49 protein-coding genes and 1 other RNA gene (1 of these 50 running past the window's edge) are annotated in these 57,671 nt (G+C 57.8%); 33 read left to right on the top strand and 17 right to left on the bottom strand.

What is annotated here, in order from left to right; translation table 11 throughout:
• The 4 genes from acnA to AD944_RS12450 all read left to right on the top strand — a co-directional run.
• Positions 1-2,118, top strand: the 3' portion of a protein-coding gene (gene acnA / locus AD944_RS12470) for an aconitate hydratase AcnA (RefSeq protein WP_045542607.1). It extends 576 nt beyond the left edge of the window; only the last 2,118 of its 2,694 coding nucleotides appear in the window; its start codon lies beyond the left edge, outside the window; its stop codon occupies positions 2,116-2,118.
• Between the two features lie 100 nt (positions 2,119-2,218).
• A complete protein-coding gene (locus AD944_RS12465) occupies positions 2,219-2,947 on the top strand; it encodes an amino acid ABC transporter ATP-binding protein (RefSeq protein ID WP_269320086.1) in 729 nt (242 codons plus the stop codon).
• Between the two features lie 35 nt (positions 2,948-2,982).
• The gene (locus AD944_RS12460; RefSeq protein ID WP_045542628.1) at positions 2,983-4,500 is read left to right on the top strand and encodes an ABC transporter substrate-binding protein/permease; all 1,518 of its coding nucleotides are present in this window, start codon (positions 2,983-2,985) and stop codon (positions 4,498-4,500) included.
• A gap of 462 nt (positions 4,501-4,962) precedes the next feature.
• On the top strand, positions 4,963-5,868 hold the full coding sequence (locus tag AD944_RS12450; protein ID WP_045542610.1) for a LysR family transcriptional regulator: 906 nt from the start codon (positions 4,963-4,965) through the stop codon (positions 5,866-5,868).
• 509 nt (positions 5,869-6,377) lie between these two features.
• On the opposite strand, the gene AD944_RS12445 is transcribed toward AD944_RS12450, so the two are convergent.
• The 3 genes from AD944_RS12445 to AD944_RS12435 form a co-directional block, all read right to left on the bottom strand.
• Complete coding sequence (locus AD944_RS12445) at positions 6,378-7,334, bottom strand: hypothetical protein (RefSeq protein ID WP_035380155.1); 957 nt, start codon at positions 7,332-7,334, stop codon at positions 6,378-6,380.
• 72 nt (positions 7,335-7,406) lie between these two features.
• Positions 7,407-8,690, bottom strand: coding sequence for an AAA family ATPase (locus AD944_RS12440; protein ID WP_045542611.1), 1,284 nt, complete (start codon positions 8,688-8,690; stop codon positions 7,407-7,409).
• Positions 8,687-9,283 (bottom strand): hypothetical protein, encoded by a 597-nt coding sequence (locus AD944_RS12435; RefSeq protein WP_052427192.1) that lies wholly within the window; start codon positions 9,281-9,283, stop codon positions 8,687-8,689. The genes AD944_RS12440 and AD944_RS12435 overlap by 4 nt, the downstream gene beginning before the upstream one ends.
• Before the next feature lie 226 nt (positions 9,284-9,509).
• On the opposite strand from AD944_RS12435, the gene rimP reads away from it, so the two are divergent.
• The 5 genes from rimP to rbfA are packed head-to-tail and all read left to right on the top strand — an operon-like array spanning position 9,510 to position 15,505.
• Positions 9,510-10,097 (top strand): ribosome maturation factor RimP, encoded by a 588-nt coding sequence (gene rimP / locus AD944_RS12430; protein ID WP_006558900.1) that lies wholly within the window; start codon positions 9,510-9,512, stop codon positions 10,095-10,097.
• Positions 10,098-10,127: 30 nt separating this feature from the next.
• Positions 10,128-11,654: a transcription termination factor NusA gene (nusA, locus tag AD944_RS12425; protein ID WP_035380151.1), complete on the top strand. Its 1,527-nt coding sequence runs from the start codon at positions 10,128-10,130 to the stop codon at positions 11,652-11,654.
• A 34-nt stretch (positions 11,655-11,688) separates the two neighbouring features.
• Entirely contained in the window at positions 11,689-12,345 is a 657-nt protein-coding gene (locus AD944_RS12420; protein ID WP_006558902.1) for an RNA-binding protein, read from the top strand.
• On the top strand, positions 12,342-15,026 hold the full coding sequence (gene infB / locus AD944_RS12415; RefSeq protein WP_045542612.1) for a translation initiation factor IF-2: 2,685 nt from the start codon (positions 12,342-12,344) through the stop codon (positions 15,024-15,026). The genes AD944_RS12420 and infB overlap by 4 nt, the downstream gene beginning before the upstream one ends.
• A complete protein-coding gene (gene rbfA, locus AD944_RS12410; protein WP_035380149.1) occupies positions 15,023-15,505 on the top strand; it encodes a 30S ribosome-binding factor RbfA in 483 nt (160 codons plus the stop codon). The genes infB and rbfA overlap by 4 nt, the downstream gene beginning before the upstream one ends.
• 24 nt (positions 15,506-15,529) lie before the next feature.
• On the opposite strand, the gene AD944_RS12405 is transcribed toward rbfA, so the two are convergent.
• Positions 15,530-15,982: an Lrp/AsnC family transcriptional regulator gene (locus tag AD944_RS12405; protein WP_006558905.1), complete on the bottom strand. Its 453-nt coding sequence runs from the start codon at positions 15,980-15,982 to the stop codon at positions 15,530-15,532.
• A gap of 138 nt (positions 15,983-16,120) precedes the next feature.
• Here AD944_RS12405 and alr point away from each other — a divergent pair, with 138 nt between their 5' ends.
• From alr to AD944_RS12390, 3 genes are all read left to right on the top strand, one after another.
• Positions 16,121-17,254 carry an alanine racemase gene (gene alr, locus AD944_RS12400; protein ID WP_045542613.1) on the top strand — a complete coding sequence of 378 codons (1,134 nt, stop codon included), beginning with the start codon at positions 16,121-16,123 and terminating at the stop codon, positions 17,252-17,254.
• A 41-nt stretch (positions 17,255-17,295) separates the two neighbouring features.
• A complete protein-coding gene (locus AD944_RS12395; RefSeq protein WP_006558907.1) occupies positions 17,296-18,552 on the top strand; it encodes a D-amino acid dehydrogenase in 1,257 nt (418 codons plus the stop codon).
• A gap of 113 nt (positions 18,553-18,665) precedes the next feature.
• A complete protein-coding gene (locus AD944_RS12390) occupies positions 18,666-20,366 on the top strand; it encodes a glucoamylase family protein (protein ID WP_236709235.1) in 1,701 nt (566 codons plus the stop codon).
• A gap of 135 nt (positions 20,367-20,501) precedes the next feature.
• Here AD944_RS12390 and AD944_RS12385 read toward each other — a convergent pair whose 3' ends face one another.
• From AD944_RS12385 to AD944_RS12365, 5 genes are all read right to left on the bottom strand, one after another.
• Positions 20,502-20,894, bottom strand: coding sequence for a VOC family protein (locus AD944_RS12385; RefSeq protein ID WP_045542614.1), 393 nt, complete (start codon positions 20,892-20,894; stop codon positions 20,502-20,504).
• Between the two features lie 58 nt (positions 20,895-20,952).
• Positions 20,953-22,611 carry a fumarate hydratase gene (locus AD944_RS12380; protein WP_045542631.1) on the bottom strand — a complete coding sequence of 553 codons (1,659 nt, stop codon included), beginning with the start codon at positions 22,609-22,611 and terminating at the stop codon, positions 20,953-20,955.
• Between the two features lie 43 nt (positions 22,612-22,654).
• Complete coding sequence (locus AD944_RS12375; protein ID WP_035380140.1) at positions 22,655-23,206, bottom strand: SspB family protein; 552 nt, start codon at positions 23,204-23,206, stop codon at positions 22,655-22,657.
• A 185-nt stretch (positions 23,207-23,391) separates the two neighbouring features.
• Positions 23,392-23,725, bottom strand: a transfer-messenger RNA (tmRNA) gene (gene ssrA, locus AD944_RS12370).
• 106 nt (positions 23,726-23,831) lie between these two features.
• Positions 23,832-24,536, bottom strand: a complete 705-nt coding sequence (locus tag AD944_RS12365; protein ID WP_201785453.1) for an HPP family protein — start codon at positions 24,534-24,536, stop codon at positions 23,832-23,834.
• Between the two features lie 265 nt (positions 24,537-24,801).
• Here AD944_RS12365 and thyX point away from each other — a divergent pair, with 265 nt between their 5' ends.
• The 3 genes from thyX to AD944_RS12350 all read left to right on the top strand — a co-directional run bounded on the left by thyX (position 24,802) and on the right by AD944_RS12350 (position 26,466).
• On the top strand, positions 24,802-25,710 hold the full coding sequence (gene thyX, locus AD944_RS12360; RefSeq protein WP_006558914.1) for an FAD-dependent thymidylate synthase: 909 nt from the start codon (positions 24,802-24,804) through the stop codon (positions 25,708-25,710).
• A gap of 5 nt (positions 25,711-25,715) precedes the next feature.
• Positions 25,716-26,015 (top strand): hypothetical protein, encoded by a 300-nt coding sequence (locus AD944_RS12355; RefSeq protein ID WP_045542615.1) that lies wholly within the window; start codon positions 25,716-25,718, stop codon positions 26,013-26,015.
• Between the two features lie 127 nt (positions 26,016-26,142).
• Positions 26,143-26,466, top strand: coding sequence for a hypothetical protein (locus tag AD944_RS12350; protein ID WP_145912846.1), 324 nt, complete (start codon positions 26,143-26,145; stop codon positions 26,464-26,466).
• A gap of 83 nt (positions 26,467-26,549) precedes the next feature.
• Here the strand turns inward: AD944_RS12350 and AD944_RS12345 are convergent, their stop codons facing one another.
• From AD944_RS12345 to AD944_RS12335, 3 genes are read right to left on the bottom strand one after another with little or no spacing between them, the layout of a single operon-like run.
• On the bottom strand, positions 26,550-27,221 hold the full coding sequence (locus AD944_RS12345; protein ID WP_045542616.1) for a methionine ABC transporter permease: 672 nt from the start codon (positions 27,219-27,221) through the stop codon (positions 26,550-26,552).
• On the bottom strand, positions 27,202-28,191 hold the full coding sequence (locus AD944_RS12340) for a methionine ABC transporter ATP-binding protein (protein WP_045542617.1): 990 nt from the start codon (positions 28,189-28,191) through the stop codon (positions 27,202-27,204). Before AD944_RS12340 ends, AD944_RS12345 begins: the two co-directional genes overlap by 20 nt.
• A complete protein-coding gene (locus AD944_RS12335; RefSeq protein ID WP_006560177.1) occupies positions 28,188-29,000 on the bottom strand; it encodes a MetQ/NlpA family ABC transporter substrate-binding protein in 813 nt (270 codons plus the stop codon). The genes AD944_RS12340 and AD944_RS12335 overlap by 4 nt, the downstream gene beginning before the upstream one ends.
• A 292-nt stretch (positions 29,001-29,292) precedes the next feature.
• Here AD944_RS12335 and AD944_RS12330 point away from each other — a divergent pair, with 292 nt between their 5' ends.
• The gene (locus tag AD944_RS12330) at positions 29,293-29,568 is read left to right on the top strand and encodes a hypothetical protein (protein ID WP_045542618.1); all 276 of its coding nucleotides are present in this window, start codon (positions 29,293-29,295) and stop codon (positions 29,566-29,568) included.
• 300 nt (positions 29,569-29,868) lie between these two features.
• Here the strand turns inward: AD944_RS12330 and AD944_RS12325 are convergent, their stop codons facing one another.
• Positions 29,869-31,002, bottom strand: coding sequence for an Mrp/NBP35 family ATP-binding protein (locus AD944_RS12325; protein WP_045542619.1), 1,134 nt, complete (start codon positions 31,000-31,002; stop codon positions 29,869-29,871).
• A 162-nt stretch (positions 31,003-31,164) separates the two neighbouring features.
• Here AD944_RS12325 and AD944_RS12320 point away from each other — a divergent pair, with 162 nt between their 5' ends.
• The 8 genes from AD944_RS12320 to AD944_RS12285 all read left to right on the top strand — a co-directional run bounded on the left by AD944_RS12320 (position 31,165) and on the right by AD944_RS12285 (position 40,673).
• The gene (locus AD944_RS12320) at positions 31,165-32,376 is read left to right on the top strand and encodes an OpgC family protein (RefSeq protein ID WP_081939048.1); all 1,212 of its coding nucleotides are present in this window, start codon (positions 31,165-31,167) and stop codon (positions 32,374-32,376) included.
• Positions 32,377-32,529: 153 nt separating this feature from the next.
• On the top strand, positions 32,530-33,396 hold the full coding sequence (locus AD944_RS12315; RefSeq protein WP_082741250.1) for an SGNH/GDSL hydrolase family protein: 867 nt from the start codon (positions 32,530-32,532) through the stop codon (positions 33,394-33,396).
• A gap of 387 nt (positions 33,397-33,783) precedes the next feature.
• Complete coding sequence (locus AD944_RS12310) at positions 33,784-35,361, top strand: DegQ family serine endoprotease (protein ID WP_045542620.1); 1,578 nt, start codon at positions 33,784-33,786, stop codon at positions 35,359-35,361.
• Positions 35,362-35,386: 25 nt separating this feature from the next.
• On the top strand, positions 35,387-36,412 hold the full coding sequence (locus AD944_RS12305) for an FUSC family protein (protein ID WP_045542621.1): 1,026 nt from the start codon (positions 35,387-35,389) through the stop codon (positions 36,410-36,412).
• Between the two features lie 127 nt (positions 36,413-36,539).
• Complete coding sequence (locus AD944_RS12300; protein WP_082741251.1) at positions 36,540-37,529, top strand: quinone oxidoreductase family protein; 990 nt, start codon at positions 36,540-36,542, stop codon at positions 37,527-37,529.
• Positions 37,530-38,049: 520 nt separating this feature from the next.
• On the top strand, positions 38,050-39,297 hold the full coding sequence (locus tag AD944_RS12295) for an autotransporter strand-loop-strand O-heptosyltransferase (RefSeq protein WP_145912849.1): 1,248 nt from the start codon (positions 38,050-38,052) through the stop codon (positions 39,295-39,297).
• 250 nt (positions 39,298-39,547) lie between these two features.
• Positions 39,548-40,270, top strand: a complete 723-nt coding sequence (locus tag AD944_RS12290; protein ID WP_045542622.1) for a hypothetical protein — start codon at positions 39,548-39,550, stop codon at positions 40,268-40,270.
• Between the two features lie 157 nt (positions 40,271-40,427).
• Positions 40,428-40,673: a hypothetical protein gene (locus AD944_RS12285; RefSeq protein ID WP_006559571.1), complete on the top strand. Its 246-nt coding sequence runs from the start codon at positions 40,428-40,430 to the stop codon at positions 40,671-40,673.
• A gap of 330 nt (positions 40,674-41,003) precedes the next feature.
• On the opposite strand, the gene ilvD is transcribed toward AD944_RS12285, so the two are convergent.
• Positions 41,004-42,872 (bottom strand): dihydroxy-acid dehydratase, encoded by a 1,869-nt coding sequence (ilvD, locus tag AD944_RS12280; RefSeq protein WP_045542623.1) that lies wholly within the window; start codon positions 42,870-42,872, stop codon positions 41,004-41,006.
• 284 nt (positions 42,873-43,156) lie between these two features.
• On the opposite strand from ilvD, the gene pstC reads away from it, so the two are divergent.
• The 6 genes from pstC (at position 43,157) to AD944_RS12250 (ending at position 51,149) form a co-directional block, all read left to right on the top strand.
• Positions 43,157-44,146 carry a phosphate ABC transporter permease subunit PstC gene (pstC, locus tag AD944_RS12275; RefSeq protein ID WP_035380113.1) on the top strand — a complete coding sequence of 330 codons (990 nt, stop codon included), beginning with the start codon at positions 43,157-43,159 and terminating at the stop codon, positions 44,144-44,146.
• A complete protein-coding gene (gene pstA, locus AD944_RS12270) occupies positions 44,143-45,021 on the top strand; it encodes a phosphate ABC transporter permease PstA (protein ID WP_045542624.1) in 879 nt (292 codons plus the stop codon). The genes pstC and pstA overlap by 4 nt, the downstream gene beginning before the upstream one ends.
• A gap of 23 nt (positions 45,022-45,044) precedes the next feature.
• The gene (gene pstB / locus AD944_RS12265; RefSeq protein WP_373317175.1) at positions 45,045-45,848 is read left to right on the top strand and encodes a phosphate ABC transporter ATP-binding protein PstB; all 804 of its coding nucleotides are present in this window, start codon (positions 45,045-45,047) and stop codon (positions 45,846-45,848) included.
• 17 nt (positions 45,849-45,865) lie between these two features.
• The gene (gene phoU, locus AD944_RS12260; RefSeq protein WP_035380108.1) at positions 45,866-46,570 is read left to right on the top strand and encodes a phosphate signaling complex protein PhoU; all 705 of its coding nucleotides are present in this window, start codon (positions 45,866-45,868) and stop codon (positions 46,568-46,570) included.
• A 46-nt stretch (positions 46,571-46,616) separates the two neighbouring features.
• Positions 46,617-47,567 (top strand): aspartyl protease family protein, encoded by a 951-nt coding sequence (locus AD944_RS12255; RefSeq protein WP_052427194.1) that lies wholly within the window; start codon positions 46,617-46,619, stop codon positions 47,565-47,567.
• 495 nt (positions 47,568-48,062) lie between these two features.
• Complete coding sequence (locus tag AD944_RS12250; RefSeq protein WP_082741252.1) at positions 48,063-51,149, top strand: Hint domain-containing protein; 3,087 nt, start codon at positions 48,063-48,065, stop codon at positions 51,147-51,149.
• A 527-nt stretch (positions 51,150-51,676) separates the two neighbouring features.
• On the opposite strand, the gene AD944_RS12245 is transcribed toward AD944_RS12250, so the two are convergent.
• Positions 51,677-52,519, bottom strand: a complete 843-nt coding sequence (locus AD944_RS12245) for an SDR family oxidoreductase (protein WP_045542642.1) — start codon at positions 52,517-52,519, stop codon at positions 51,677-51,679.
• A 135-nt stretch (positions 52,520-52,654) separates the two neighbouring features.
• On the bottom strand, positions 52,655-54,004 hold the full coding sequence (locus tag AD944_RS12240; RefSeq protein ID WP_045542638.1) for a hypothetical protein: 1,350 nt from the start codon (positions 54,002-54,004) through the stop codon (positions 52,655-52,657).
• A 219-nt stretch (positions 54,005-54,223) separates the two neighbouring features.
• On the opposite strand from AD944_RS12240, the gene rplM reads away from it, so the two are divergent.
• Both rplM and rpsI read left to right on the top strand, forming a co-directional pair.
• Positions 54,224-54,700 (top strand): 50S ribosomal protein L13, encoded by a 477-nt coding sequence (gene rplM, locus AD944_RS12235; RefSeq protein WP_006560057.1) that lies wholly within the window; start codon positions 54,224-54,226, stop codon positions 54,698-54,700.
• A 5-nt stretch (positions 54,701-54,705) separates the two neighbouring features.
• Positions 54,706-55,191, top strand: coding sequence for a 30S ribosomal protein S9 (gene rpsI, locus AD944_RS12230; protein ID WP_006560058.1), 486 nt, complete (start codon positions 54,706-54,708; stop codon positions 55,189-55,191).
• A 331-nt stretch (positions 55,192-55,522) separates the two neighbouring features.
• Here rpsI and AD944_RS12225 read toward each other — a convergent pair whose 3' ends face one another.
• Positions 55,523-56,020 carry an AAA family ATPase gene (locus AD944_RS12225; protein ID WP_045542639.1) on the bottom strand — a complete coding sequence of 166 codons (498 nt, stop codon included), beginning with the start codon at positions 56,018-56,020 and terminating at the stop codon, positions 55,523-55,525.
• A gap of 101 nt (positions 56,021-56,121) precedes the next feature.
• Between AD944_RS12225 and AD944_RS12220 the strand changes: the two genes are divergently transcribed.
• A complete protein-coding gene (locus AD944_RS12220; protein ID WP_045542640.1) occupies positions 56,122-57,402 on the top strand; it encodes an SGNH/GDSL hydrolase family protein in 1,281 nt (426 codons plus the stop codon).
• The last annotated feature ends 269 nt before the right edge of the window (positions 57,403-57,671 follow it).

Below are 57,671 nucleotides of genomic sequence, written 5' to 3'. Positions count from 1 at the left end.
GTTGCCTGGACAGCCAACGTGGGTGGCAAGGATTACGTCTACCCCGATTCGCTTTACGGCACAGACAGCCACACCACCATGATCAACGGTCTGGGCGTTCTGGGCTGGGGTGTTGGCGGGATTGAGGCTGAAGCCGCAATGCTGGGCCAGCCCATTGCCATGCTGATCCCTGATGTGATCGGTTTTAAACTGACTGGCAAACTGCCTGAAGGCGCCACGGCGACCGATCTGGTGCTGACCGTGACCCAGATGCTCCGTAAAAAGGGCGTTGTGGGTAAGTTTGTTGAATTCTTTGGTCCTGCTCTTGATCACCTGCCGGTGGCTGACCGCGCAACCATTGCCAACATGGCTCCGGAATATGGCGCAACCTGCGGCTTCTTCCCGGTTGATGCCCTGACGCTGGACTTCCTGCGTGAAACCGGCCGTGATGAACACCGCATCAAGCTGACCGAAGAATATCTGCGGGCGCAGGAAATGTTCCGCACCGCTGAAACCCCGGAACCTGTGTTTACGGATGTTCTGGAACTGGATCTGAGCACGGTTGTGCCGTCAATCTCCGGTCCGAAGCGCCCGCAGGACCGCGTTGTTCTGACGGAAGCCAAGACCGCGTTTGAAAAAGAACTGACCTCTTCCCTTGGCGTTCCCGCGAACGATGCCAACAAGAGGGTTCCGGTTGCTGGCACCAACTATGAAATCGGTCAGGGCGATATTGTGATCGCCGCCATTACCTCCTGCACCAACACCTCCAACCCGGCGGTGCTGATTGCGGCTGGTCTGGTGGCCCGCAAGGCGCGTGCTCTGGGCCTGAAACCCAAACCCTGGGTCAAGACCTCACTGGCTCCCGGCTCTCAGGTCGTGACCGATTATCTGGACCGTTCCAAGCTGTCTGAAGATCTGGATGCACTGGGCTTCAACACGGTCGGGTATGGCTGCACAACCTGTATCGGTAACTCCGGTCCGCTGCCGCCGCACATTGTGGATGCCATTGAAAACAACAACTTGGTTGCTGTTTCCGTGCTGTCCGGCAACCGTAACTTTGAAGGCCGTATCTCTCCGAACGTGCGGGCAAACTATCTTGCCAGCCCGCCGCTGGTGGTTGCCTACTCCATTCTGGGCACCATGCGGAAGGATATCACGACCGAACCTCTGGGCACCTCCAAGGATGGCAAGCCGGTCTATCTGAAAGATGTCTGGCCTTCCAACAAGGAAATTGCTGACCTGATCGGTTCTTCCATCAACCGTGAAGAGTTCATCAAGCGCTACAAGCATGTGTCTAAGGGCACGAAGGAATGGCAGGACCTGAAGGTTGCCACCGGGTCTGAAACCTACGCGTGGGATGCAAAATCCACCTATGTTCAGGATCCGCCGTACTTCAAGGACATCACACCGGAACCCAAGCCGCGTGGTGGCATTGAAAACGCCCGTATTCTGGCCCTGCTGGGTGACAACATCACGACTGACCACATCTCACCTGCCGGTGCGATCAAGAAGGACTCCCCTGCCGGGCGTTATCTGATCGAGCATGGTGTGGAACCACGTGACTTCAACTCCTACGGCTCTCGCCGCGGGAATGACCGTGTGATGGTGCGTGGCACCTTTGCCAACATCCGCATCAAGAATGAGATGCTGCCGGGCACGGAAGGGGGGCTTTCCAAGCACTATCCTGATGGCAAGGAAGGCTTCATTTACGATGTCGCCATGGAATACAAGAAGGAAGGCGTTCCGCTTGTGGTCTTTGGTGGCAAGGAATACGGCATGGGGTCCTCCCGTGACTGGGCTGCCAAAGGCACCCTGCTGCTGGGGATCAAGGCAGTCATTGCTGAAAGCTTTGAACGTATTCACCGTTCCAACCTTGTGGGCATGGGCGTTCTGCCGCTGCTGTTCAAGGAAGGCACAACCCGCAAGACCCTGAACCTGAAGGGTGATGAAACCATCACCATCACGGGGCTGGAAAAAATCACGCCGCGCATGGATGTGACCATGACCATTACGCGTGCTGATGGTTCCAAGCAGGATGTTCCGCTTCTTTGCCGTGTCGATACACTGGACGAAGTTGAGTATTACCGGCATGGTGGCATCCTTCAGTATGTGTTGCGTGGGATGACCAAAGCTGCCTGATAACCGTTTTGTTCCTAGCGGACACGACATTGCCGACCCGGATTACACCGGGTCGGCTTTTTGCGTTGAAGAAGACCCCATCGTTCTAAGTGCGCTGAATGTGCACAAAAGCTTTGGAGAAGGGGCAATTCTGAGCGGTGTCTCCCTTGAAGTGCGCAAGGGGGAGTTGATCTCAGTGATCGGCCCATCCGGCTGCGGGAAATCAACATTCCTGCGGTGTCTGAATTTTCTGGAAATACCGGATAGCGGGACCGTAACCGCCATGGGCGTTACGATAGAACGCCAAGGTGGCCCCTGGCGGCGTGCTGACGAGCATATGGCCCATAAGCTGCGCACCCATGTGGGCATGGTGTTTCAGAGCTTTAATCTTTTCCCGCACCTTACGGTTTTGGATAACGTTCTGCTGGCCCCGCGCGTGGTGAAGGGCGAAGGCGGCGTGGAAGAACGGGATGAGGCCATGGCCCTGCTGGAAAAGGTGGGGCTGGGCAAGGTGGCGCAGCGTTATCCTCTTTCTCTCTCCGGCGGGCAGCAGCAGCGCGCGGCCATTGCCCGCGCCTTGGCCATGCGGCCGGAGATCATGCTGTATGATGAACCCACATCCGCACTGGACCCGCTGGTGGCGGAGGAAGTGCTGGGCGTGATGCGCACGCTGGACAATGAGGGCATGACCCAGATTGTGGTCACGCATGACATGCGTTTTGCCCAGGTGGCGTCTGATATCATTGTTTACATGGATGGTGGACACATTATAGAGGCCGGACCACCGGAAACCCTGTGCGTGAATCCTGTGGATGAGCGCACCCGACGTTTTTTAAGGACAGTTTTGTGAAGCACGGCCTGCGGCATTTTCTGTCACGGTTTGTCATGGTTCGGTCTGGGCTTCTTGCAGTGTTGGCGTTGGTAGCGGCTTTTGGTCTGTCCGCGCCAAAGGCGGGGTTTGCGGCCGAACCTTTGCGGTGGGCGGCTGATGCCTCGGCAGATGTGCCCTACACTTTTCATGACCTGAAAGATCAGTCACGCCTTACGGGGTATGAATATGAACTGATGCAGGAACTGGGCCGCCATATGGGCCGGGATCTGGCGTTCGTTCAGAATGACTGGGATGGCCTGATTCCCGGCCTGCAACGCGGCCTGTACGCCATGGTGATCTGCGGGATCGAGATCACACCGGAGCATGCCGAAGGCATAGATTTCAGCACCCCCTATTACGTGACATCCGAGCGGATTGTGGTGCGCAGGAATGGCCCGCAATTCTCCCGGCTGGAGGATCTGGATGGGCACGTGGTGGGTACCATCAAGGCCACGCAGGCAGAGCGGATTCTGGCCGGGCATCCCAAAGTGCATGTGCGCACCTATGATGAAGAAACCAATGTGTTCATGGATCTTGTGAATGGCCGCACAGAGGCCATCCTGATTGATGGCCCCATTGCCCAGTATTACGGCGCAACCAATCCCGCCTTGCAGATAACGGGCGAACCCATTGGGCGCGTGGCTTACGGCATTGCTTTTGCCAAAGGCCAGAACGCGGCGCTGCGGGAACAGGTCAACACGGCTCTGGCCGCCATGCTCAAGGATGGCAGCCTGCACACCATTCTGGCACGCTGGAATTTGTGGACGCCTGAAATGGCGCAGTTCGCGCAGGATTTTTCCACACCTGATATCGCCCCTACCGAGTGGCAGTCCTATGTTGCGGCGCAACAGGGCGGCGCTGGCTGGACGGAACGGTTGCGGCGTTACGTCGGGTTTCTGCCTTTGCTGGCCAAAGGGGCTGTTCTTACCCTTGCCGTTTCCTTGTGTGCCATGGTGTTGGCGGTGGCTCTTGGGTTGTCACTGGCTCTGCTGCGTTTGTATGGCGCACCGTGGATGGCGTCTCTCGCCGGGCTGTATGTGGAAATAGTCCGTGGCACGCCACTGCTGATCCAGATTTTGTTCATTTTCTATGGCCTGCCGCAGTTTGGTATCAATCTTGGCCCGTTTCTGGCCGGGGTGATGGGGCTGGGGCTTAACTACGCAGCCTATGAGGCCGAGAACTATCGTGCGGGCCTGCAATCCGTGGCTCGTGGCCAGATGGAAGCCGCGCTGGCCCTGAACATGACGCATATTCAGGCGTTGCGGTTTGTGGTTGTGCCTCAGGCGTTCCGGCTGGTGATGCCTGTCATGACCAATGATTTCATTTCTCTGCTGAAAGACTCATCGCTGGTCAGCGTGATTACGCTCACAGAACTCACCCAGACCTATATTCGCCTGTCTTCCACCTATTTTGACTATTTTGGCACGGGTTTGATGGTGGGGGGTGCCTATCTGCTGCTGGGGCTGCCGTTTGTGCGTTTGGCCCGGATGGCGGAAAAGAAACTGGCGCAGCCTCACACACGCCACCGCTAAGGCTACCGCCAAGAAGGTGTGAAAGATCAGCGCGTGAGGCTGGCAAGGCAGTTGTGAGATTGAACAGCAGGGCTTTCAGCTACCAAGACCAAGACCAAGACCAAGACCAAGACCAAGGGCACGGTGCTGGGGCCTGCGGGCGGCAAAAAACGGTGCATGTTGCTGTCAAAAATCCCGCCCGCCCGGCCTACCAGACTTGGCAACGGCCCTCTTGTGGGGCTGGAAGCAGCAAGGCGTTGGCACATCAAATGCGCCTGAGGCATGGCGGAAGAGTGCTCCCGTCAATTGTGTATAAAATAAGTATGAGTCAGATATAAATACGATAGTCGTATGATTACAGCTATACTCTAGCCGGGTCTGACGGTGGTCTGTGCGGTGCGGTGCCCGGAACCGTACCAAGCGGTCTGCTGAAAAGGCAGGGCAGGGCGTTTCAGCGTCTCAGCACATGTGTTCCGGAACCTGATGGACCTTCTTTCTGCTCTTCACAGCTTTGTCCGCGTGGCGGCCACAGGCTCTTTTTCGGCTGTCTCGCGTGAGACAGGTGTCAGTCAGCCCACTATTTCACGGCATATCGCCTTGCTGGAAGCGCATTACGGCACCACGCTGTTTGCCCGCACCACGCGCAGCCTGATGATGACAGAAGACGGCCGCAGCCTTCTGCCCCATGCCTATGAAGTTCTGGAAATTCTGGAAACGGCTGAAACCGTTCTGGGGCGACGGCGTGCATCTGTCTCCGGTTTGGTGCGGTTGGGGGTGACCACGGCGTTTGGCCTCTATCTGACCAGACGACTGGGGGAGTTGCTGGAGCGTCATCCTGATCTTTCAGTCGAGATCGTGATGCGCGACTCGTTTGGAGATCTGGTGGAAGAAGGGCTGGATCTGGCCGTGCGCGTAGGGGAAATTGCCGAAGGCTCCCTGATTGCCCGCAAGCTGGGCGTGGTGCGCAAATGGCTGGTTGTTTCTCCGGACTGCCTGAAACGGTGCGGCACCCCAGAACATCCGCGTGACCTGCCAGAATATCCTGCCATTGTTTACAACTATGGCGGTGGCCGGAATGACTGGCATTTTTATCGGGAAGAAGAAGAAAGCGTTATCGCGCCCTCAACGGTGTTCCGGGCCAACAGTAGTGAGGCCGTTTTCTATGCTGTTTCCGCCAGCATCGGCATTGGCCTGCTGCCAGAGTTCCTGGTGCGGGAAGCCGTAGAAGAGGGTAAGTTGGTACGCCTGTTTGCAGATTGGAACATTCCCTCTCTGCCGTTCTACGCAGTGCATACAGGTCCGCGCACCCTGCCACTGCGGACGCGTACGGTGCTTGATTTCCTGATTGAGGTTTCCTCCGATGTCTTGAGGGAAACGCCTAAATCCTGAAGAGAGAGTGCTTGAAAAATCTGGTGGGGTAATTTGCCGCACCTTTTGTTGGTGCCGAAAAGCGTGGGTTTTTGTCCCACGTTCTTTCATCACTGGGGCGTCTTGTTTGTAGGCTTCAGACTCCAGCTTTCCTGCGTCACTAATTCCTCACGGCCTAGATTTTCAGACTCTTCAAGCCGCGTCTCGGTCTCACAAAATCCTCGCCAGCTTTTTGGCGCGCGAGCGTGAAGGTAGCAAAAGCGTCTTCTGACTGTCTGCTTGTGCAAGAGTGGGGCATTTTGCGCCCAACGACAGTGAGTGCGTTTTTGGTGCGGGGGTGTCGGAGGGGCGGGAGATGATCCCTCCCGTTGCGGAATTTCTTCCGTGACGCAGAGGAGAGCAGACGCTAGGAGGCTGCCCCCAACATCACGCGCTTCTCTTCTTCATGACCGAGGCTTTGATTTCGCGGGGAGAAACGTTCTTCCCGGCAACCTGCACCTGCATCAGGTCACACGGTAAGAACGCAGGTCTTAACCGTGGAAACCGGGGTCCGTGGCTGCGGCAGCGGGGAGTGGGCCGCCTTCCAGGGTGCTGTTGTACCCTTTGCGCAGGTAAGGCAGCCAGTTTTTCAGCCACGTATCGCTTCGTTTCACAAAATCCGCCACCATGGGGGAATTGTTCATGCCCGCGCGGGACCAGTCTTCCGGAGCACCCGGCACGGCACGTTGCCCTGCTTCCGCCGGGCTGAGCAGCGTGTGGATGGTCGCAAAATCGACTCCGGTGCCAGACTTGCTTTTCTCAATATGGGTCCATCCCGCATCCACCAGAATGGGGGGAAGGTCAAAGCCCATCATGCCAAGCCGCTGCAATGCGGGCGGAATGAACAGCGGGCTGCTCAGCAGGCCCTGCAAGGCCTGATTGGAAGTGAGGAACAGGTTGTTCACCACCCGTATGGGGGAGGTCAGCCAGCATTCCGTGTGGGTGCCATCTTGCGGCAGGTCCCCAACTGTAAAGTTGAAGCCGCTATGGCACATATCCTGCAACATCTGGGTGTCAGAAGAGGGGAGGGATTGTGTGGTGGCCTGCGCGATGATGAAGCCCGTGACCACACCGCGTTCTGACCGCACGAAAATGGAGGTCAGAATCTCCCCATGCGAAACATCATCCTGATAGTTTAAAACAGGGTGCCATTTGCCAGCCGGGAGCGGAAGTTGACGCCCGGCAAAAGGAATCACGCCTTCAAACTGCGCATCCAGCGGAGGTTGGGAAACCATGCGGCGTCCTTCCCCTTCGGCATTGTTGGTCTGCGCGGCGGAGCTTCGGCCAAGCATGTGGCCAACCTTGTCCGTTACCGTCTGGTAGTAGGGCAGGCGGGTCGTCAGCCAGGGGGCGGGAAACAGCACAGAAAAAATGCCGCATGCACCGGTGGAAATCAGAACCGTGCGCCACAGGGGGGCACGTTGCCAAAGGCGGGTAAAAGCGGACATGCCGTAATGCTCGGTCCAGACGGTATCAGGTGTGAAAAAACTGGGGCCTACCCACCGGCAGGCCCCGTACGCTTATGGGGTCAGGCGAGCGTGCATGCTCTCACTGCTGTCACCGTTATTGTCGGCTATTTTGGCTGTCACGGTGCCGTCCTCATCGCGGGAGATGCGAATCATGGAGGCACCCTGCTGGCGCGCCACAATCAGCGATTCGCTGATCATGTCTTCAATGGAACGCACAAGATCGCGGGCCGATGCGGCATCGCCCATACGGCTCTGGCGGCGCATCACATCCATCAGCAGGGACGCATCGATACCGCCGGTTTCCACCTTCAGCCCGTAGCTTTCGATCATGGTTTCGATTTCCAGTGCGGAAACGCGGGCAATATCCAGCCCCTTCAGCGCACGGAATACAAAGATACGGTCCAGACGGTTGAGCACTTCCGGGGCAAAACCAGCCTGACGCAGTGCTTCAACCGACTCGGCGCGCATCCGGTCCGGATCATCATGCAGGCGATCCGCAATTTCCGTCAGTGCATCGGTTGCGATGTTGGATGTCAGCACAAAAATGGCGCGAACGGTAGAAATCTGCTGCCCGGTGGAGGCCTCGGTAATATGGCCGTCGTTCCACGCGGTCAGGAATTTCTTGAATACGTCCGGGTGGGCTTTTTCAATTTCATCCAGCAGCACCACGGCATCGGGCTTTTCCTTCAGGCCGCCGGTCAGCTTGCCGTAGGTATCAGAACCCACATACCCTTTGGGGGAGCCAAAAAGCTGGGTGGCCGCGTGCGGGCTGCTCATCTGCGTCATGTCAAAATGCAGCAGAGGGCGTTCAAGCTGGCGGGCCATCTGTTTGGCAAGATAGGTTTTACCGGTGCCGGGTGGGCCCGCCAGCAGGAAGATACCAACCGGCTTGCCGCGAACCTGCAGGGCCAGCCTGCGGCGCAACTGCACGGCAATATCTTCACATACCTGATCCTGGCCAATCACGCGGGCGCGCAGGTTGGCGGCCAGTTCCTCGGCATCAATTGTTGTTTCCCGCTGTTCCCGCGCCAGCATTTCTTCAAGCGCGTTGCGGTTGGTCAGTCTGGCAAGAACGTCCATCATCCACCCCCGTCGGCGTAATAAGCCTTTGCGTGCAAGCCGCTCGGCGCGTGTTTCGAACAGCAGCCCGCCTATGGTCAACAAGCCGCTGACTGCGGCAATTATGGGCCATGCCGGTGCACACCATTCCATGAAATGGGTGAGCGAGGCCAGTGAAAGGTGCAGGCTGATGGCCATCTGGATGCTGGCCAGCACCAGAAAAATCACCATCATCAACGGCATCAGCCGGTTAAGGGCTGGTAGCAGGCCTTTCATTGGGCAATCACCGTCAGGCCAAGAGAGTCACCCTGATGCATAACAGGCAGAACCTGTGGGCCGAACATGGTTATCACGCCGCTTCCTATTCCTACTATGCCCGGATCAGACACGGGAAGGATATCAACATTTCCGGCAACCGTAATGGGGAGAATCAATACGGTGGGGTTTGTTTGCAGGGCAACGGTACGGTGCATGGTGCCTGATATGACAGACACAGTGCCCCCCGTGCCTGTGGCATCAAAAATGGGCATGGCAACCAGACGCAGATCGCGCCGCTTCACGCCTGCCAGAATGTCAGCCTGTTCTTTTTCAGAATAGCCGGAGGAAGCAAGGGCTTCGGCTGCCTTGTCGGGGGCAATCAGGGAAAGCTGAATGCCTGTGCGCTGCTGTGATGCATCCGCACTCTGGTTATCTCCGCTTCCTGCGGCTGCCGGAGTAGTGGGGGTGTTGTTGCCCGAGCCCATGAAATGGACCCCGGCACCGGCCAGCAGGGTGCAGGTTGCCAGAGCGACAAGCACGGTGCGGAAATGGGAGGGTTTCTCCTCTTTCTCCGGCTGCGCTTTATACACGGGGTCAGGCAGATCGTTCATGAAATGTAATCAGACATATCCGGGTGGGAGTGTGCAAGTTCTGAAAACGCAGGAAAGCCCCGAAAAGAGCCCCGCACGACTAATTTCTTTTTTATGGGGGGTGGGAAAAGAAGGGCAACAGGGGTTTCAACTCTTGCAGCATGGTCTGGTATCCCCTACATGAAACATCATCCTTTCATTTTATCAGAATTTTGGGGGGTGGCCTTGACGGGCCGCCTTTTTTGCATTGGACGCTGATCTGCCCATCCATTCCGGCCTGGAAGCCCGCCTTGTCGCCCTTGTGGCGCCAACGCTGGATGATCTTGGCTATGAGATTGTTCGCGTGGCGGTGCTGGGGCGTGAAAGCCCGACAGTGCAGATCATGGCGGACCGCAAGGATGGCTCGCTCATCAATGTGGAAGATTGTGAGCGCATCAGCCATGCCGTGGGCGCTGTGCTGGATGTGGAAGATCCTATCCCCGGTGCCTGGACGCTTGAGGTGTCCTCCGCCGGAATTGATCGTCCGTTGACGCGCGCCAAGGACTGGAACCGCTTCACCGGCCATCAGGCCAAGGTGGAAGTTCTGGTTCCGGTTGATGGTCGGCGCCGGTTTTCCGGTGTTGTCCTGGGGGCGGATGCAGAAACCGGCCGACTCCGGCTGGATGATGGAACTGAGGCCCGTTTGCCGCTGGCGGAAATCCGTCGGGCAAAACTGGTATTGACGGATGCCCTGATTGAGGCGAGTGCGCAGATGGCGCGCCCTGCCGATGATGAGGGCGAGAATGAAAAGAGCAAGGCCGGGGAAGAAAAACCGGCCGGGCGCAAGTTACACTGATCACGTCGCCTGCTTTGGAGAGCTGAGAGTATGGATACCTCTGTTTCCCGTCCTGAACTGCTGCTGGTTGCAGATGCTGTTTCGCGCGAGAAGGGAATCGAACGCGAAGAAGTGCTGGAAGCCATGGAGCAGGCTATCCAGAAGGCCGGACGTGCCAAATACGGGCATGAGAAAGATATCCGCGCGACCATTGATCGCCGGACGGGTGAAGTGCGTCTCTCCCGCTGGACGGAAGTTGTCGAGCAGGTAGAGAACGAGGAAACCCAGATTCCGCTGGCCATTGCCCGCAAGTTCCAGCCGGAAATCAAGGCTGGCGAATATCTGGTTGATCCGCTGCCGCCTATCGATTTTGGCCGCATTGCCGCCCAGACCGCCAAGCAGGTGATTGTCCAGCGCGTGCGGGAATATGAGCGCAAGCGCCAGTATAACGAATTCAAGGACCGCGTAGGCGAGATCGTCAACGGCACTGTCAAACGGACCGAATACGGCAACCTGATGGTGGAAATCGGCTCTGCCGAGGCGCTGCTGCGCCGGGATGAGCTGATTCCGCGTGAATCCTTCCGCAACTCCGACCGCGTGCGCGCCTACATCTATGATGTGCGTGATGAACCCCGTGGCCCGCAGATCTTCCTCTCCCGCACGCATCCGGCCTTCCTGGCCAAGCTGTTCGCGCAGGAAGTGCCTGAAATCTATGATGGGATCATTGAGATCAAGGCTGTGGCGCGTGACCCGGGTTCCCGTGCAAAGATGGCCGTGATCTCCCGTGATGCGTCCATTGATCCGGTTGGCGCCTGCGTGGGTATGCGTGGGTCTCGCGTGCAGGCGGTTGTGGCCGAACTGCAGGGCGAAAAGATTGATATCATTCCGTGGAGCCCGCAGGCCGCGACCTTTGTGGTGAACGCACTGGCCCCGGCTGAAGTCTCCAAAGTGGTGATGGATGAAGAAGCGGGCCGCGTTGAAGTGGTGGTGCCGGACGAGCAGCTTTCGCTGGCCATTGGCCGCCGTGGGCAGAACGTGCGTCTGGCCAGCCAGTTGACGCGTTGGGATATTGATATCCTGACCGAAGCTGAAGAATCCGAACGCCGCCAGGAAGAATTCCGTCGCCGCACCAACCTGTTTGTTGAAGCGCTGGATGTTGATGATGTGATTGCCGGTCTTCTGGTGACGGAAGGCTTCCATACCATTGAAGAACTGGCCTATGCCGACCCGGATGAACTGATTGGCATTGAAGGTTTTGACGAATCGGTGGTAAGTGAACTGGTGCAGCGCGCCGAAGCCTATCTGGTGAAACAGGAAGAAAACCTGGATACCAAGCGGCGCGAGCTCGGTGTGTCTGATGACATTGCCGATATGGGCGTGTTTACCAACCAGATGCTTGTGACACTGGGTGAAAAGGGTGTAAAAACTCTGGACGACCTTGCTGATCTGGCTGGTGATGAGCTTGTCGAAATTCTCGGTACTGACGCTATTGAGGAAGATGCTGCCAATGAAATCATCATGGCGGCGCGTGCTCACTGGTTTGACGAGGAAGACGGCAAAAGCGCCGAGCAGGAGTAAGAACGGGTCTGGCTGCTGGAAAGCCTGACAAACAATGAGTGGTGATTTTTTGCCCGAAGCGGATGAAGACGAAAAAGGCCCCCTGCGGCGCTGTGCAGTAACACGGCAGCAGGAAAAACCAGCCTTGATGTTGCGTTTTGTGGTATCACCCTCATCTGTTGTTGTGCCTGACCTGGACGCGCGACTGCCCGGACGGGGAATATGGTTGAGCGCCCAGCGGGATGTGATAGAACAGGCCCGCAAGCGCGGCGTGTTTGCGCGGGCGGCACGGCGGCAGGTAACGGTGCCCGAAGATCTGGCTGTTCAGGTTGAGGCCGGTCTGCGTCGGCGCATGGTGGAACTTCTGGGGCTGGCCCGGCGTGCCGGGCAGTCTACCAGTGGTTTCATGAAGGTGCGGGAGTGGGTGATGCGGCGTGAGGCCGCAGTGATCATTCATGCATCTGATGGAAGCAGGGATGAACTGGATCGGCTCCTGTCGGGTGCCAGGAACTTACCTGTGATTGAGGCGCTTTCGGCTGAAGACCTTGCAAGGGTTTTCGGGCGTGAGCGGGTTGTAAACGCAGCATTGGCGCACGGAGGTCTTGCCTCCCGTCTGTGTTGTGAGAATGAGCGTTTTTCGGGGGTTGCCCAAGGCGGCTCCCGGGTTCGCCGGACCTTTCCGGCGGATGGGTGTGAACAGGCGGGTCAATGAGCGAAGGCAAGGATCAGGATCAGGGTAAGGGACGTTTGTCCCTTCGGCCGGCGGGTCGTTCGGAAGTCGGACGGACGGTTGATGCCGGGTCCGTGCGGCAGAGTTTCAGCCATGGCCGCTCCAAGGTCGTGCAGGTTGAGGTGCGCAAGAAGCGTGGCCCCGGCGCTGCAGGCGGAGCCGGTGGCCGTGGTGCGGGCGGTCGTGCAGGAGGTGGCCGTACCCTGACGGCTGCCGAGCTGGCAATGCGCCAGCGCGTGTTGCAGGAACAGAAGAAAGCGGCTGAAGAAGCCGAACGGCGTGAGGCTGAACGGCGCGAGCAGGAAAAGATCCAGATTCTTTCCGCCGCTGAAGAAGCCCGCCGTCGTGAAGAAGATGAAAAGCGTGCCGCTGAAGAAGAAGCTGTAGCCAAGGCTGAAGCTGAGGAAGCGGAACGCAAGGCGCGTATCGACTCCATCAAGCCGATTGAAGCCAAAGGGCCGGTGGTTTCTGCTGTGCCCATTCCGGGTGAAGTCACGCTGGCTCCCCCTGTTGGGCGCCTGAAGCCTCTGGCTGAGCGGGCGATCATGCCGGCCAAGCCGCTCAAGCCTGCTGCTCCGCGTCCGCAGGCAGCGCCAGCCGCTGCGGCTGATGGTGCTGCGGCTGCTGCCCAGACCCTGCGTCTGCGTGGTCGTGGTACGGAAGGGGATGATGATCAGCCCCGCCGTGGCAGCCCTGCACGTCGTCCGGGTGGCAGTGCGCCTCCGCGCAAGAGCCCCGGTGGTGCCCGTAAGGGTGACAGCGGTCGCCGCGCAGGCCGGATTGATATTCAGGCCGCGATTGAAGGGGATGACGACAAGACGCGTTCACTCGCTTCTGTGCGTCGTCAACGCGAACGTGAACGCCGTCAGGCCGAACTGGAACGTCTCCGTGCCGATCAGGTCCGGGTGGTGCGCGATGTTGTGCTGCCTGAAACCATCACGGTTCAGGAACTGGCTAACCGTATGGCCGCCCGTCAGGGTGAAGTGATCAAGGCGCTGATGAAAAACGGCGTCATGGCAACGGTGACCCAGACCATTGATGCCGATACGGCTGAACTGATCGTTGAAGAATTCGGCCACCGTGTGCGCCGTGTGTCTGAAAGTGACGTTGAGCTGGGCATTGAAGGCATTGAGGACGCACCGGAAGATCTGCAGCCGCGTCCGCCAGTTGTGACCATCATGGGCCATGTTGACCATGGTAAGACCTCTCTGCTGGATGCCCTGCGCACCACAGACGTTGCGGCAGGCGAAGCCGGGGGCATTACCCAGCATATCGGTGCCTATCAGGTGACGCTGGCATCCGGTGCCAAGATCACGTTCCTGGATACGCCCGGACATGAGGCGTTTACCGCCATGCGTGCCCGTGGTGCCTCCATTACGGACGTGGTGGTGCTGGTTGTGGCGGCTGATGATGGTGTGATGCCTCAGACCATTGAGGCCATCAAACACGCCAAGGCAGCCAATGCGCCGATCATTGTGGCCATCAACAAGATCGACAAGCCCGGTGCCAACCCTGACCGCGTGCGTCAGGAACTGCTGAGCCACGAGATTGTTGTGGAATCCATGAGCGGTGACGTGCAGGACGTTGAAGTCTCTGCGCTGAAGCGTGAAGGACTGGACAAGCTGGAAGAAGCCATTCTTCTGCAGGCCGAAATTCTGGACCTGAAAGCCAATCCGAACCGGACGGCAGAAGGTGCGGTGATCGAAAGCCGTCTGGACCGTGGTCGTGGGTCCGTGGCGTCCGTACTGGTGCAGAAGGGCACCCTGCATAAAGGTGACATTGTTGTCGCTGGTGCGGAATGGGGCCGTGTGCGTGCGCTGGTTGACGACCGTGGCCGTCAGGTTGCGGATGCAACGCCGTCCATGCCGGTTGAAATTCTTGGCCTGACAGGCGTTCCTTCTGCAGGTGCTCCGTTTGTTGTGGTCGAGAACGAAAACCGCGCCCGCGAAATTTCTGAATTCCGTCAGCGTAAGCTGAAGGAACATCAGGTTGCAGGTCAGGTTGCGGCTCGCGGCACGCTGGACCAGATGCTGGCCCGTATTCAGGCGGGTGAGCAGAAGGAAGTGGCGGTTCTCATCAAGGCGGACGTTCAGGGATCTGCCGAGGCCATCCAGACCACAGTGCTCAAGCTGGCGCATGAAGAAGTTGCAGTGCGTGTGCTCAACGCAACGGTGGGGCAGATCACGGAAAGTGATGTGCAGTTCGCCAAGGCGTCTGATGCCGTTATCATTGCCTTTAACGTGCGTGCCACAGCGCAGGCCCGTACCCTCGCCCAGCGCGAAGGTGTGGAAATTCGCTACTACTCCATCATCTATCAGGTAGCTGATGATGTGGAGCAGCTGGTGCGTGGCAAGATTGCGCCCAAGCATCGCGAAAAGTTCCTTGGGTATGCCGAAATCCGCAAGGTTTTCGAAATTACCAAAGTGGGCAAGGTGGCTGGCTGTTACGTTACGGAAGGCGTTGTCAAACGCGGTTGTGGCGTGCGTCTGCTGCGTGATGGTGTGGTTATCCATGAAGGTGACCTCAGCCAGCTCAAGCGCTTCAAGGACGATGTCAAGGAAGTGGCCCGTGGTTATGAGTGCGGTCTCTCCTTTGCTGGATACAATGACCTGCGCGAAGGCGATGTGGTCGAATGTTTTGAAAGTGAGTTGGTGCCTGCATGAGCCGTCGGAACGGATCAGACAGGCCTGGAATGAAAGGACCGGCGGGGTATCTCGCCGGTCTTTCTCCTTTAGGGCCGTCTCAACGCCAGTTACGGGTGGGCGAAGAAGTTCGTCGTGTGCTGGCTGAACTTTTTGCGCGGACCACTTTTCGTGATCCTGATCTGGCAGACGCCACGGTTACGGTGACGGAAGTGCGTCTTTCTCCGGATTTCAAACATGCCACCGTATTTGTGGCGCGTCTGGGTCGGAGCGATATTGATGCGCTGCTGCCTGCGCTCAAGCGGGTAGCCCCATGGTTGCGTACCCAGATGTCGCATAAGCTGCGGCTGCGTGTAGCGCCGGAATTGCATTTCCAGCCAGATACAACGCTGGATTACGCCATGCATATGGATAGTCTGCTGAAATCTCCAGATGTGAAGCGTGATCTGGATGAAGAAGACGAACCGGACGCAGACAAGAAAGACGATTCGGAGAACTGAGAAAGGCCACCTTTTGGGGCTTTCCTAGTTCTTCCATGTCTGCACAACGGGGCGGATAGCAAAATTGCTTTGAATCCGCACAACACCCGGCATGCGGGATAGTTCTTCTTTATGAATGCGTTCGTAATCTGACATATCCTGCGCTTCTACGCGTAGCAGATAGTCCGCATCACCTGTCATCAGGTAACATTCCTTTACATCGGGGCAGTCCCGCACACGGCTTTCAAAGCGGCGCAGGCAGTCTTCTGTCTGGCGCTCCAGTGTGATCTGTACAATCACCGTCGCCATGGTGCGTGTGGCATTGCGATCAATAATGGCGCGATAGCCCTGAATAATTCCGTTTTTTTCCAGAAGTTTAACCCGGCGCAGGCACGCTGAGGGCGAAAGACCCACACGCTGGGCCAGATCCGCATTGCTCAGCCGTCCATCATGTTGCAGGTGGCGCAGAATGGCGTCTGTCATGCGGTCGAAGATCATGTATCTACTTCCTGTCTATTGCCGCATGTTATGCGATAAAAATCATCTTTGTCAGAATTTTATGCGACAAAACGGCAAGATATGCCACACACTCTTTGCTAAAATTGTCATATCGAAACAGTGTGGAGTTCTGGCACCATGTCTTCCTGTTCTCTTCCGCGTGCTGACTGGGCTGCTACCCGGGCAGGTGCCGTGTTGACGGTGGATCTGGGAGCCATAGTGGACAATTATCGCCAGCTTGTTCAGCGCACTGCCGGTGCGGTGTGTGCTGCGGTGGTCAAAGCGGATGCCTATGGGCTTGGCGCGGCGCATGTGGCGCCTGCTTTGCAAAAGGCTGGCGCAAAAGAGTTTTTTGTTGCGCATGTGGATGAAGGGTTGGCTCTGAGACCCTCCCTTTCGCCACACGCGCGGATTACCGTTCTGCACGGGGCCCGGCCGGACGCTTTGGCGGAATGTGTGGAAAGCGGGCTGCGGCCCGTGCTCAACAGCATGGAACAGATTGCGCAGTTACGTGCACTGGCTGAGCGGAAGGGCAAGGCGCTTGATGCTGTCTTACAGTTGGACACAGGCATGTCCCGTTTCGGGCTTTCTGCAAGTGATGTTCAGCAGCTTTTTGAAAACCCTGCTCTGCTGAAAGGGATATCTCTCAGCCTGATCATGAGCCATCTTGCCTGTGCGGATACGCCGGAGAACCCGGCTAATGCCCAGCAGTTGGAGCGGTTGAAACAGTATGCCGCCCTGTTGCCTCCGGCACCGCTCAGCCTCGCGGCATCATCCGGTATTTTTCTGGGTGCTGCGTATCATCAGGATCTGGTGCGCCCCGGTGCAGCACTTTATGGCGTGGCCCCCAATGCCTCTGGTCCCAATCCCCTGAAGCAGGTGGTGCGTTTGCAGGCGCGTGTGCTGCAAACCCGTACGCTCTCAAAAGGAGACAGGGTGGGATACGGGCTGACATGGCAGGCCGAGGGGCCATGCCGGGTGGCGACCCTTGCTACAGGATACGCGGATGGTTTTGCCCGTCAGGGCGCCAGCACGGGCTGTGCGTGGTTCAAGGGGCAGAAATTGCCCATTCTGGGCCGGATTTCCATGGATTCCATGACGGTGGATGTCTCTGCCATTCCCGAGGCGGAGCTGGCGGCTGATGCACTGGTGGATCTGCTGAACACACAATATGGCGTGGATGATGTTGCCGCTGCGGAAGGGACCATCGGCTATGAGGTTCTAACGTCTCTGGGGCGGCGGTATCACCGCATTTACCAGAATCTCGTGTGAAAACATCTGATATTTTCTGAACACATTAAGGACGACGCATTATGAAAGTTCTTGTTCTGGGCGGTGGCGTGGTTGGGGTAACCTCCGCATGGTATCTGGCGCAGGCCGGGCATGAAGTGACCGTTGTGGACCGTCAGCCTGAAGCCGGGATGGAAACCAGCTTTGCCAATGCAGGCCAGGTGTCGCCCGGTTATTCCGCCCCGTGGGCCGGGCCGGGTGTGCCGCTTAAATCCATACGCTGGCTTATGATGGCGCATCGTCCGTTTGTGTTCTGGCCGCTGCCGGACCCGCATTTGTGGAAATGGCTGTGGCAGATGCTGGAAAACTGCACCACCCCTGCGTATGACCGGAACAAGGGCCGTATGGTGCGGCTGGCAGAATACAGCCGTGATGTGCTGGGAGACCTGCGCAAGGAAACCGGCATTACCTATGATGACCGGCAACAAGGCACCTTGCAGGTGTTCCGCACCCAGAAGCAGCTTGATGGCGCGGCATTGGATATTGCAGTGCTCAAACAATACCAGGTGCCCTATGAGGTGCTGGACCGTGATGCCTGTGTGAAGGCTGAACCCGGCCTTGCCGATGCCGCACATAAAATTGTGGGTGGTCTGCGTCTGCCAGGTGATGAAACGGGTGATGCGTTCAAGTTCACGCAGACACTGGCCAGCATGGCTGCAAAAGCGGGTGTAACCTTTCTGTACAACACCAAAATCAAGCAGATTCTGGCAGATGGTGGCCGCATTACTGGTGTGGAAACCAGCGGCGGCGTGCTGACGGCCGATTCCTATGTGTTGTCTCTGGGCAGTTTCTCACCGGGAGTGGTCCGTCCGCTTGGGCTCGATCTGCCCATCTATCCGGTGAAGGGATATTCCCTGACGGCTGCCATTACGGATGCAGCCCGTGCGCCGGTTTCCACCATCATGGATGAAACGTTCAAGATCGGCATTACCCGTCTGGGAGACCGCGTGCGGGTGGGGGGCACGGCGGAACTGGCAGGGTTCAGCCGCCGCCTGCGTGCACCGCGCCGGGAGACACTGGAACATTCCGTGACAGACCTGTTTGCCAACTGCTGTGATGTACCCGGCGCCACGTTCTGGACCGGCCTGCGACCCATGACGCCGGACGGCACACCCATTATTGGCCGCACAGGATATGAAAACCTGTTCCTGAACACGGGACATGGCACGTTGGGCTGGACCATGGCCTGTGGCTCCGGCCGGGTTCTGGCCGATATCATGTCTGGAAAGAAGCCTGATATAGCTTATGAAGATCTGAACGTCTTCCGTTACGGTCAGTAAAATTCGCTCCGCCTTCTTTTGGGAGGGCGGCGTTTCTATCGTTTCTTTAACAAAACTTTAAAGTCTCTTATTCGCATATCGTGGTTTTTTCAAAACTGTGTCCTGTTACTGTCATGGCAGTGACATGGATATGCCTGTTTTGGGTGGTTCCTTACCTGTGTCTGCCGGAAAAGCGTGGTGTTCCGGCATTGGGAAATAAGGGGTGGGCTACAGTCGATATGGTGGATAAGCGGTTTTCAGGGCAGGGTTCTCTGCGCCGGAAAAGGCGGCAGGGTGCGCGTCCGGGTGTTGGTTTTCGGGTTGTTCTTTCTTTTGGCGTCGGGCTTTTTGCGGCTGCTGGTGGGGGGCTGGCCCCTACCGTGACGCACGCTGCCGAGGCCAGTATTTCTTCTCCGGCTGTTTCCCAAAAGACTGTTTCAACGGCAGCGGCTCCGTTCAAGCCCAATGCGGCAGATCAGGCGCTGCTGGAAGATTTGGAACACCGCACCTTCCAATGGTTCTGGGAGTCCGGAGACCCGCAGACCGGGCTGGTGCCTGACCGTTATCCGTCTGATCAGACACAGGCCAGCGTGGCGTCCATCGGGTTTGGGCTTACGGCTTACGGCATTGGCGCTGAACGTGGCTATATTACGCGGGCTCAGGCCATTACGCGTACGTTGAATACCCTGCGTTATCTTTCTCGCCTGCCGCAGAACGCCAGTGCGGACGATGCCTCTGGCTATCACGGATTTTTCTATCATTTTCTGGATCATAAAACCGGCCTGCGCTTCAACAAGGATATCGAGCTCTCCAGCATTGATACCGCGTTGCTGATGCAGGGTGTGCTGTTTACAGAAAGCTATTACACGCAGGATACGCCGCAGGAGCGTGAAATCCGCACATTGGCCAACAGGCTTTTCCAGAATGTGGATTGGCCGTGGATGCGCCGGCCCGATCAGCGCCTGAGCATGGGGTGGTCGCCAGAACATCAGTTCCTGCCCAATTATTGGGAAGGCTACAGTGAAGGCATGATGGCCTATGTGCTGGCGCTGGGGTCTGTCACGCACCCGTTGCAGCCGGCATCATGGCAGGCGTGGCTGGCCACTAATGACAAACGCTGGGGGGAATATAGCGGGCAGACGCTGCTGAATTTCGCACCGCTTTTCGGGCACCAGTACACCCATTCCTGGATTGATTTCCGGGGCATTCAGGATGACTGGAACCGTGAAAAAGGCATCGATTATTTTGAAAACAGCCGTCGCGCGGCCTATGCGCAGCGGTCCTATGCCATGGCCAACCCCGGCAAGTGGCAGGATTACGGACCGGATGTATGGGGGCTGACAGCAAGTGACGGCCCCGGTGAAGTGACAGAAACCGTCAACGGGCAGACGCGCCACTTCTTCTCCTATTCCGCACGTGGGGCCGGGCGGGATTACACGCAGGATGACGGCACCATTGCCCCCACGGCGGCGGGTGGGTCCGTTGCCTTTGCGCCGGAAATTGCGGTGCCTGCCCTGCGGGAAATGAAAAAGCGATATGGCAGCCACATTTATGGCCGCTACGGCTTTGTGGATGCGTTCAACCCCAGTTACCACAAAGGCAAGATGCCTTTCTGGTCTGACACCGCTTATCTGGGCATTGATCAGGGGCCCATTCTGCTGATGCTGGAAAACCGCCGCAGTGGGTTTGTGTGGAATGTCATGAAAAGTAATCCGGTTATTCGGCAGGGATTGCTGCGTGCCGGATTCCGGGGCGGCTGGCTTGGCACGTCTTCTGCGTCTGACACCGCACCGGCCGAGCAGAAAAGTGCCGTGCGGACCAATCAGGCTGGGTAAGACATTTGGCCTAATGCGAGGCAGAGGACGGACGAGGCAGGGCAGGGGGCTACCCCTGCGTTGCTTCCTCAGACGCGTTTACTGTCTCTCATATAAAAAGCGCCGTTCAGATCAGACTGAACGGCGCTTTTTTGATCAGCCCTGATAGGAGGCAATTTCAATCAGGTTCTGGTCCGGATCATGACAATAAACGGATGTGATCGGCCCAAGCGCCCCCAGGCGCGCCACGGGGCCTTCCACAATGCTCACGCCACATTTCTCCAGATGTTCGACCACATCGTCACTGGTGACGGCGGTGACAAAGCACAGGTCATTTCCCCCCGGCAGCGCGTGGACGGCGGTTTCCCATCCGTCAGTGCCCTGCGGGCGCAGGTTGAGCTTCTGGCCACCAAAACGCAGGGCCGTGCGGTTGTTGCGCCCGTATTCCTCCCGCTCCATCCCTAATACCCGCTGGTACCAGGATGCTGAAATTTCGAGGTCTCTTACAGTCAGGACAGCATGGTCCATCCGGTCAACGGTAAAGCGCATGAAACGGCAGGGCTCCTCTGGCTGGCCCGCCTTCCCGTAAGGCGGGCGGCTGAATGGCTCAGCTTAACTCAGCGTAGAAGTCATTGCCCTTATCGTCGATAACAATAAACGCGGGGAAGTCCTCGACCTCAATTTTCCACACAGCTTCCATGCCTAGTTCGGGATACTCAAGCACTTCCACCTTGCGGATGCAGTCCTGCGCCAGCCGGGCTGCGGGGCCGCCAACGGAGCCCAGATAGAAACCGTCATATTTCTGACAGGCGTCCTTCACGGCTTTGGAGCGGTTGCCCTTGGCCAGCATGACAAAGGAGCCGCCATTGGCCTGAAGCTCCGCCACATACGAATCCATGCGCCCGGCCGTTGTCGGGCCAAAGGAGCCAGTGGCCATGCCGGTGGGTGTTTTGGCAGGGCCTGCGTAATAAACGGGGTGGTCTTTCAGGTATTGCGGCAGACCTTCACCCCGGTCCAGCCGTTCCTTGAACTTGGCGTGGGCAATATCGCGCGCCACAACCACGGTGCCGGTCAGCGCCAGACGGGTTTTGACAGGATATTGCGAGAGTTCCTTGCGGATCTCATCCATGGGGCGGTTGAGGTTGATCTTGATGGCGTCTCCACCCAGATGCTCGTCCGTGGTTTCAGGCAGGAAGCGGGCAGGGTCATGCTCAAGCTGTTCCAGAAAAAAGCCATCCGCCGTGATGCGGGCCTTGATCTGGCGGTCAGCAGAGCAGGAAACGCCCATGCCAACCGGCAGGGAGGCTCCATGGCGCGGTAGGCGGATCACCCGCACATCGTGGCAGAAATACTTGCCGCCAAACTGCGCGCCAATGCCCAGCTTGCGGGTAAGGCCCAGAATTTTCTGTTCCATTTCCACATCACGGAAGGCGTGGCCGGTGGGGCTGCCGCTGGTGGGCAGGCTGTCATACCAATGGGTGGAAGCCAGCTTGACGGTTTTCAGCGTCTGCTCGGCAGACATGCCGCCAATCACAATGGCCAGATGGTAAGGCGGGCAGGCGGAGGTGCCCAGCGTTTTGATCTTGGTGTCCAGCCAGTCCAGCAGCTTCTGTTCAGACCCCAGCAAGGCGCGGGTTTCCTGAAACAGGAAGGTCTTGTTGGCGGAGCCGCCGCCCTTGGCCACAAACATCAGATCAAACTGTTCATCATGATGCGTGGCGGGGCTGGCGAAGATATCGCACTGCACGGGCAGGTTGGTGCCGGTGTTCTTTTCTTCGAACATGGACAGAGGCGCCATCTGCGAATAGCGCAGATTGGTGCGGGTGTAAGTTTCATACACCCCCTTGGAGAACGCGACTTCCTCATCGCCCTCAACCCACACACGCTGGCCTTTCTTGCCGAAGACAATGGCGGTGCCGGTATCCTGACACATGGGCAGCACACCCCCTGCGGCAATGCAGGCGTTCTTCAGCAGATCAAGAGCCACAAAGCGGTCATTGTCCGAGGCTTCAGGGTCTTTGAGGATGCTGGAGAGCTGTTCCAGATGTTTGGGCCGCAGGTAATGGGCCACTTCATGGAACGCCTGCGCCGTAAATTCTGTCAGCGCTTCGGGTGTGATGTGCAGAACGGTCTTGCCGCCACAGTGAGAGGTGCTGACACCCCCCTTGATATCCACCTTGCGATAGGTGGTGGTGTCTTCCCCCAACGGAAAGATGGGGGAGTAAGCAAAGGCAGGCACAGGCGGGCGGGGGGGCTGGCTATTCATGGTGTGCGTGATCTCCGTGGCCTTGGCCCCTCTGCCGGGGCCATCAGGCGGGTGATGGCCCTTTCTTGCGAAAAGCGTCAAGGCTCACCACCTGCGGAGATGAATCACTTTCTGCTGTTCCGCTGGCTTCCTGCTGGTCTGCGGCGTTTGCATCCACCACGGGCGTGTCCGTGGTTTCGGCTTCATCCGGTTCTTCTGCCATGAAATGAAGGCTGAGATGGATGGAAGGATCAGCAAAGCCGGTAAAGGCGCGCACGGGAATGACCAGCGTGCTGCCAATGCCGCCAAAGGACAGACCGACAGACACAATGCCTGCCGGGCGATCTACCTTCAGGTCCCAGAACTGGTGTTGCAGCACTATGGTCATCTCATGCGGATACTGGGCGCGGAGACGGGCCGGAATGTCCACGCCGGGGAAGTCAGTCCGGAAAGTCAGATAGAAATGGTGCTCGCCTGCAAGCCCTTCACGGCTCACATATTCGAGCGCACTCAACATCACACCCCGGTAGGCGTCTTCCAGCCAGCGTTCATAAGGCAGCAGGCTTTCAGGGGGAAAAGCGCCGTTTTCCGGTGTGTTATCGTGGTCATCAGTCATGGCGGCTCTCCTGTTCTGCGCCGGTATGGGGGCTCCGGCGTCCTTTTGATCACTCTGCCGTCAGCCATGCGGGAAAGGTGTGGCGAGCGCAAGGCAGTGGCGCATGATTCTCTGCCACGGCAGGCAGCCATGCAAAATGCAAAACGCCTGAGAGCGTAAAAAATAAACAGCGATGAGGAGAAAAAAGTGGGAGGGCTTCTGTTGCCCGGTGCCCTCCCGAACCGCGCTTATCGCTTATGCAGCAACAGCGAGCACCTCTGAGTTATCGTTGGCACTTGTAAGTTTAGCCCGATAACGGTGGTACAATGCCGGGCAAAAGGAAGGTCTTTACCACGCGTGTCGAGCCTGTTTCGTCCCCATCTGTCCATGCCCGTAAAGGCCGGATTTTTATGGTGGAGACGCCGGGTACTGCCCCCGGGTCCACTACGCTTATTCCACGTTCCGTTTATCGCCATAGCCAAGGGGCAAGCCCCTCCTGCACGGCTGAACATAAGGAGCACACGGGCTTTTTGCAAGAGGCACGCTGCGGGTGGTGTGATGCCAGCGGTGTGGCTGGGTCTGGTGGAAGACTCGGGCCGCGCCTGCAGGTGGCCGTGTGGCCACTGCGGCATGACGGTGGAGCGGGTTATTGCGCGGCGGCAGCGGGCCCGGGCGGTTGTGCCTGCCGTTGGTGTGCGTGGCTTTCGGCCAGAACCAGCAGGCGTTCCAGATCGTCCACTTCAATATCAAATGTTTCGTCTGTTTTGCTCAGGGCCGCCAGAATATCCTCCCGCTGCACGCCTGTTTTCTGGGGCGGGGCAGGAAGAGCCTGATGAGGATAGGTGTGTCCTGTCAGGTGGTGAAAGGCGACCCCCACCCCCACGAGCAAAACTGAGTTCAGGCCAACCGGAACAATGGGAAACAGGAAGGCGGCCCCAAGCCCGGCAGAAGAGGGATGCATGAGCACGGAGGTAAGCGCCGCCGCGCCGCCGGGTGGGTGGAGGGTGCGCGTCAGACTCATGACCAGAATAGCAAGCCCCACGGCCAGCCCTGCCGCTGGCATGGGGTTACTGACCACCAGACTGACCAGCACCCCAACCATGGCGGAGATCATGTTGCCGCCGATCACGGCCCTTGGGGAGGCCAGTGGGCTGGCAGGCAAGGCGAACACCAGAACGGAAGACGCCCCTATGGGCGCAACAAGAGCGGGCAGGGAGGCCGGGGTGACGCATCCTGTCACCAGCATGCTGGTCAGGATTCCGCACACGCCTCCAAGCCCGATCAACACGGGTGAGGGCTTTGGCCGGATAAGAGTCATGCCGGAGGGCAGAAAAGAGACATGTTTTTTCATTGAGGAGAGATCTGCCGGAAGGGCGGAGAGAAGTTGAAGAGTTTTTTGTAACGGTTTCAAAATTACTTTCTGGGGGCAGGATTTTTTCTGACACGTCTGCTCATGTGTGTCCAATGAAGAGTGCTGAAATACGGCGCTGCCAGCGGGGAAAAGGCCGCTCACCTCGCGGGGCTGACGTGCTTGACGGAGGGCCTATGAAGGGATTGGGTTCAGTTTCCTGCTTCTGTAGTGTATGCGATGCCTCCAAACAGTTCCGGGGAACAGCATGTCACTGACCGATGCCCAGCGGGCGGAAATCGCCGCGCACGCCAAAGAAACCACCCCCACCCGCCGGCCAACCGTGCCCGCGCTGGAGGCCATGCTGTATGAACCGCAGGAGGTTCTGGACCACGGGTTCCTGCGCGTGATTGATTACATGGGGGACGATTCCGCCATTGTGCAGGCAGCACGCGTTTCCTACGGCCGGGGCACCCGCAAGGTTTCTGAAGATGCGGGGCTGATCCGTTACCTGATGCGGCACCGCCATTCCTCACCGTTTGAGATGTGTGAGATCAAGTTTCACGTCAAACTGCCCATCTTCATTGCCCGGCAGTGGATTCGCCACCGTATGGCCAGCGTGAACGAATATTCTGCCCGCTATTCCATTCTAGACAGTGAGTTCTATCTGCCCGCGCCTGAACACATGGCGGCGCAGAGCGAAATCAACCGGCAGGGCCGTGGGGCCGTGCTGGAAGGCGAGGCCGCGGCGGAGGTGCTGGATATTCTGCGCAATGACGCCATGCGCACCTACAGCAATTATGAAAAAATGCTGAATACGGACGAAGGCTATGGTCTGGCGCGTGAACTGGCCCGTATCAACCTGACGCTGAATACCTACACGCAATGGTACTGGAAGATTGACCTGCATAACCTGATGCACTTCCTTGCCCTGCGGCTTGACCCGCACGCGCAGTACGAAATCCGCGCCTATGCGGAAGTGATGCTGAAGGTGCTGCATGCGTGGGTGCCCCAGACTGCTACCGCCTTTGAAGAGTATCGCCGTGGCGCGGTGACATTCTCCGCCAGCATGATGAAGGTGGTACGCCGGATGCTGGCTGGTGAAAGCGTGGAGCGCGAAGGCTCCGGCCTGAGCAAGCGCGAGTGGGATGAAATGATGGCCAGCCTGAAAGGCTGAGAACAATGGGGCAGGGTGTGCAGCAGAACAATAAGCCGGTTGCCCCAGTGCCTTCTTCTGTGCCGGACTCTGATCTGGACGCCGTGTTTCTGGAGGGGCTGGAAAGACAGCAGGGCGAGCATCTGCCTGCGCCCCCCTCCAGCTTCCGTCTGCCGCGTTTTACGCCGTTTGTGGTGGCGGCTGTGGTGCTGGTTGGCATCTGGCTGGCGCTGTTTCTTACGGCTCCCAAGAACACAAAGCCCCAACATCTGCATATTTGCGAGACCGGAGGGCCGGAAAGCCACAAAGCTCTCTGCCTGCATTAAAGGGCAGCTTCAAAAGGCATGCAGATTAGTCTGTGCTTCCTTCATTTACGTCTGAAAGCATAATCTTCTTAAAGAAGAACCCGGATTTTATCCTATTTTGGCAGTGTGCCTGGATCACAGCGCTCTCATGGTGAAGGCTATGTGGCGCTGTTTCGCAACAGGCTTTCTGGCGGGGGGTGTCTATCTGTTTGATGAACCTGAGGCAGCGCTTTCCCCGGTGCGTCAGATCGAATGTCTCCAAAGCGTGCGGGAAGCGGAAAAAACGGGGGGACGCGCTGTTTGTCATCGCGACCCATTCCCCTTTTGTCTGGCCTATCCGGGCGCGACCCTGCTGTATCTGACGCCTTTCGGCTTAATGGAGCATCCTTTTCAGCAGACAGAACATTTTCAGGTTCTTGGTGAATTTTACAAGGCACCTGAAGACTTCATGAATACAATTTTCGACGAATGAAAGAGATAAATATTTTCTGAAAAATTGTTTTCTTGTAACTGTATTTCGCAAATATGGATTTTCAGTATCCCTGCCAGGTGGTGTTACGCCGCGTGCGTGGCTGCCCCATGCCGCAGGCGGCGGGAGAGCAGATTGCCTACGCCCTGTAGCCCCGTCACCAGCACAATCAGCACAGCCACCACTCCCAGCATGACAGGTGTATTGAAGCGCTGGTACCCGTAGCGGATGGCCAGATCTCCCAACCCACCTGCGCCGATAACACCGGCCATGGCGGAAGCGCCAACCAGCGTGACCAGTGTGACGGTAAAACCGGAGATCAGACTGGGCAGGCTTTCAGGCAACAGTACATAGCGCACCACCATCCAGCGTGTGCCGCCCATGGCGCGCACGGCGTCTATCAGTCCGGGGTCCACTTCGCGCAGCGAGACCTCGGCAATGCGGGCAAAATAGGGAATGGCCGCAATGGAGAGCGGCACAATGGCCGCCGTGGTGCCCAGTGCTGTGCCCGCAATCAGCCGCGTTACGGGAATAAGCAGCACCAGCAGAATAATGAACGGCACAGCCCGCACGGCGTCAATCATCAACCCAAGAATGCGGGCCAGCAATGGCATGCGGCAGAGGCCGGAGGGGCCTGTCAGCACCATAAGCACAGCCAGCGGCAGGCCGCCTGCCACGGCGATCAGACCAGAAGCCAGCACCATTTCCAGCGTCTGGCCTGTCGCCTGTAGCAGAAGCTCAAGAATCAGCCGGGACATACCCTACCACCTCCACGGACTGGCTCGCATTTTTCAGAAAAGTCAGGCTTTCTTCAGATGGGTTGGCAATCTGCACAAGCACGTCCAGTTCAGGCACGCTCTGGTGTGCGCGAATCTGCGTGGCCAGAACCGTGGCGTTGGTCTGGTGCTGGTGGGCAAGTTGGGCAAGCAACTGGCTCACCAGATCCTGTGTGCTCAGGCCAAGCCTCAGCACCGTCTGGGCGTTGGGCGTGTGAATGGTGGAAAAACCTGCTGGCAGGGCGGGTTCGGATGTCTGTTCAGAGGCGTCCAGAATATCCGCTGGTGTGCCTCGGGCGACAATGCGGCCTTTATCCAGCACCAGCACATGGTGGGCCAGTTGCCGCACCACATCCATTTCATGCGTGATGAACACAATGGTCAGGCCCAGCGTGCGGTTGATATCCGCCAGCAGCGCCAGAATGGAGGCTGTGGTCTCCGGGTCCAGCGCGGAGGTCGCTTCATCACACAGCAGCAGGCTTGGGTTGGCTGCTAAGGCACGGGCAATGCCGACACGCTGCTTCTGCCCGCCGGAGAGCAGGGCCGGATATTTGCGGGCGTGATCAGCCAGCCCAACCAGTTCCAGCAGTTCGGCCACGCGGCGGGTACGCTGTTCCTTGGCGACACCAGCAATTTCAAGCGGCAACGCCACATTGGCGGCCACCGTGCGGGCATTAAGAAGGTTGAAGTGCTGAAACACCACGCCAATCCGGCGGCGTAGTGTCACCAGACGGTCTTCGGGCAGAGTGGCGAGGTCTTCGCCCTCAAGCAGGATACGGCCGGACTGGGGGCGCTCCAGCCCGTTCAGGCACCGCAGCAGGGTGGATTTGCCAGCACCTGACCGCCCGATAATGCCGACACTATCCCCTTTGGAAACGGAAAAGCTGATGTCCTGCAAGGCTGTTTGCGCACCAAAGGCACGGCTGACATGCTCGACCTGAAGGAGTGTCATGACCACGCCGGAACAATGGCCCCATGATACACATCCAGCAGAGCCTGCCGCACATTGGGTTGCTGATAGGCCGCAACCAGCGGTGCAACCCATGGCGCGGTATGGTCAGCCTCGTTCACGGCAATGAAGCACACGTAAGGGTTGTTTTGCAGGGATTCCTGCCCAATACGCTGCTTTTCAACATCAATACCGGCTTTTCTGGCCCATTCCGTGTTGACCACTGCCGCATCCAGATCAGGCAGGGCGCGGCCCACCACACCAGCATCCAGTTCCCGAATGGTGATGTTGCGCGGGTTCTCCGTAATATCCAGTGCTGTGGGTGTCAGGCCCGCGCTATCTGACACCTTGATCAGCCCCAATGTCTGCAGCAGCTTGAGGGCGCGGCCCTCATTACTGGGGTCATTCGGCACGCCAATGGTGGCGTTTTTGGGCAGGTCGGCCACGGATTTCCAACGGGTGGCATACAGCCCGATGGGGGCAAAATAGGTATTGCCCACCGGCACGATATGGAAATTGCTGGCGCTGTTCTGCGCTGCCAGAAACGGGCCGTGCTGGAAGGCATTGGCATCCAGTTCATGCTCGAACAGGGCTTCATTCGGGCCGTTATAGTCGGAAAACGTGGTGATCTTGAGGGTCAGGCCCGCTTTGGCCGCGTTTTCCGTTACAATGCGCCAGATATCCTCATCCTCACCAGACATGATGCCAACGCGCAGGGTCTGGGGTGCGGCGGCATATGCGGCACGGCCCAGAAAAGGCGCACTGCCCAACAGGGCCAGAGCAGACCGGCGGGAAAGAGCGGAAAAAGACATAATGTGCCGCACCTGAAAGCTGAAGAACGAAAAAGGGATATAACAAGAGGTGATGATTGAATGGAATGTAATCACTATGTCAAGTGTGTTTAAATGGAAGCGGAATTATAATACGAAACAAAAACGGACTTTGCGTTCTCCTTTTTCGTGTCTGCACCAGTCACATGTTTGCCATGTGGGCTTGGGGGTGCAACTGGTGCTGGACTTTCTCTCTTATTTGAAGAGATGTCATGGTGTTTGCTTCTATCATGGCATGTTGCACAGACCATTTCCGACTCAGGGAATTAGAGGAATGTTTATTTTGAAACGTAAGGCTTTTCATAAGTTCTGTCTGGCTCTCTCCGCCACGGCTGCCGTGGGGCTGATGGCTCCCGCTCATGCGGAAACCACGCGGGAAAAACAGACCGCCGCCTGCAAGGGGGATGCCATCAAGCTTTGTGGCCTCTTTATTCCCAATGAGGAAAAAATTACGGCCTGCATGCAAAAGAAGAAAGACAAGCTCAGCCCGAAATGCCGCGCCTTTTTTGACAAGGACCCTGCCAAGAAAAAGAGCGGGACCAAGAAATAAGCCGCCGTGCTCCTTGTGGGGGGCTGTAACGGCAACCTTTAAGGGGCACAGCAGGGTCATGAGGCGGTTTTAAAAGGCAGTTGAAAATATCTTCTGGTGCCTTTTGCCTTAGCCTTGTCCGCCCGCAAAAGGCCGAGCTAGCTCTCGCTGGCACCTTTTGTAATAGTCTCTTCAACGCCACCAAGAGGTGGGGCAGAGGCCGGAGCGAGTTGCCTGCCTCCAGACGGATTTTTAGGCCACCCGCTCTATGGGAGGAGGCCTCTTCTCGCTGGAAAGCGACCTCGCTCCGTCGTCTGATAATCAGGCGGGCGTGGAGGCTGTCTGCTGTTGCAGCGCCTGTGCTGTGGTGCGGGCAATGCGGCGGAAGGCCTGAGCGGCTTCGCTCTCCGGTGCGCTGGCGACAATGGGAGCGCCTTCATCGCCACTGGCGCGGATAGCGGCCAGCAGGGGCACTTCGCCCAGAAATGGCACACCCATGGCTTCGGCTTCCTTCCGGGCCCCGCCATGGCCGAACAGTTCCGTATTGTGCCCGCAATTGGGGCAGCAGAAATAGGACATGTTCTCAACCAGCCCCAGAACGGGCACCTTCATTTTCTCAAACATGCTCACGCCGCGCCGGGCGTCAATCAGGGCAATGTCCTGCGGGGTGGAGACAATAACGGCCCCGGCCAGCGGCACCTTCTGCATCAGGGAAAGCTGGGCATCCCCCGTGCCGGGCGGCATGTCCACCACCAGAACATCCAGTGTGCCCCAGTCCACATCTGTCAGAAACTGGGTGATGGCCCCCATCACCATGGGGCCACGCCAGATCATGGCCTGCTTTTCTTCCACCAGCATACCGATGGACACCGCGCGGATTCCCCAGACCGGAATAGGTTGAAGGCGACCATTGATCACTTCTGGCTTGCCCGCCGCACCCAGCATGCGGTGAAGGGAGGGGCCGTGAATATCCGCATCCATCAGCCCCACGCTCAGCCCTTCCTGCGCCAGCCCTACGGCCAGATTGGTGGCGGTGGTGGATTTGCCAACACCACCCTTGCCGGAGGCCACGGCAATAACGGCTTTGACACCGGGCAGCACGGGCGCGTTCGGTTCTGGCGGGGTGCCGCCAAAGGGTCGGTGGCCGCCGGCCGCTGCGCCGCGGGGGGCAGCGGGCTTGGGTGGTGCAGCGGGGCGATGCGCGGTCAGGATAACCGTGGCGTCCTGCACGCCGGGCAGCGTTTTCAGGCGTGTGGCGGCTTCATCACACAAAGGGGCAAGGTGCTGGGCCTGCTCGCGGTCAACGGCAAGTGCCACGGACAGCTTGCCCTGTTCCAGCCGGAACCCCTCAAATTTTCCAACGGCCAGCAGGGAATGGCCAGTCTGCGGGCTGCACACCGAATCCAGAACCCGGGCGATGTCATCATGATGAGGCGAGGAGGGAGTCTGTGCCAATGGTTTTGTCCTGATCTGCAACAAGAAGCGGTGCGTGCCGTGTTGGCAACAGCAACGCGCAGGGTCCGTCAAGGGGATAAAGTGGCTTTGGCGCTTTGTTCTGCAAGGCAGAACGCGTAAAGAAGGCAGGAAGAAAGGCCACCTGACCATACTGGCTTTATCATGATCCGCATTAAAGGGGCCAGCTTCCTTACCATGACTGCACAGCCGGACACTCAGGGCGCAGAGCAGACACCAGCAGCACCGGCCATCAAACCAGCCCGCCCCGCATCAGGAATAAGTGCTGGGCGGGATCACCGGATTGACGCCATGCGCGGTGTGGCTTTGCTGATGATGTTTGTGGATCACATTCCTCAAAGCCTGCTCAACCGCTTCACCATGCGTAATATCGGCTTTGCCGATGCGGCGGAGGTGTTCGTGCTGCTGGCAGGATATGCATCCTGGCTGGCCTACGGGCGCGGGTTCCGAAAATATGGCACCGTGGGGTGCCTCAAGCGCATTTTCCGCCGGTGTGTGCAGCTTTATATCGGGCAGACCCTGATGGTGGTGGTGTCCGTGCTCAGCATCCGTATGTGGCGGCATTATACGCCTGTGCCCGTGGATTTTCTGGAGCCTGAACTGGCGCACGGGCTCAACTGGGTGTGGCGTGTCATGATGTTTGATGCGCTGCCCAGCAACCTGAACATTCTACCGCTTTATATTGTGCTGCTGGGGGGCTTTCCGGTGTTTTACCTGCTCATGCGGGTGCATCGTTCTCTGGCGTTGCTGCTCTCCGGGGCGTTGTGGATGCTGGTCAATCTGGACCCCGGCCTGAACTTTCCCAACTGGCTGGACCCGGACGGCTGGTATTTCAATCCGTTTGCATGGCAGTTCCTGTTTGCGCTGGGGGTTTCGGCCTCGGCGGAGACAGAGCGGCGAGGCGCGGATTTTCCACGGTTGGACCTGCTGGCAGGCTGTTGCATCCTGTATCTGGTCTTCTCCGCCCTGCAGGCGTTTCCGTGGGCACAATGGCACCTGCCGGACCTGCGGCCCTTTGGCAGCATGATCATGCCGGAAAAAAGCTGGCTGTCTCCGTTCCGATTGCTGGATGTGATGGCTATTTTCTATCTGGTGCAGTCTTCCCCCAGGGCCCGTAAATGGGCAGCGGACTCCACAACCGGACAGTTGCTGGCCCGCGTAGGCCGTCATTCTCTGGAAATCTTTGTGGTGGGTACGCTGCTTGATCTGTATGCGCGGCTGATTTTCAACACCTTTGGCGATGGCTGGCTGTTGCAGGTGGTGGTGAACGTGACCGGATTGAGCATTCTGTTCGCATTGGCTGCATGGCTGGATAATTACCGCAAAGCCAAGAAATTGGCCGCTGCCAAAGCCTGAAGCACGATGCGCGCAGACGGTCCCACACATCAGGCGGGAAATGCCGCACCAGAAAGGGGCTGAACTGAAGGCTGTGCAGATATAGACAGCAACAGGAGCAGATACGTCTGAGGATGGGGCAGACATAAGACGCGAGAAGAAGGGACAGATCTGATGGCGCAGCATGAGAACCATAGAGACGGGCTGCCTGCCGGAGATGCCGTCGGGCAGGCGAAGGAGCAGACGAGCCCGGATACCAAAAGGGATGCGCAAGGCCGCTCTGGTGGTGTTTCCGGTCTGGGCGCGGGAAAACCCGGAGGCTCAGCGCATGAAGCGTCTCACAGAGATCAGGTGGCGTTTTCCGGCGGCGCTTCCCCTAGCGAGGAAGGGATAGCAGCGGTGCGCTTGCCTCGTGTCCGTCAAAAGCTGCTGGCGGCGGAGCCGCTGCGGGTGACGCTCTTCGGTTCGTCCACAACAGAAGGCGTGGGGGCTTCCTCACCCGCCACCAGCTATGCCGGGGTGTTTGAAACCTGCATCCGGCCATACGCTTCTGGCGGCCTTACGGTGATCAATCGCGGTATTGGCGGGCAGGGAGCGGCGGAAATGCAGGCCCGGTTGCCCGCTGTTCTGGCTGATCAGCCCGATCTGGTGATCTGGCAGGGCGGTGTGAATGATCCGTTGACCGGCGTGCCCTTATCCCGCTTTGAGGACATGACCCGGCAGGATTTGCAGACAATCTGTGCCACTGGCGCGGATGTTGCGCTGATGGACCTGCAATGGTGCCGCCTGCTGGATGAATGTCCTGCCGCCCCAGCGTTTCAGGCGGCGGTGCATGCCATGGGGCAGGCGTTGCATCTGCCTGTGTTCCCCCGTCTGGCCCGCATGCATGCGTGGGGAAAAGAGCTTGGCGTAGGGCGGGAGGATCTGTCGCCTGATGGGGTACATATGTATGATTTCGGATACCGGCTGCTGGGGCAGGCGGTGGCGGACTGGGTCTTGACGCTCGCCGGTATGGCGCAGACCCGAGCCATAGAGCCATAGAGCCATAGAGCCATAGAGCCATAGAGCCATAGAGCCACAGGTTCCCGCCGGGATGAGGGGGGTGCGTGGCAGGGGAGTGCTGGCCTGAGAGGCCGTTTGGAAAGCCTGTCAGGGCGGTTTGGCAAGATTTTGTGTGAAGAGAAGGTGGTGGATTTTCACGTCCTGCTTTCTCGGTATGCTTGCAAACATGCCGTGTCAGTCTGAGACATTCGCCGCCAGCGTTATCTGCTGCCCCTTCAAACAGACTCTCACCAGCGTTTTCTTGAGAATGTGGCGCCCTCTGCCGTGCTCTGGCCGCTTTTGTGAAACAGGCTGACGTTCCGCCGTGATCGTGCGATAGAGCAATACTCTGCTCTGTTTTTCTGACTATTGAGAGTGACTTCGCCCATGCGTCTGCCCGTTCATCTCCTTTGCGCCGGTTCTCTCTCCTGCCTGCTGCTGGCCGGGGTTTCCGGCTCGGCCTCCGCATGGGCCGCAGGGTCTGCTGCCGTGCCAGCCAGTGTGCCGGCACCTGCTCCCGCAGCACCTTCCGCCGTGGCGGGCGTGGCGCGTGGGGTGCCAGACAGCTTTGCAGATCTTGCTGCCCGCCTGCTGCCTGCGGTTGTGAATGTTTCCACAACCCAGACGGTCAAGAGCGGCGATGATGACGATGATGAGGACGGCGATGGAGAAGACCAGCTTCCCCAAATGCCCAATTTTCCGCAGGGCTCCCCGTTCGAGAAGTTTTTTCATGATTTCATGAACCGGCAGAACAGCCCGGACGCGCCGCCGCGCCGCATGCAGGCGCTGGGGTCCGGCTTTATTATTGATCCCGCCGGTTACATTGTGACCAACAACCATGTGATCCGCCATGCGGACAAGATTACCGTCACCTTGCAGGACAATACGGTGCTGACTGCCCGTGCCGTGGGGCATGATGACCGGACCGATCTGGCCCTGCTGAAAGTGGATAGCAAGAAGCCGCTGCCCGCCGTGCATTTTGGCGATAGTGACAAACGCCGCGTGGGGGACTGGGTGCTGGCGATTGGCAACCCGTTCGGCCTTTCCGGCACGGTGACGGCGGGGATCATTTCCTCACGCGGGCGGAATATTGATCAGGGCCCGTATGATGATTTCATCCAGACGGATGCGCCCATCAACAAGGGTAACTCCGGTGGTCCGCTGTTTGATATGGATGGCAATGTGATTGGCGTGAACACCGCCATCTATTCGCCCTCCGGCGGCTCTGTCGGGATCGGGTTCTCCATTCCGGCCAGTGAGGCACAGGGCATTATCGAGCAACTGCGCAAGACCGGCAAAGTCTCCCGTGGCTGGCTGGGGGTACGCATCCAGAACGTGACGCAGGACATTGCCGATGGCCTGAACCTGACCCCCGCCCGTGGCGCGCTGGTGGCCGGGGTGGAAAAGGATGGCCCCGCCGCTAAAGCCAAGTTGCAGACGGGTGATGTTATTCAATCCCTTGATGGCCACCCCATTGAAGGCAAAGCGCTGCCCCGGCTTTCCGCCCAGTTGCCGGTTGGCACGGTGGCGCATCTGGGTGTGTGGCGTCATGGCAAGACCATTGATGTGCCCGTGACCATTGGCGCGTTGCCCGAGCCCGCGGCTGAGCCGGAAAAGAAACCGGCTCCCGCCACCAAAAGCAGTGCAGAAGTCAGCCTGTCCACGCTCGGGTTTGCCGTGGGCGCGCTGGATGCGGCTGCGCGCCAGAAATACAATTTGCCCGCCGCCCAGAAAGGTGTGGTGGTTACCTCCGTCAAGGATGGTGGTCTTGCGTCTGACCGTGGCCTGAAGGAAGGCGATGTGGTGACGGAAGTGCAGCAGGCGGAAGTCATCAGCCCGGCAGATCTGAAAAAACGGATAGAGGCAGCGCAGAAAGCCAAGAAGAAATCCATCCTGCTTCTGGTGCATGATGCCGATGGCCTGCGCTGGGTTCCTTTCCCGTTGACGGGTGATGATACGCCTTGAGCCGTAAGGTTTAGGTCCTCCGCGTATGGCGTCATTTCTTTTTGCCGCGCCGTGGCTGAATAATCCCACGGCGCGGCAGACCATCCGGCTGCTGGTTTCAGTCGGACTTTCCGGGCTGGTGGCGTGGCTGACCAACCTTCAGGAACCGGGCTGGGCGCTGATCACATCCGTGATTGTCACCCAGAGCAGCATTACGGAAACGCTCTCCAGCGGGCGTTACCAGATGGTGGGCACGCTGATTGGCGCGACTGTCAGCATTCTGCCTATTACCCTGCTGATGTTCCACTGGCCGTTGTGGCAATCGTTCGCGGTTGCGTTCGTGCCGTTGGCGGTGCTTGCCTCCTGGCGGCCCAACACGCGCATGGCGGTGGTCACGCTCATGATCGCAACACTCTTCCCCACGCAGGATGATCCTTATCTGCGGCCTGTGGAGCGTGTGCTGTCCATTCTGATTGGCGTGGGCGTCTCCATGCTGGTTTCTTATGTTGTGCTGCATGAGCAGGCCCGGCGGGATGCCTTCCGCAATGCGGCGGCCACCGTGCGCAAGATTGTGGATATTCTTGACCACGCCCGTAACAGGGACATTGACTGGCTGGGTATTCAGGACCTGAATGATGAGGGCGCAGCCGCCTTGCGCAAGGTGCAGGCTGCGGTTGAGGAAGCCCGGCGCGAGCGCTGGCGGCCCCTTGAACAGCGTGACCCCATGCTGGCGGCTTTGCCCAAGGCATTGCGTCAGTTGCAGATGGATACGCTGGTGGTGGCCCGCGCCATTCTGCGGGCTGGCGGGCAAAACACGACCGTTTCCCGTGAGACAGCGGCAGCCCTGAGCGCTGGCATGATGCGCGGCTTTGAGTGGATTATCATCCGGTGCGAGAGCGAGGCTGTGACCCGCTCTGGTGAGGAATACCGCGTGGCCGCCGGGGTGATTACCGCCCTGCCCACGGAAGAGGGGATTGATGATGAGATCATCCGCTTTGCCGTGCATATTCTGCGCACGGACCTGATCTCCCTTATCCGCCTTCTGGGAGAAGATGACGCGGATCGCTCCTGAGTCCTCCGCACAGGCAGCAGCGGTGTAGGGGGAGCCGGGCTTCTTTTTCTCATGTGATTGTTTGCGCTCCTTCTGCGTTTTTCTGGCAGGATGGCGCATTGCCGCGCGTGCATAACACAGGAGTCTGATGGTTATGGTGACTGAAACCAATACGGTGATACGGGTTCACAAAACGGGTGGCCCGGAAGTGCTTCAGGCTGAAACCCTGCCTGTGCCCAAACCTGCAAAGGGGGAGGTGCTGCTGCGGCAGGAGGCCATAGGCGTGAACTTCATTGATACGTATTTCCGCTCCGGCCTGTACAAATATCCCTCCTTTCCTGCCGTTCCAGGTATGGAAGGGGCCGGGGTGGTAGAAGCCGTGGGCGAGGGCGTGAACAGCGTCTCCCCCGGTATGCGGGTGGCTTATGCTGGCGTACTGGGCAGTTATGCCCGCTACCGCACTATCGCGGCGGACCGGCTTGTGGCTCTGCCAGAGGCTGTGAGTTTTGAAACCGCCGCCGCCATTACGTTGCGCGGGCTTTCCGCTCATATGCTGTTGCGGCAGGTGTATGATGTCAAAAAAGGCCAGTCTATTCTGGTGTATGCCGCCGCCGGGGGCGTGGGGCAGTTGCTATGCCAGTGGGGCAGGCACCTTGGGGCGCATGTCATTGGTGTAACTTCTACACCGGAAAAGGCAGAACTGGCTAAATCCTGCGGGGCGGCGGACGTGCTGGTGGGCACTGATCACCTGGCCGACCGTGTGCGGGACCTGACAGAAGGCGCCATGGTGCCCGTGGTGTATGACAGCATTGGCCGGGATACGTTTGAAGCCAGCCTGAACTGTCTGGCGCCACGTGGGCTGATGGTCAGCTATGGCAATGCGTCCGGCCCGGTTACGGGGGTGGATGTTGGTACATTGGCCGCCCATGGCAGCCTTTACCTGACCCGGCCTTCTCTTGGGGCTTATATTGCCAAGCCGGAAGAGCTGCAGGCTTCGGCCAGCGTTTTGTTTGATCTGCTGGCAAAAGGCGTGCTCAAGCCCAGCATTGGCCAGAAATTTGCGTTGGCGGATGCCGCTCGTGCCCATGTTGCGCTGGAATCTCGCAAGACTACGGGCAGTACCATTCTGGTGGTGTAAAGCTGCTTCCTGTTTTCCCGTTCTGTGTCGGGTTCATATGGGGTGGCCAGAGGGGCAGGTTGCGCGCCTCTGGCATGTGACAGAGCAGGAATATGCTTCTGGTGGCATGACGGCACGGGGTTTATGGGATACTCTGCCTTCCAGCGTTCCAGACCTCTGGAAGGCAAAAAGAATGCAAGGATAGTCTGATATGGCAAAGTGTTTGTCAAAATGCCCCAAATCTCCCTGCGTACGCGGCCTGCTGCTGGTTGGGCTGATTGCGTCTGTGGTGTATTTCTTCCGCAAGAAGAAGTGCTGCGGCTAAAAATGGCCTGACCTTGTTGCAAGATAAGGTAGGATTACAAAAAACCCGCATCGGGAAACCGGGCGGGTTTTTTTGTATAAGGGATTTTCCGCCTCCCTCCTGATGGATGTTCGCCTGGCGCCTGAAGAAAAGCGTGGTTTGCAAGTCTATGTTCTGGAGAAAGACGTGACGACACCCCAACCTATTCAACAGGGTTTACCTGGGCAGCCAAACGGTATCGTTTCCTCTGCCTCCCAGACGCAAGGAAGCGCTCCGGACGAAAAAGCCAAAGCGCCTCCCGCCTATGTAGCACCTGCCGAAAAACCGGCTCTGGATGCCGGAAACGGTATTTTCTACGATTTCAATTGTGGCGCGCGTATTCTTCTGCCGCAGCGGCAGGAAGGTAAATGGCGGATCACGTTGCGGGATCTTGATACGGCGAACATTCTTTTCCTGAATGAAAACACAAGGGCCTTCATTTCGTCTGCCAAGCGCTACTTCGTGCGTTTTGGTCTGGAAGTGGTGGATATCAGTGCGACAGGCGAGGAAACCCTCGTTTTCCAGCATGAATATGATGCCCGGGATCGGGATGTGGTCATTCAGTTGCCCGTGGGCACGTTGGGGGATACGCTTGCGTGGTTTCCCTATGTCTCACGTTTTGCCAAGCAACACGGCGCGCGCGTGACGTGCCTGCTGTCAGGCCTGATTCTCCCCTTGCTGAAAGACGCTTATCCCAATCTGCGGTTGATGACACCGGAGGAAGCCCGAAAGGAAGGCGTGTGCGAGAAGGCGTATGCCATCTACTGCATCGGTCTTTTTTTTGATGATGTAGAATGTATCCAGCAGCCAACGGATTTCCGTTTTGTGGGCCTGCATCGCACCGCCGCCTATATTCTGGGTGTCCCGCCCGATGAGGAAGCCGCGCGTCTGACGTTGGAGGATGAGAGCAGGCCGATCCCCGAGCCGTATGTCTGTATTGCCGTGCAGGCCAGCACGCAGTGCAAATACTGGAACAACCCCACCGGCTGGAGTGAAGTGATTTCTTTCCTGAAAGGGAAAGGATACCGCGTGATCTGCATTGACCAGAAGCCGGTGCACGGAGCCGGTATTATGTGGAATCATATTCCCCATGGCGCGGAAGATCAGACGGGTAATCGCCCCCTGAGCGAGCGGGCGCGTTGGTTGCGGCATGCTGCCGCCTTTATTGGCACCAGCTCAGGCCTGGCGTGGTTGGCATGGGCGGCTGGCACGCAGGTTGTGCTGATTTCCGGCTTCACCCACCCGAACAATGAGTTCTCAACCCCTTACCGCGTCATAAACTGGCATACCTGCAATTCCTGCTGGAACGATGTGAGGGTGCGGTTTGATCATCACAATTTCCTGTGGTGCCCCCGGCATGAAAACACGCCTCGCCAGTTTGAATGCTCCCGGCTGATTACGGGCGCTCAGGTGATTAATGAGGTGAAGAAAATAGTCGGGGCGTGAGCAGGCGGTTTGCCTCGGGATTTTTTAGAAAAAACGCTACCGGCGGAGGCTGCGGGCACAGACGGCGGCCCTGGCGTTCCGAAGGGGGCGCGGGGCCTGAGCGTGTTTTCCCGCAGAAACCCGCTTCTTGAGGCAGAGCAATGCGAAGGTGGCGGGTTGTGTTATGGTGGAAGCGCTGTATCAGATTACCCGAATAACTGCTGTCTGAAGCCCCGCGTTCTTCAGACTGATTTCAGAAAGGATAAGGGCGTTGCATCCTGTTGTTTCTCGTCTTGCTTCTCTGGCTGCCGGTTCTGCGGCGGTATGCGCCCTCGCCTTGGGTGGAGTGGTTGCCGGTCTGCCATCAGAAGCGCATGCGCAGGCTTCTGTGCTTCTCAAACACCAGTCTGCCAAGGCCGTGGTTGAAACCGTGGACCATGATGCGCGTGAACTGCTGCTGCGTGAAGCCAACGGGCATCTGATCACCATTGAATATGGCTCCGCCGTGCGTGATCTGCCGCATGTGAACGCAGGCGACAAGCTGAGCATTTCCTTTGTGGAAACCCTCGGTGCTGATCTGGCTCCTCCCGGCAGCCCCCTGCCGGAATCCACGCTTACTACCGCACGCGGCTATGTGCATGGCCATCCGCGTGGTGTGATTGCGTCCTTCCGCCGCGAACGCGCCAAGATTAATACCATTGATCTGCCCACCCACACCGTGACGTTCACCACGGATGATGATGCCTCCCACGTTGCTGTTCTGCGCACGCAGGCCATGCAGGATTTCCTGAAAACCCTGAAGGTGGGTGATGTGATTGATATCACCCGTATGGAATCCATCTCCTACATCATCCTGAACGAAAAAACGGAAGCCGCTCAGGACGCAGCGAATGCCGCCGCCGCTGGTGCAGCATCCGCGCCGGGTGCTCCGGTGCCTGCCACAGCCTCGCAGCCCGCTACGGTTCCGACGGCTCCTGTTGCTCCGGCGCAATAAAGACACTCGCCGTCAGGCATAGGGCCAAGATCAGAGGGTGAAGCAGGGCAACCTGACCACCTTCTGATCTGGTTTTTCAAGGCGTGTTGTCTGCGGGGTGGCGTTTTCTGCTCCCGCAGCCATGCGCTTTCTTTTCAGCCAGAAGGAAGAACAGCGTATGAACTCTCAAAACAGGTCAGGCTCTGCTTTTCTGGAAAAGCTGGAACAAGTGAATGATGGCCGCTCTTTTCTGGCCAATCTGTTTGGTTTTGTGTGCGTAGGGTGTACGCTTGGTCTGGCCAACCTCATCTGCCGGTTTGGTCTGCACATAGAACTTACCTACGTTTTGCGTATTTTGATTGTGGCTGTTGCGGCCTATTTCTTCCTGCCATTGTTCATTCTCTGGCTCTGGAAAGGCCGCTGAACGGTCGTTTCCGGTCGCAGCTAAAGCGATAGCGTTTCACAAAGTAGTCCGACTGGCCCGTATAAAGTCTGTCATGTGCAAAACCGGACAACACCTGTCTGTCTTCCGTGATCAACAATGTCCGGGCCGCGTTGATACTCTGAAGGGGCCGAACACCCTTCGGCCCTGCCAGAGTGACAAGCATAACGCAGTGATAAGTCAACACGCGGAAAAATCTGAACGGGGGTTTGCGAACCCTTCATCAGACTTCTCAGATTTCCTGCCCATCGGGGCGGGCGCATAAAAAAACCGGGCGAGAGGCCCGGTTTTTTGTAACTGTAGTCTGTCTTTTTAGCGCGGTGTGCGGCGGGTCAACTGGCTGACATCGCGCACAGCGCCCCGTGCGGCGCTGGTGGTCAGGGCCGCATAGGCCTTGAGCGCATTGGAGACAACGCGGTCACGCTGTGGCTGCCAAGCCTGATCGCCCTTGTCATCCATCTTTTCGCGGCGTGCGGAAAGCTCACTGTCCGCAACGGCTACGGCCAGACGGCGGTTGGGGATATCAATTTCAATAATATCACCTTCTTCCACCAGCCCGATGGTGCCACCTTCCCCTGCTTCAGGCGAGATATGGCCAATGGAAAGGCCAGAGCTTCCGCCAGAGAAGCGGCCGTCTGTAATCAGGGCGCATTTTTCTGCCAGCCCTTTGGATTTCAGATAGCTGGTGGGGTAGAGCATTTCCTGCATGCCGGGGCCACCCTTGGGGCCTTCATAACGGATCAGCACCACATCACCGGGTTTGATTTTGTCACCCAGAATGGCGGAAACAGCCGCATCCTGGCTTTCAAATATGCGGGCAGGGCCAGAAAACGTTTCAAGCCCGGCAGCTACCCCGGCGGTTTTCACAATCGCGCCGTCTTCGGCAATGTTGCCGTACAGCACGGCCAGCCCGCCATCCTTGCTATAGGCGTGGGCTGCGTCACGGATGGCGCCTGTGCTCTGGTCCTTGTCCAGTTCCTTGTATACGCTGGACTGCGAGAACGCCTGTGTCGTGCGGATGCCCCCCGGTGCGGAGCGGAAGAAGGTTTCCGCTTCCGGCTTTGGTGCACCATCGGCCGCGCGGATATCCCACTTGGCCAGCGCGTCCGTAACGGAGGGGGCGTGGACCATCGGGATATCGTTATGCAGCAGGCCCAGCCGGTCCAGTTCACCCATAATGGCGGGAATACCGCCGGCGCGGTGCACATCTTCCATATGCACATCCGGGCGGGAAGGAGAGACCTTGCACAGGTTGGGCACCCGACGGGAAAGCTGATCAATGTCCTTCATGGTGAAGGGCACATTGCCTTCATGCGCGGCTGCCAGAAGATGCAGCACAGTGTTGGTTGAACCACCCATGGCAATATCGACCGACATTGCGTTTTCAAACGCCTGCATGGTGGCAATGCTGCGGGGCAGCACGCTGGCGTCTTCCTGCTCGTAATGGCGGCGGGCCAGATCCACAATGCGGCGGCCAGCTTCCACAAACAGCTCACGCCGGGCGGAGTGAGTGGCCACAAGGCTGCCATTGCCGGGCAGGGACAGGCCCAGTGCTTCGGTCAGGCAGTTCATGGAGTTGGCGGTGAACATGCCGGAGCAGGAGCCGCAGGTGGGGCAGGCAGACCGTTCAATGATTTCCGAATCCGCTTCACTCACGCTCGGGTTGGCGGCGGCCACCATGGAGGTCACAAGGTCCGCGCGCTGTTCAATATCGTTCAGCGTGACGCGCCCGGCTTCCATCGGCCCACCAGAAACAAAAATGGTGGGAATGTTCAGCCGCATGGCGGCCATCAGCATGCCGGGAGTAATTTTGTCACAGTTGCTGATGCACACCAGCGCATCCGCGCAGTGGGCGTTGACCATATATTCAACGGCATCGGCAATCAGTTCGCGGGAGGGCAGGCTGTACAGCATGCCACCATGACCCATGGCAATGCCATCATCCACCGCAATGGTGTTGAATTCACGGCCAATACCGCCAGCTTCCGCAATGGACTCGCACACAAGCTGGCCCAAGTCTTTCAGGTGAACATGGCCGGGCACAAACTGGGTGAAGGAATTGGCGACGGCAATAATCGGTTTACCGAAATCCGAATCCTTCATGCCTGTAGCGCGCCACAGGCTGCGCGCGCCTGCCATGTTGCGGCCGTGGGTGGTGGTGCGGGAGCGATAACCGGCCATTATTGCGGGTCTCTCTGGTCATGGTTCACAGGACTCTGATATCAGGGAGAGGACGATATCAGGGCGAATGCGTGGCGGGGGGCCAGCATATGGGGCGCACCTTATACGGTACAAAGGCGTTTCTGTCAGGTGGCATCTGTGCATGTGGGCAGCGTGCGCCGTAAATACTACAGTTTTATGACAAAATGAGACTTTGTCAGGCTTTCCGTGCTCCTGTGGTTGCAGGAGAGCGGGGGGTTCAGTATTGCTCGCAGCGCCCGATTGCAGATCGGAACGGAGTGCAGATGAACGTATCCGCAACGCAGCCCGCCCCGGTGGATGGCGTGAAGCCCCGCGCTGGCGCGCGGTTTACTGGGGACCCACTCTTCAAGGCATTGGTTGTCATGACAGGCATTGGCGTTTTGCTGGTGCTGGGGGCAATTATTGCCGTCATGACCCTTGGCGGTCTGCCTGCGTTCCGGGCGTTTGGCCTCCATTTTCTGGTCACGGCAATCTGGAACCCGGTTACGCAACATTTTGGGGCGGCGGCCCCGGTTTTTGGCACTCTGGCCAGCAGTGCTCTGGCTCTGCTTATTGCAGTGCCTCTGGCTTTTGGCACGGCCTTCTGGCTGACAGCCCTTGCCCCGCCAGTCCTTGCCTCCGTTATTGGCATGGCCGTGCAGCTTCTGGCGGCTGTGCCCTCCATCATTTTCGGCATGTGGGGGTTCTTCGTACTGGTACCGCCCATGGCGCATTACGTGCAGCCTATGGCCCGACATCTGTTCGGGCATGTGCCGGGCCTTTCCGCTCTGGTGGCTGGCGCACCGTTTGGCACGGGGCTGCTGACGGCGGGGCTGGTGCTGGCCATCATGATCATGCCGTCCATCACCGCTGTCATGCGGGATGTGTTTACCTCCATGCCAACTGTTCTGCGTGAAAGCGCGTACGGTCTGGGTGCTACCCGATGGGAGGTCATGCGTCAGGTTGTACTGCCATGGTCCCGTCAGGGGGTGGTAGGTGGCATTGTGCTGGGCATGGGCCGCGCCATGGGAGAAACCATGGCCGTGACCTTTGTGATTGGTGACAGTAACCATATTGGGTGGTCTCTGTTTGCGCCTGCCAACACCATTGCGTCTCTTATTGCGTTGGAATTTCCAGAAAGCCCGGCTGGCAGCCTCAAGCTGGCGTCTCTTCTGGCATTGGGGGCAATCCTGATGGCCATTTCCTTTATCACCCTCTGGTGTTCGCGCATTCTGCTGGCGCGTGGTGAAGCACAGGCAGGGAAGCGCTCATGAACCAGCAAAGTCTTGGCCGTCCGGTTTCAGGCAAGTTCCGCTCCCGCGCTATGCAGCGGCGGGTGATGGACCATCTGGCTACGGTGTTGAGCTGGTGCGCCACCTGTATTGTGGTGTTGGTGCTTGGCTCCATTTTGTGGACGCTGCTCAGAAACGGTTTGCCGGGTCTCTCACTTCACCTGTTTACGCATTCCATGGGTGCACCGGGGGCAGATGGCGGGCTGGCCAATGCCATTGCAGGCAGCCTGTTGCAGACAGGGTTGGCCATTCTACTGGGCGCGCCCGCAGGGTTGCTGACCGGCATTTATTTGGCGGAGTACGGGGCAGGCAGCGTGTTGGCCCGCACTGTGCGGTTTGTGTCGGACATGCTGCTGTCGGCTCCGTCCATTCTGATCGGCCTGTTTATTTACATGGTTCTGGTGGCCCCGCTGGGGCACTTTTCGGGTTATGCGGGGGCCGTGGCGCTGGCCATTCTGGCCATGCCCATCATGGTGCGTACCACGGAGGATATGCTCCGGCTGGTGCCTGTTGCCATGCGTGAGGCAGGTATTGCACTGGGTGCCCCAAAATGGCGGGTGATCCTGTTTATCTGTGTGCGGGCCGCGCGTGGCGGTATCATGACCGGCGTTCTGCTGGCTATTGCCCGTGTGGCGGGTGAAACGGCCCCCCTGCTGTTTACCTCACTGGGCAATTCCGAATGGTCTCTGGACATGCGGCGGCCCATGGCCAGTCTGCCTGTTGCCATCTACCAGTATGCGGGCTCCGCCTATCAGGACTGGATGCAGCAGGCATGGACCGGCGCGCTGCTGGTGACAATGGGGGTTCTGATTATCAATATTGTGGTGCGGGTGGGCATCCGCGGGGGACGGACATGAACGGAGATACCAGGAGCAGCACCATGCAGCCAGAAAGTATAACGGCGGGCCAAGGTTTTGCGGACGCGCCGCACGCGCTGGCCATTCAGGTGCGGAATCTGGATTTCTATTACGGTAAAACCCGTGCGCTGCATGATATCTCGCTCGATTTCCCCGAGCGGAGCGTGACAGGCATGATCGGTCCCTCAGGGTGTGGTAAATCTACCCTGCTGCGGGTGCTCAACCGCATGTATGATCTCTACCCCGGCCAGAAAGCCACGGGAGAGGTGCTGTTTGATGGCCAGAACATTCTGGCCCCAAGGGTTGATCTCAATCTGCTGCGGTCTCGCATTGGCATGGTGTTTCAGAAACCAACCCCGTTCCCCATGTCCATTTATGATAATATTGCTTTTGGCATCCGCCTGCATGAACGCGTCAGCCGGTCTGAAATGGATGGCAGGGTAGAGGATGCTCTGCGCCGCGTGGCTTTATGGGCGGAAGTGAAGGATCGCCTTCAGGCGTCCGCCACAGCCATGTCTGGTGGCCAGCAACAGCGGCTGTGTATTGCCCGCACCATTGCCACGCGGCCGGAAGTGATTCTGCTGGACGAACCAACATCCGCGCTTGATCCGGTTTCCACCGCCCGTATTGAAGAACTGCTGGATGAACTGAAAACTGAGTTCACTATTGCGATTGTAACGCACAACATGCAGCAGGCAGCGCGTTGTGCGGATCAGGTGGCGTTCTTCTATCTGGGCGAGTTGGTGGAAGTGGACAGCACGGCCCGCATGTTCACCAACCCGCGTGAGAGCCGTACACAGGACTACATTACCGGCCGCTTTGGCTGAACAGGGAGGGCAGACCGATGGGAAATGAACCCGCACATACCGTCACCCGCTATGATCAGGAACTGGACCGCCTGCGTGGCATTGTGGCCCGGATGGGCGGCCTGGTAGAACGCCAGACCGCACAGGCCATTGCCGCCGTGGTGGATCAGAATGAGGAAGCTGCGGTAGAGCCCCCTGAACTGGATGTTGAGGTGGACGCGCTGGAGCGGGATGCCGAGAGTCTGGCTATCCGTATTCTGGCTCTGCGCGCGCCCATGGCGGTGGACCTGCGGCTGATTGTGGCTGTGCTGAAAATAACAGGTGATCTGGAACGTATTGGAGATTATGCGTCCAGCATTGCCCGTCGGGCCATGAAGGTGGAGCCGCTGGATGGTGCGCTATCCTTTGGTGCGCTGCGCAGCATGAGTCGCCTTGTGCAGGAAAACCTGAACAAGGCTATTGAGGCCATGGCCAACAATGACAGCACCCGCGCCATGGAGGTCTGGAATGCGGATACGGCGGTGGATGAACTCTATACCGCCATGTTCCGGGAACTGGTGACATACATGATGGAAGATCCGCGCAAGATCGGCCCCTGTATTCATCTGTTGTTTGTGGCCAAAAATCTGGAGCGGATCGGAGATCACGCCACCAATATTGCAGAACGTGTCTATTACGCGGTAACCGGAGAAATGCTTCCGGCCGTTCGCCCCCGTGGGGGGGCGGCCAAAAAGGGCGGCTGAGGAAAGGTTTTTTCCTCCCTCCCGCTCCGGATGGAGGGACGCGGGAATGATGCAGCGGTTTCGGGGGATATGTCTGGCCATTCTGATAGGGGTGGCCGGATGTGCGCAAAGGCCCCAAGGGTGTCGGATTGCCACGTTGGGCACCCTGCCGGTTGTGAACACTCAGGGCTCGCCCGTGGTGGAAGTCACGCTCAATGGCCAGAAAGCTGGCATGATTGTGGATACCGGGGCCAGTGTCTCCATGGTTTCGCGCAAGGCGGCGCACGATTACAAACTCAGGATTATGCCGGGAGATGTGCCAGTTCAAGGCGTAGGGGGCGTTGTTCTGTCCTCTATTTTTCAGGTGGACACACTGGGGTTGGGGGCTGCCAAAGCAGAAAACGTTGTCTTGGTTGATACACCCAGAGTTTTTGGCTCTATCAACACCCTGCCGGTGGTGGGGCTGTTTGGTGCGGATTTTCTGAAAGCGTTTGAGGTAGTGTTCAACCTTCCTGAGCACACCATCAATTTGTATCAGATACGCGGGTGTAATTCACCTACGCCCACGTGGGACGGGCCGGTCTCCAGTGTTGCTTTTCACTGGGCAGGGCCCTCTCACATCGAACTTCCTCTTGAACTGAATGGGCATGAGATTGATGCCGTGCTTGATAGCGGGTCAAGCATGACGGTTATTCTACCCCGGCAGGCGCACCGTGCCGGTGTGTATGCGGATCAACTGAAGGCAGATATGTCTCTTTCCTCAAGAGGGATTGACCGGTACTCTTTTCAGGTCAAGCTACATCGTTTTGAAAGGCTTCAGATAGGAGACGATGTTTTTATCAATCCTGTTCTGGCTGTGGCCGCTATGCAGACGGAAGGCGATGCCTTGTTGGGGGCGGATTTCCTGCGTCATAACCGCGTATGGATTTCTAACCGCGATGAGAAAATCTACATCCAGCGTTTGACCCCACCACCCCGTAAAGACCCGACTTTTGAGCCAGTGATGACACAACTCTAACGGGTGGTCGTGACATTTTACCCTCTTGCATGCAGGAAAAAGAGGGGATGGGTCTTCCAGAAGGCAGAAAATTTTTTCATAAAATTTTCGTATAAGAAAAGCGTCTTCCTAAGATTTTTAAGGGAAATGTCATTCAAAATCTAAATGGTGTTTGTGCGGATACAAGCGTAATGAAAGAAAATATTACGGAATATTTAGTTAGATAATATCAAATAATATTCGATGTTATAGTATATATATTTTATCTTTATAAGAAATTATAAATGAAAGCATTCAAAAATCGTATGACTTAAAATTTCAGTCTTAAAAACATTTGAATAAATTTATCAAGTGGACTCAAAGGATATAATATTCGTTAATTGTACACCTTTAATTAACATTTGATTAACGAATTTTTCTCACTATGACGCTCCTGATAGTTTTTTCAAAACATTCGAGTCGCTGGGCGTCGGTTGGGTTGGAAAAGCTCGTGATGACAAATCAGGAGAACACGCGATGTCCGATAACAACGCCGTCAGTCCCGACGAGCTTGCACAAATAGCGGCGGATGCCGCAGCAGCAGGCGGGGATACGTCTCAGTACAGCAGCAACGGCCACAATTTCCATCAGCATGACAATGCGTGGCGGTGGGCAGGCCCGGCTACGGGGGGAGACTGGTCAGACCCGGCAAACTGGAAGCTTGTAGATCCTCGCGGCAACAGTGTTTCAGACACTACCGGGTCTCCGGCCGTACCGCAGAGTGAGCAGAACGCGGATGCCAATGTCGCGTATTATGGCAACACAACCCCTATGACGGTTGTGGTCAACGCGCCTTATTACAACCAGATTCGCAGCCTGAGTGTATGGCAGAACAGCACGCTGAAAATCACCGCCAATTATCAGAGTGGTGATACCAACGGCTATGTTTTCGCTACAGCCGGTTTTGAAAACTACGGCACCATTCTTGTCGATACGTCCGCCAGGGTTGAATTGGGTGGCATCAATTCGCAGGGTGGCACGCTGACCATTAAAAACAATGATGGAAACGTTGTTTTTGATAATGATCAGGTGAACAATGGTGGCACCATCAATCTGATCAATGCCTCATTGGGTACTACTGCCAATCCCATCACAGTCGCGGGCGGTACGGTCAACCTTCAGCAGAACAGCACCTTGGTGGCTAATCTGTGGGGTGAGGGCACAACCATCAATGTGGACCCCAGCACCGTTAATACCATTTATGTGAATGACAGATACGCCAACAATGATGGTAACGTGCAGGGTGCAACCATCAATGGTGTTTCGGAAAACACGCATTTTGGCATTCTGGGTACGTCATCCGAACCTGTTGCTGCTGATTACACGCAGAATACAGATGGGTCTTACACGCTGGTTATCTCCCTGGAGGATGGGCGTAGCATTACCTATCCCACAGTCAACATGGCGAGTGGTTACACGCCGCCTGCCCATGCCGAGATTGTCGCGGATGGCACCACAGGCTGGCTGATTGAAGATCCATCAACGGTTCCTGCACCCTCCTACACGGATGACACCACACACCAGACCCTTGCTCAGATTGCGACGGATACTGACACAACCGGCGCGGGCATTGCCGCAAGCAGTGATGGGCACAACTATCATCAGCATGATGGTTCCTGGCGTTGGGTTGGGCCGACCAGTGGTGGAGACTGGTCTGATCCGAACAACTGGGCCCTTTATGATAGCTCTAACAACCGTATCCCTACCGAGGACATAACGGGTTCTCCCGCCATCCCGCAGGCTGAGCAGAATGCGGATGTGAATGTTGGCTACTCGGGCAGTACAACGCCAAGTACGGTTGTGGTCAATGCGCCATACTATAATCAGCTTCGCAGCCTGAGCGTCTGGCAGGACAGCACATTAAAGATCACGGGAAATTATCAGAACGGCAGTAGTAACGGCTATGTTTTCGCGTCTGCCGGTTTTGAAAATTACGGCACGATTATTGTTGATACGTCCGCCAAGGTTGAACTGGGCGGGATCAATTCGCAGTCCGGCACACTGACCATCATGAACAATGATGGCAACGTGGTTTTTGATAATGGGCAGTTGAACAACGGAAGTGGTACGATCAATCTGATCAACGCCACGCTGGGCACCACCGCCACCCCCATCAATGTGAATGGCGGGACGGTCAACCTTCAGCAGGGCAGCACCATTCTTGCCAATCTGTGGGGAGAAAGTGCAACCATCAATGTCGACCCCAATACCGTTAATACCATTTACGTGAATGACAGATACGCCAACAATGATGGCAACGTGCAGGGCGCGGTGATCAACAATGTTTCTGGCAACACGCATTTTGGTATTCTGGGCACGTCCTCCCAGCCGGTTTCAGCAAACTATACCAAGAATGATAACGGTTCCTACACGCTGGTTATCAAGCTGGATAATGGGCGCAGCATTACGTATCCAACCGTGAACATGGCTGCCGGTTATGCACCTCCGGCTCAGACAACCATTGTGACGGATGGCACGACCGGCTGGCTGATTGAAGACACTACCCCGGCAGCCTGCTTCCTGACGGGCGTGAAGCTACGCACTGTGTCTGGAGACGTATCTGTGGAAGATATCCGCAAAGGGGATATGCTTCTGGTTCAGCATGATGGGCGTGAGTGTGAAAAGCCTGTTGTATGGGTTGGTAAAAACCGGAAGATTGTCTCGGCCGGTCTTCCTGATGACGAAGCGGGTTATCCTGTACTTGTTCTGAAAGATGCTTTGGCAGAAGGCGTGCCCTATCAGGACATGCTGGTAACATCAGAACATTGTCTGTTGATGGATGGCAGGTTTGTTCCTGTGCGGATGCTGGTAAACGGCACAAGCATTTTTTACGATCGTACCCTCACCACCTATGAGTATTATCACGTTGAGACGGAAGATCATTCCGTGCTGGTGGCAGATGGCGTTTTGACAGAAAGCTATCTGGATACAGGAAACCGTTCTTCCTTTGTGTCTGACAGCAATGTTGTGTCCCTGCATTCTCGCGGAAAGACCTGGGCGGCTGATGCCGCTGCCCCGCTGGAAGTGCGTGCCGATTTTGTTGAGCCACTGTTCCGGGCGCTGGCAGAGCGCGCAGGTGTGGTGGCAGGTACCGCACCAGACGCGCAGGACCGGCATTTGACGCAGGACGCTGAACTGTCCTTGCTGACTGAGGCAGGGAGCCTCATCCGTCCGGTGCGGCAGACCAAAGGGCAGATGGTGTCTTTCATGGTACCTGCGGGTGTAAGCACCGTGCGCCTTGTCTCTCGCGCAAGCCGTCCGTGTGATGTGATCGGCCCGTTTGTGGATGATCGTCGCACGCTTGGGGTGCTGGTTGGTAGCGTGATGGTGCTGCATGCCAACCAGATGCAGCCGGTAACAACGCATCTGACCGATGCAGATCTGTCCGGCTGGCATGGTCTTGAGCAGGGTGGCGTACGCTGGACAAACGGTAACGCCGTTCTTCCGCTGGGTGATGCGCCAACGCAGGGTGTGAGCATGCTTACACTGCAAATCCTTGCCGCAGGACCGTATGACGTAAAGCAGGACGCTGCGGAAACCTGCCGTCGTATTATGCAGAAATAAGCAGGACGGCTGTTTAAAGGCCGCATCATGCTGTGAGAAGGCCGGATGTTCCTCTAGAATGTCCGGCTTTTCTTTTTTGTGCTGTGTTCCGTGAAAGCTCTTTTAAAAGAAATGCGTTTCCTGAATTTTTTCAGGAAACGGCGTGGTGTTGGATAAAGCTACGTCAACCGCAATGCTGGCTGGCTCTTCCATAAAAAAGATTCTTTTTTAGAGTTTCATTTTTAAAAAGGCGGTTCAAAAATAGTCCAGATCTGTGTGACATTCCCTTTTATGCCTGAAGACGGTATTCTTTCGTCTTAATGACATTATACCGCGGCGGCAAAACCGCTTTTTCAGTCCCCAGATGCCAGCAGGTAACAGGGGGGGGCTGGAAAGGCGGATTTGAAGGCGCGATGCGGGGCCATCAGGACGAGTATCCAACATATTCGACCACAAAAGACCCACCAGACCGATCAAGCAGGGTTTTCAAACACTCCTTAGGCGAGGTGTTTTGGAAAACCGTTTATCTTGAACGCAGTTCGAGCAGATCAGGGGGCTGGTGTTGGCCATAAGGTGGCCAAGCCTTTTTCCAGCGGAACCGGCTTTATGCCCAGAAAGGTTTCCATGGGTGTGATGTCAAAATTCTTGTCTTCCAGCAGGCGGCGTATTTCCGCAGGGTCAATGCGGGGGATGCCGGGCAGGAAGGGCGTCAGCCGCGCTAACGCCATAAGCAGGGCCGCCGGCACGGGAAGGACGGGGCGCGGCTTCAATCCGGCTGCCTGACAGACAAGTTCAATGAAATGCCGGTAGGAAACAGCCCGTGCCCCGGCAATAACCAGAGATTTTGGCCCCTGCCAGTGACGGTCCAGTGCGGCGAGTATGGAAGCCGTGACATCCCCCTGCCAGATGGGCTGCACCAGTGCCTTGCCGCCAGCAGGCAGCGGAACAACGGGCATAAAGCGCAGCAGAGCCGCCAGCCGCTGCACATTATTTTCACCCTGTGCGCCATAAATCATGGTGGGGTGCAGGATAATGCCGGTGCGGCCGGACGCCATCAGCGCCTTTTCTCCCCGTAACACGCCTTGCCCGTGGGCATCTGGCCAGCGGGTGAACTTGCGGGTGCTGCCAAGGCAGATCAGCTTGGCATTTGGGGGCGCTGCGGCCAGCAGGGCGGGAATGTTCCGGGCATGGGCGGTGCAGACAATGGCCGTGGCATCCGCCAACGCAGCGCGAAGCTGGTCTGTGGGGCCCGTCAGATCAATCAGGCGCGCTCCCGGCAGGCCGGAGGCAAACGCCGGGTTACGGATAAGAGGCACAACAGGCGTGCCCTGTGCCCTGAGTGCCTTATAGACAGCCTGCCCAGACCGGCCAGAGGCACCGATGACATGCACCGGCTCTCTGCTGCCTGTCTGGCCGGGTGCTCCCGCTTGCCCTGTCGCCGGTTGTGGCTGCGGGGAAGAGGCTGACCCTTCGGCCTTTTCTGCGTCCGAGGGCTGGCTCACGGCGTTTGTCTCCCTGGGCCTCGCTTATGGGGCCTTGATGCTCAGGCCAATCTGCTGGGCCATCTGGGGGGTGGTGGTCAGCATGCTCATGGCAGCGGCAATAGCCATTACCGGCAAGGGTTGTGGTGGCCGGATGGTAATGGTCAGCGGCCCTTTGCCCGGCTGGCGCAGATAGGTGGCAATCTGCGGCATGACGGCCTTGGGGTCTGATCCCTGCGGGGCCAGTTGGGCCTGCAGCGCGGCACTCAGCTCTTCCGGCTTTACGCCGCGTGCCTTGGCTGCCGCCCCAAGCGCGCGGGGCACCAGCCCGTGATCTGTGTAGGTGATGTTCAGGCTCTGCACCTGCATGTCTGCCGCGCCGGCAGAAAGCAGGGTGGTGGTGCTGGTCTGGCTGAAATCTCCATCCAGATGCAGGCGGCCCATGCCCGGCGCATCCAGACTGAATTCTTCCACATGTAGTTTAGAGGCCTTGAAGTCATGCGTGTCGTTTAGGACCAGCGACCCCCGAAAGCGGTCATAGCCCAGCGCAGGCAGCATGGAGAGGTTAGGCACGTCCGGCCACAGTTCCAGCCCCTGCAAGCTGTAGACCTCTTTTTCATTCGCGTCCGTACGGGTGGCGTGAGAATGCAGCGCACCAACCCGCAGTAGCGGGGTTGTGCCATCGATGCTCAGCTTTTCAATCTGGATATCGCGCGTGCCGTTATGCTGGGTATAGGGCGTGCCGGAGGAAAGGCTGGCGTATAGCCCCGCCAGATCAAGCCCATCCAGAATGATGGAGGCCGCCTTGATATGGCGTTGGGGCGCAACATCGGTTGAAAGCCCGGCTTCATGCGCTTCCAGTCGGGAGGCCTCGTTGGGGCCGTAATCATCTACAATAAGAGAGCGGGCCGAGAGATCAGATTGCAGGCTGCTGACAAACCCATGCAGCTTGCCCGCTTCCGCATGACGAATTTCAAGCGCCTGCGCCGGGGTGCCGTGCTGCTCGTCCGCCTTGGTGGGCATAGTCACATCGTCCAGCGCCAGCGTATCCAGATGCAGGCTGCCTGCGGGGTCTGCCAACTGGAAATTGCGGAACGTTAGCCGCCCGATTCGGCGTGCATCCTCGCCAGCGGCGGCGATCTTGGAGATTTCCGCATCATCCGCCGTAATGGTTTCCGGCCCCTGCCGGAAGACAAGGCCGGTGAACTTCACGCTGCGGCCCAGCAGGCCGGGCCACGCTTTCTGATAGGTGAAGGAGGCATCCGGGCCCAGAGTCTGGCGGAAACTGTCAATGCTCTTGTCCAGCATGACATGTTCGGCATGACGGGCCGCCAGCCAGCCAAGGCAGGCAACGGCGGCAACACTGCCTATAGTTACAAGAACTTTTTTCTTCACCAGCCGGAAATCCTGCCTGTTTTTTACAAGAAACTCTTCAACGCTTCTTCTCCTTTAGTGCACTGCGGGGGCGGAGAGCAAGTCAGGATACGGTAACATGTTACCTGAAGAAAAACCGTTGAAATAACGGTCATGAACGCCAATTTCTCTTGACGAAGCGGGTACGCATGCTCATAAGGCAGCATCTTTAAGCATACAGTCTTAACGGAATCATACTCTATGAAGACCACCCTCTCGCTGAAACCCGCGGAGGTGACGAAGAACTGGATCCTGATCGATGCCGAAGGCCTCGGTCTTGGTCGTCTGGCCGTCATCATCGCAAACCGTCTGCGCGGCAAGCACAAACCCCAGTTCACCCCGCATGTTGATTGTGGCGACCACGTTGTTGTCATCAACGCGGAAAAGGTGGCGCTGACGGGCAACAAAGCCGGCCAGAAGCTGTTCCACTACCACACCGGTTATCCGGGCGGAATCAAGACCCGCACCATTGCGCAGCGTCTGGGTGGCAAGAACCCTGACCACGTTGTGGTGAAGGCTGTTGAACGCATGATCACCCGTGGCCCGCTGCAGCGTGAACAGATGCGCAGCCTGCATGTTTATGCTGGCCCGAACCATCCGCATGATGGCCAGAAGCCGCAGGTGCTGGATGTTGCGGCGCTGAACCGCAAAAACGTTGTTAACGCGCAGAAAGGCTGAGCAACATGTCTGAAACTCAGGAACGTACAGGCACGCTGGCTGATCTGAAGGGCGTTGTTCCCACAGCTCCAGAAGCCCCTGTTTATGAAGCCAAGCGCGATGCGCAGGGTCGCTCCTACGCAACCGGCCGCCGTAAGGATGCCGTGGCCCGCGTATGGATCAAGCCCGGCAAAGGCGATATCACGGTTAACGGCCGCCCGGTTGGCACCTACTTTGCCCGCCCCGTGCTGCGTATGCTGCTGACCCAGCCTTTCCTTGTGGCTGATCGCTACAACCAGTTTGACGTTGTCTGCACGGTTGTTGGTGGTGGTCTGTCCGGTCAGGCTGGCGCTGTCCGTCACGGCATCAGCCGTGCGCTCACGCACTATGAACCCGGCCTGCGCAGCATCCTGAAGGCTGCTGGCTTCCTGACCCGTGACTCCCGTCAGGTTGAACGTAAGAAATACGGTCGCGCCAAAGCCCGTCGTTCCTTCCAGTTCAGCAAGCGCTGATCTACCGGAACGCTGCTTTTGCAACGCCGGAAAGGGCGGGAGAGGGTTTCCTCTTCCGTCTTTTTTTGTGCCTGTGGGGCAGCGCAGTCTGGCCGCTTGGTGTTTTACGAGGCTGTTTCCGCTTCGGGAAATGGTGCGCTCAGTAGTTCTTTCAAAATGAGTGTTCAAAAAGGCTGCCAGATCAGTTTGGCGGCTCTTTTTTGTTTTGGCTGGACCGTTATGTGGGCTGTTTCATCCTGATAGGGCGGCATGGGGCGTGGCGATAAAATCTTCCCCTTTTGCAGCGTCACATACTCCTCACCTGCTTTGTCTGCCGTTTTTGACAGTCGCGTCAGGGAAATTCTGAGAGGAAACGGGCAATCTCCTGCCTGCTGGCAAGAATGTGTTTTTCGCCCGTGAACTGGTCATACAGGCCCTGATGGCCTGCAAAGGCGTTGGCATTCTGGCGGGTTCTATACTCCCGGCACCATTGGAACAGGGCTGAGCGGGAGGCATCATCTTCCCCGCTTTTGATAGGGCGGGATTCCAGATTTCTCACGCATTCTTCTTCCGGCAAAACAAGCCAGATCAACTGCTGTGTTCTGGGTATCGCCTCGGCGGCCAGCCAGCCGAAAACGCCCTCAATCACCCATTTTTCAGCTAGAGCACGGTCCCGCACCGCGCTTTTGGCAGCCTCAGGCGGTCGTCTTTGCTGAAAACCTCCCGACAGCCAGTGCAGCGTGTCCAGTTCAATCGCGGTGCTTTGCAGGCGGTGCGCCAGTGTCTGGGCCAGCCAGGTCTTTCCAGAACCACTATTTCCCAGAATCAGAATACGGTGCGGAACGGGCATGAGGGGCCTTCTTAGGGGGCTATACGCCAGCCCTTCGGTGGGTGCATGGTTGAGCGAACAGGATAGCGCAACGCGCGTTCCGGAACAGGGAGATATGTGCCGTGGTTGCTGCCGTGCCTGAAAGAAACAGAAAGCGAAGCGTTGCAGATATTCTTCCGGTGCTGCTGGGCGCGGCCTTTGCTGCAGTGGCTACAGCCTGCCCTGTGCACGCAGCGCCTCAGGAGGCTCAGAATGTACCTTCCGTAACGGTGGGCGTGTGGGGAGCCGCACCGGCCTTCCCGACAGGCCCCGCTGTTGTGGCCAGCACGATCCGCCAGACAGTGCGGCTTTCTCTGGGTGGTGAGGGTGTTTCCATGCGTCTGAGCAATGAGATGGGGCAGGCGCCGCTGGTGATTGAGGCCGCGCATGTGGCGCTGCCCGGCGCACAGAAAGGCAGCATTGACCCAGCAAGTGATCATGCCCTTACGTTTGGTGGTCGCAAGGGCATTGTCATTCCTGCCGGTGGCGTCGCCATCAGTGATGTTGCGCCGGTAACGACTTCTGCCGGGCAGGATGTGGTCATCAGTTTTTATGTGCCCCGTTCTACCGGGCCGGTGGCCACGCATCCGCTCGGGCTCGCTACAACCTATGTGTCCCGCGGGCCAGATGCCAGCACGGCTTCCACCCTGCCAAACGCCACCACAACACAGGCCCGGCTGTTTCTTTCAGGTGTGAGTGTGGTGCGCCATGGTGGGCAGGCAGTCGTCGCCCTTGGGGATTCCATTACAGATGGCCTGCGCTCTCCGGTGGATGCCAACCAGCGCTGGCCAGATGATCTCAGCCAACGGTTGATCCGGGCAGGAATGGCTGTATCGGTTGTGAATGCAGGCATCAGCGGCAATCGCGTGCAGCATGATCTGCCCTTGGCGGAAAGCGGCCCAAGCGCTATGTCCCGGTTTGACCGTGATGTGCTGTCCGTACCCGGTGTGCGGACGGTGATCATCATGGAATCCATCAATGATATCGGGCATCCCGGCGCGCAGGGGTTGGCGGAGCAGGCGGTCAGCACGGAAGATCTCATCGCCGGGCTGCAACAGCTTGTTCTGCGGGCCCATCAGCATGGTTTGCGCGTTATTGGCGCAACATTGACGCCTTTCGCAGGTACCATTTTCCCCGGCTATTACTCACCAGCCGGGGAAGCCAAACGGCAGGCCGTCAATCAATGGATTCGGACTGGCCGCGCGTTTGATGGCGTGGTGGACATGGATGCCGCCTTGCGTGACCCGGCCCACCCGGACCATATGCTCCCAGCGTATGACAGCGGGGACCATTTGCACCCCAATGCCGAGGGATACCGTCACATGGCCGATGCCGTGCCCCTCTCACTACTACAGGCCCCTTAGCCGTTCATTACGGAGATGCGGGCGTGTTGGGGAGGATGGCAGCACGTTCGGAAGGGCCTGTGAGCGGAACACAGGCAGGAGCGGTGGTTTCTCTGCGCTTCAAGGGCTTGGTAGGAGGCATCTTTACCCCTTGGCCAGCCCGGAACTCTTTTGCCAAGCCTATAAGGCTGGTTCTCAAACAACGTTAAATAAAAAGGAGAAAACCCTTGTCAGAGTATGGCGTATCGCCACACCCTGAGCCCTGAGCCCTGAGCCCTGAGCCCTGAGCC

Origin of the sequence: Acetobacter tropicalis, from assembly GCF_001580915.1 — a bacterium.
Lineage (GTDB): Bacteria > Pseudomonadota > Alphaproteobacteria > Acetobacterales > Acetobacteraceae > Acetobacter > Acetobacter tropicalis.
Note: the sequence above shows the minus strand (reverse complement) of the source record. Positions and strands in the feature narration are given on the sequence as shown.

Excerpts from the sequence above, each read along its gene's own strand:
- AD944_RS12380 (WP_045542631.1), bottom strand. The coding sequence starts at position 22,611 with ATGAATAGCCAGCCCCCCCGCCCGCCTGTGCCTGCCTTTGCTTACTCC.
- AD944_RS12390 (WP_236709235.1), top strand. The coding sequence starts at position 18,666 with ATGGCAGTGACATGGATATGCCTGTTTTGGGTGGTTCCTTACCTGTGT.
- AD944_RS12355 (WP_045542615.1), top strand. The coding sequence starts at position 25,716 with ATGGGGCAGGGTGTGCAGCAGAACAATAAGCCGGTTGCCCCAGTGCCT.
- AD944_RS12420 (WP_006558902.1), top strand. The coding sequence starts at position 11,689 with ATGAGTGGTGATTTTTTGCCCGAAGCGGATGAAGACGAAAAAGGCCCC.
- AD944_RS12445 (WP_035380155.1), bottom strand. The coding sequence starts at position 7,334 with ATGTCCGCTTTTACCCGCCTTTGGCAACGTGCCCCCCTGTGGCGCACG.
- AD944_RS12310 (WP_045542620.1), top strand. The coding sequence starts at position 33,784 with ATGCGTCTGCCCGTTCATCTCCTTTGCGCCGGTTCTCTCTCCTGCCTG.
- ilvD (WP_045542623.1), bottom strand. The coding sequence starts at position 42,872 with ATGGCCGGTTATCGCTCCCGCACCACCACCCACGGCCGCAACATGGCA.
- rbfA (WP_035380149.1), top strand. The coding sequence starts at position 15,023 with ATGAGCCGTCGGAACGGATCAGACAGGCCTGGAATGAAAGGACCGGCG.
- AD944_RS12440 (WP_045542611.1), bottom strand. The coding sequence starts at position 8,690 with ATGAAAGGCCTGCTACCAGCCCTTAACCGGCTGATGCCGTTGATGATG.
- pstC (WP_035380113.1), top strand. The coding sequence starts at position 43,157 with ATGAACGTATCCGCAACGCAGCCCGCCCCGGTGGATGGCGTGAAGCCC.
- AD944_RS12365 (WP_201785453.1), bottom strand. The coding sequence starts at position 24,536 with ATGAAAAAACATGTCTCTTTTCTGCCCTCCGGCATGACTCTTATCCGG.
- AD944_RS12395 (WP_006558907.1), top strand. The coding sequence starts at position 17,296 with ATGAAAGTTCTTGTTCTGGGCGGTGGCGTGGTTGGGGTAACCTCCGCA.
- pstB (WP_373317175.1), top strand. The coding sequence starts at position 45,045 with ATGCAGCCAGAAAGTATAACGGCGGGCCAAGGTTTTGCGGACGCGCCG.
- AD944_RS12375 (WP_035380140.1), bottom strand. The coding sequence starts at position 23,206 with ATGACTGATGACCACGATAACACACCGGAAAACGGCGCTTTTCCCCCT.
- AD944_RS12250 (WP_082741252.1), top strand. The coding sequence starts at position 48,063 with ATGTCCGATAACAACGCCGTCAGTCCCGACGAGCTTGCACAAATAGCG.
- AD944_RS12450 (WP_045542610.1), top strand. The coding sequence starts at position 4,963 with ATGGACCTTCTTTCTGCTCTTCACAGCTTTGTCCGCGTGGCGGCCACA.
- AD944_RS12435 (WP_052427192.1), bottom strand. The coding sequence starts at position 9,283 with ATGAACGATCTGCCTGACCCCGTGTATAAAGCGCAGCCGGAGAAAGAG.
- AD944_RS12460 (WP_045542628.1), top strand. The coding sequence starts at position 2,983 with ATGGTTCGGTCTGGGCTTCTTGCAGTGTTGGCGTTGGTAGCGGCTTTT.
- rpsI (WP_006560058.1), top strand. The coding sequence starts at position 54,706 with ATGTCTGAAACTCAGGAACGTACAGGCACGCTGGCTGATCTGAAGGGC.
- AD944_RS12320 (WP_081939048.1), top strand. The coding sequence starts at position 31,165 with ATGATCCGCATTAAAGGGGCCAGCTTCCTTACCATGACTGCACAGCCG.
- AD944_RS12385 (WP_045542614.1), bottom strand. The coding sequence starts at position 20,894 with ATGCGCTTTACCGTTGACCGGATGGACCATGCTGTCCTGACTGTAAGA.
- AD944_RS12305 (WP_045542621.1), top strand. The coding sequence starts at position 35,387 with ATGGCGTCATTTCTTTTTGCCGCGCCGTGGCTGAATAATCCCACGGCG.
- nusA (WP_035380151.1), top strand. The coding sequence starts at position 10,128 with ATGGATACCTCTGTTTCCCGTCCTGAACTGCTGCTGGTTGCAGATGCT.
- infB (WP_045542612.1), top strand. The coding sequence starts at position 12,342 with ATGAGCGAAGGCAAGGATCAGGATCAGGGTAAGGGACGTTTGTCCCTT.
- rplM (WP_006560057.1), top strand. The coding sequence starts at position 54,224 with ATGAAGACCACCCTCTCGCTGAAACCCGCGGAGGTGACGAAGAACTGG.
- phoU (WP_035380108.1), top strand. The coding sequence starts at position 45,866 with ATGGGAAATGAACCCGCACATACCGTCACCCGCTATGATCAGGAACTG.
- AD944_RS12300 (WP_082741251.1), top strand. The coding sequence starts at position 36,540 with ATGGTTATGGTGACTGAAACCAATACGGTGATACGGGTTCACAAAACG.
- AD944_RS12335 (WP_006560177.1), bottom strand. The coding sequence starts at position 29,000 with ATGTCTTTTTCCGCTCTTTCCCGCCGGTCTGCTCTGGCCCTGTTGGGC.
- AD944_RS12345 (WP_045542616.1), bottom strand. The coding sequence starts at position 27,221 with ATGTCCCGGCTGATTCTTGAGCTTCTGCTACAGGCGACAGGCCAGACG.
- AD944_RS12315 (WP_082741250.1), top strand. The coding sequence starts at position 32,530 with ATGGCGCAGCATGAGAACCATAGAGACGGGCTGCCTGCCGGAGATGCC.
- AD944_RS12350 (WP_145912846.1), top strand. The coding sequence starts at position 26,143 with ATGGTGAAGGCTATGTGGCGCTGTTTCGCAACAGGCTTTCTGGCGGGG.
- pstA (WP_045542624.1), top strand. The coding sequence starts at position 44,143 with ATGAACCAGCAAAGTCTTGGCCGTCCGGTTTCAGGCAAGTTCCGCTCC.
- alr (WP_045542613.1), top strand. The coding sequence starts at position 16,121 with ATGTCTTCCTGTTCTCTTCCGCGTGCTGACTGGGCTGCTACCCGGGCA.
- AD944_RS12255 (WP_052427194.1), top strand. The coding sequence starts at position 46,617 with ATGATGCAGCGGTTTCGGGGGATATGTCTGGCCATTCTGATAGGGGTG.
- AD944_RS12405 (WP_006558905.1), bottom strand. The coding sequence starts at position 15,982 with ATGATCTTCGACCGCATGACAGACGCCATTCTGCGCCACCTGCAACAT.
- AD944_RS12225 (WP_045542639.1), bottom strand. The coding sequence starts at position 56,020 with ATGCCCGTTCCGCACCGTATTCTGATTCTGGGAAATAGTGGTTCTGGA.
- thyX (WP_006558914.1), top strand. The coding sequence starts at position 24,802 with ATGTCACTGACCGATGCCCAGCGGGCGGAAATCGCCGCGCACGCCAAA.
- AD944_RS12285 (WP_006559571.1), top strand. The coding sequence starts at position 40,428 with ATGAACTCTCAAAACAGGTCAGGCTCTGCTTTTCTGGAAAAGCTGGAA.
- AD944_RS12340 (WP_045542617.1), bottom strand. The coding sequence starts at position 28,191 with ATGACACTCCTTCAGGTCGAGCATGTCAGCCGTGCCTTTGGTGCGCAA.
- AD944_RS12330 (WP_045542618.1), top strand. The coding sequence starts at position 29,293 with ATGTTTATTTTGAAACGTAAGGCTTTTCATAAGTTCTGTCTGGCTCTC.